Here is a 55,984-nt window from a genome sequence, read left to right on the forward strand (position 1 = left end):
GCCGAGGCCCGGTCGAGCAGCCCGCGCACGCCCTCCGCGCGCAGGTCCTCGACGAAGACGTACAGGGCGCTGTCCATCGTCAGCGGCCCGTGTACGCCACGAAGTCGATCTCGACGAGGATGTCCAGGAGATCGGAGCCCACGGTGGTGCGCACCGGGTAGGGCCGGGTGAAGTAGGTCTGGTAGACCTCGTTGAACGCGGCGAAGTCCTCCTTCAGGTTCTGCAGGTGGACCGTCGCCTTCACCACGTCGTCGAACGTCAGGCCGTGGGCCTCCAGCACGGCCCCCAGGTTGCGCATGGTCCGGTGCGTCTGGGCCGCCACGTCGTCGCCCACGACCTCGCCGGTCGCGGGGTCGAGCGGCCCCATGCCCGAGGTGTAGAGGAAGTCGCCGGCCACCACGCCCTGCGAGTACGGCCCGATCGGCGGGGCGCCCTCGGCCGTACGGATCTCCTGCTTGCCAGCCATTGTCACCGCTCCGGAAGATCAGAAATACGTATTGATCAAATCAATCACGACGTCGTCGTCGTCCACCACGGGGATGACGCGCCACTTGTCGAAGGCCGTGCACGGATGGGAGAGCCCGAACGACACCAGGTCTCCCGGGCGCAGCCCGGCTTCGCCGCTGAGATAGGCGTGCTGGTCCCACAGCTTGACGACCGTCACCCCGGTGAGCGGCTCGGCCGGTTCCTCTCCCCCGCCGCGCCGCACGGCCTTCGGGGACGGCAGGTGCAGGTCGTACGGCACGTCCCGCTTGCCCATGCCGACCAGCACGAGGCCGGGCTCCGGCACGGACAGGACCTGGGCCCAGACCTCCAGCGCCGGCCGCAGTTCGCCCGTCACCCGGTTGTAGGGCGTGGTCTCGCGGTAGAAGCCGTCGTCGTGCGCGATGTAGGCGCCGCTGCGCAGCACCACGGTCGCGCCGAGCTCCGCGGTCAGCGGCGCGAGCTCCTCGGCCACCAGGTCGAACCACGAGCTTCCCCCGGCGGAGACCACCAGGGGACCGGCCACCCGCGGCGCCAGTGCCCGCGCCGCGCGCGCCAGGTCGCGCAGGTACGCCCGGACCTCGTCGGCCGTCCGCAGGGTGCCCTCGTATCCGGCGACCCCGGCCAGTTCGGTCCCCCGGGCCTCGCACAACGCCCCGGCCACCTCGAGCAGCTCGTCCTGACCACGGCAGCCGGTCCTGCCGCCCGGGTGGCCCAGCTCGACGAGCACCCGGAACGGCACCTCGCCGGCCGTCTCGTCGAGCACGCGCACACCCTCGATGGAGTCGGCGTAGCAGAGGAAGTCGAAACGGCCGATCTCACCGGCCAGCAGGCGCAGGGCGCCCCGGTCGAGGATCTCGTTGGCCAGCAGCACCCGGGGGACGCCGAAGGAGCGGTGGACGAGCACCTGGCTCGCCGTCGCAGCGGTGACCCCCCAGGCCCCGGCGTCGAGCTGGGCCCGGACGAGCTGGGGCGACATCGTGGTCTTGGCGTGCGGCGCGAAGGCGAGCCCGTGCCGGTCGGCGAAGGCGGCGAGCGTCGCGATGTTGTGGTCGAGGGCCGAACGCCTCGCCACCATGACCGGCCAGGTGAACGAGCCGTCGAACAGGGAGTGCCGGGCCGCGGCGAACTCCCGTCCGCCGATGGGTTCGCCCGGCCACAGGAAACCGCGCGTGCGCGCGTCGACGACGATCTCCGCGAGCCCTTGCGGCCGCGCCGCGTCCTGCTCGGAGTGCTCGAAGGAGTGCTCCGGAGGGTGCTCGATGGAGTGTTGCGGGGCGCGCCCGAGGGAGTCTTGCGGGGCGCGCTCCCGGGGGCCGTCCGCGAAACTCACGCCGCCCCCTCGCTGTCCCGGTTCAGACCACCTCGTGGATCGTACTGGACCGCGCCCGCGGTGGCGGACTCCGCGCCTTCGGGAGCAGCGGCGCGCGAGCGGGAACGGGCCGGATTGTCGTAGGGGATCACTACAGTGCGGTCCGGCAGTGCGCACGAGTTCCGCGACGATCACGGATGGGACCGAGATGAGCGAGGATCCACGACTCGCACGAGCCGGCGCTCTCTATGAGCAGGCGGTCTTCGGCGGCGACGCCTCGGGTCTGCCCGAGGCGGAACGGGGGTTGGACGAGGTGGAGGCCGACCTCGCCCTGGCCCGCGGCCGGCTCGCCCACGCGCGGTTCCTGGAGGACCGCGAGGAGGACCCCCGCGAGCTCGAGCTGTTCGAGCGGGCCGCCGACCTCTACCGGCGGCTCGGCGACATTCGCGGCGAGGGCGAGGCGCTCTTCTGGGTCGGCTGTTTCCACCAGGTCGTGCGGCACGACGACGAGGCGGCCGGGGCTGCGTTGCGGCGGTCGCACGAGTTCGCGGCGGCGGCCGGCGACACGCTGACGATGTCCTACGCGCTCAGGCATCTGGGCATCGCCGAGCACGGGGCCGGGCGGCTGGAGGCGGCGCGGGAACGGCTGGAGGAGTCGGTGCGGCTGCGCCGGGAGCTCGGTTTCCTGCCGGGTGTCGCGGCCAACCTGGTCGGGCTGGCTTACATCGCCGCCGCGGAGGGCCGCCGGGACCACGCCCTGCGGCTGCTCGACGAGGCGGCCGGTCTCGCGGAGACGAGCGGGGCCCGGGGCATCGCCCGGCACGTGGAGCAGGCGCGCAGAACGCTGTGACCACGTACCTGTGCGTACCTGCGACCACGGCCTGCTGACCGCGGGCCGGCCGGACGGTCCGGCGGCCGGCGGGTCGCGCCGCGCCTCAGGGGTCGGGCGCCGGGCGATCCCGCGAGTCGCCGTCGTTCGATGGCATGTTCGAGATAAGGTGTGGTGGCCGTCACAGGGGAGTCCGGCCGGGCCCCTCCCCTGCGCCGGCGGGCTTCACGTGGCCGCGGGCGACCATACGAGCGGGCCACGCAGGCGGAACAAGCAGACAGACCGTGTAGGCAGATCACCTGTGTCGAGGAGGAACCACCCCATGACCGAGCCCAAGACCCACACCCTCGAGGTGCCCGGCTGCGTTCTGCACTACGACGTGCGCGAGGCCGAGGAGACCACGGAGCCGGTTCTGCTGCTGATCGGATCGCCGATGGACGCCACCGGATTCGCCGCCCTGGCGCGGCGCTTCCCGGACCGTACGGTGGTGACCTACGACCCGCGCGGCAGCGGGCGGAGCACGCGGACCGACGGCACCGGGGAGTCGACGCCCGAGCTGCACGCCGACGACCTGCACCGGCTGATCGACGCGGTCGGAGGCGGGCCGGTGGACATCTTCGCCAGCAGCGGAGGCGCGGTCAACGGGCTCGCGCTGGTGGCCCGGCACCCGGAACAGGTGCGCACGCTCGTGGCGCACGAGCCCCCGACCGTCCAGGTGCTGCCGGACCGGGAGCAGGCGCTGGCCGCCGTGGCCGACATCCGGCGGACGTACGACCAGGAGGGTTTCGGCCCGGCGATGGTGAAGTTCTTCGCGATCGTGGGCCACCAGGGCGAGATCCCGGCGGACTTCGCCGACCAGCCCCGGCCGAATCCGGCCGAGTTCGGGCTGCCGGCGCAGGACGACGGTTCGCGGGACGACGTGATGTTCGCGCAGAACCTGATCACCTGCACGCACTACGAGCCCGATTTCGAGGCGCTGCGTGCGGCCCCGACCCGCGTCGTCCTCGGCGTCGGGGTCGAGTCGGAGGGGCAGCTGGCCAGCCGCGCGGGCACGGTGATCGCCGAGCGGCTCGGCGGCAAGCCCGTCATCTTCCCGAGCAATCACGGCGGGTTCCTCGACGACACGTACGGCACGCCTGGCGACCCGGACAACTTCGCCGTCACGCTGCGCCAGGTTCTCGCCGAGCAGGCGTAGGCGGCTGGGGGCGCAGGTCGCGGCCGGTCGCGGCCCGGGCGCACGGCCGTACGGCGCCGATGTGCGCCTCAGCCGCGCCCACCGCATCCACCGCCTGCACCGCGCAACCGCCTGCACCGGGCCGCGGGCGCTGCCGCCTAGCGCGGCAGCGAGGGCTCCGGCGCGGCGGCGTGTGCGACCGGCACACGCCGCGCGCCTGCCGCATCCCGGGTGCGGGCCAGGGACGCGAGTGCGAGCACCAGCAGGAGCGCGCAGGCCCAGGCGAACCAGTCGCCGAACCTCGTGTAGGGCGTGTCGGCCGAGCGGGTGGGCAGCGCGGTGAGGACGGACACGACCGGCCCGTCCGCGCTGTGCGCCTCGGTCCTGATCCGCCCGTAGGCGTCGCTCACGACCAGATCGCCGTTCCGCCCCGCGCGCGCCACGGTGAGCCCGGTCTCGACGCCCCGGGTGACCGCCATCCTCCCGTGCAGCCAGCGGTCCCGATCGAAGTCCCAGGCGGGCACGAAGAGCGTCGTGGCGCCGCGTGCGCGGTAGTCGCGCACCAGGCCGGGCAGGTCCAGGTCGAAACAGATCGCGATCGCCCAGCGGGAGCCCGAACCGGGCACGAAGGCCGCACGGTTCCCGGGCCGGAAGTCGTCTTCGAGTCCGGGGATGAGGTGGCGCTTGAAGTACTCGACCGGCCGGCTCCCGTCGGCGGGGAAGTCGACCACGGCGTTGCGGAGGCTACCGGCCCGCTTGAGGACGAGCCCGGCGATGATGTCGACGTGGTGCTCGGCGGCGAGCCGCGCCAGCGGCCCCGCCAGGACGGGCAGCGTCGCGTCGTCGGCGACGAAGACCTTCTCCGGCATGACCACGACCCGCGCGCCGTGTGCGGCGAGGTCCGGGATCCGCGCCGTGTACCGCCCGAGGAGGGCACGTCCCTCCGCGGATTCGACCGGGACCCAGCCGTCCCGGTCGACGGCGAGCAGCGCCACCTTCTCCGGGCCCTCACCGTACGGCGCGCTCAGCCGCCAGGCGCCGTACCCCGCCGTCAGAGCCAGGACGATCGCGGCGGTGACGGCCACCCGCAGCCGCCCGGCCGCTCCCGGTGCCGCGGGAAGCGGCGCGAAGAGCACGGCGGCGGCCGCGGGCACCCCGAGGACCAGGAAGGTGACGCCCCACGGTCCGGTGACCGAGGCGGTCTGCAGGACCGGAAGGACGTCGGCCTGGGTGTAGGCCAAGCTCCACCATGCCCCGTTCGGTGACAGCACCGAGACCGCGTACTCGACGCCGGCCCAGGCCGCCGGCACGACGGCGGCGGCCGTCAGCGGACGTCCCCTCAGCATCAGCGCCCGTGACAACAGGACGACCAGCCCGAACAGCAGCGCCGACCCGGCGAGCATCGACACGACCATCGGCGGCGGGATCCCCACCGTGTCGAGGAAGTAGCCCCACATCGCCGTCTCACCTCCGAGCCACGCGGCCGACGCCGCGAGGAACGCGACGCGAGCGCCGACGCGGTGGGCGAGGACGAGCACCGGCAGCGGTGCGAGCCAGGTGAGCCAGGGCACCGGAGTGAGCCCGGTGCCGAGATGGAACAGCGTCGCCGACAGCGCCGTGGCGGCGAGCGCCACGGCCGGACGCCGAATCGGTGAGTTCATCGTGCAGCCTCCTTGTCCAGTCGCCCCGACCCTCCGGGTGTCCGGCCCGCACGCACATCACCGGCGCGAGTGATCCGGGTGCCCGTCGCAGGGACCGGGACCGCTCGGCGAGCCTGACACCGGCCTCACTCGAAGGAGTGAGAGGGCACTCAGCCGAGCGATCGAGGCGACGGCGGATGCCGCGCGCATAGTCTTGCCGCGTTTCCTCCAGCAACCCCCGGAGCCGGTCATGCGGGCGAGCATCCTCACTCCGTCGAAGGCCGACGTCGCGATCGCCGCCGTCGTCACCGTGATGACGGTGACGCCCGCCCTCGTCCCGTACCGGCAGCCGTGGTGGGCCCTGGCGCTCGCCGTCCTCATGTCGGTGCCCGTGCTGTGGCGGCGCCGCGCCATCCTCCCCGTCGGGGCGGTCGTCGGCTGCGCCACGACGATCCTGGCGATCGCGGCGAAGTCGCTGCCGCACTCCGCGACCCTGGTGCTGCTGCTGCCATACGGCGTGCTCGTGTGCACCTACACGTTCGCGGCGGCGGATCTCTCCCGGGCGCGGCGCGCCGGGGGCATCGCGGCTCTCGCCGCCGGGGTGGCCGCGTCACTCGTCGTCCCGCACGAGAATCTGGAGACCTACCGTTACCTCCTCACCGCGATCGTCGCCGCGTACGCCCTCGGTGTGGGCGCACGGGCCCGGCGGGCCGCCCGGAACGCCGAGCGGGAGCGCGAAGCCCGCATCCGGGAGGAACGCGCCGCCGCGGTCGCACGCGAACGCACCCGGATCGCCCGCGACATGCACGACATCGTGACCCACTCGGTCGGCCTCATGGTGATCCAGGCGGAGACCGGCCCGCTGGTGGCGCGCGATCACCCTGAGAAGGCCGAGGCGGTCTTCGAGGCGATCGCGGAGGCCGGGCGGGACGCGATCGGCCAGCTCCGCCTGATCCTCGGGGCGCTGCGCGGGAGCGAGGCACCCGGCGGCCCGGGGCCGGCCCGGGGGCCGCAGCCCGGGCTCGACGCCCTGCCCGGCCTGCTGGACAACGCCCGCCGGGCGGGCCTGGACGTCTCCGCCGACGTGCGTGGCGAGCCACGGCGCCTGCCCTCCGATGTGGACATCGCCGCGTACCGGATCATCCAGGAGGCGTTGACCAACACCATTCGGCATGCTGGAGCGAGCGCCGTCCGCGTACGGCTCCGCTGGTCCGGTGACGCCCTGGACGTCGAGGTCGCCGACGACGGCCGGGGCGCGCGGGAGCTACGGGAAGGACACGGCATGATCGGGATGCGGGAGCGGGTCACGGCGTGCGGCGGCCGGCTGGCCGTCCGGCCGGGGAACCCGGGTCTCACCGTCACCGCGACCCTGCCGATCGGCTGACGGCATGCTGCGCGTACTCGTCGCCGACGACCAGGACCTGTTCCGCGGCGGCTTCGCGATGATCCTCGACGCCCATGACGACATCACCGTGGTCGGCGAGGCGGCCGACGGCGCCGAGGCCGTCACGAAGGCGGTCGAGCTGAAGCCGGACGTGGTGCTCATGGACATCCGGATGCCCGGCGTGGACGGCGTCGAGGCCACGGCCCGGGTGTGCCGCAGGACCGACGCGAAGGTGCTGGTCCTGACGATGTACGACGTCGACGAGTACGTCTACGACGCCCTGCGCGCCGGGGCCAGTGGCTTTCTGCTCAAGGACGTACGGCGGGACGACCTCGTACGCGCCGTCCGCCTGGTCGCCGAGGGGGAGTCACTGCTGGCCCCTGCGATCACCCGGCGCCTGATCGGCGAGTTCGTCGGACGTGGACGTGCCCGGCCCCGGCTGCGGCAGCGGCTCGGTGAGCTGACCGACCGGGAGATGGACACGTTGCGGCTGCTCGCGCGCGGCCGGTCCAACGCCGAGATCGCCGCGGAGCTGGTGGTGACCGAGCACACGGTCAAAAGTCACGTGAGCAACCTGCTGACGAAGCTGGACCTGCGCGACCGCGCCCAGGCCGTCGTCTTCGCGTACGAGTCCGGCCTGGTCGTCGCCGGTGACCAGGACTGATTCCGCGCCGATCGGCGATGACGACTCGGTGCCCGAGCCGGTGGTAGTCAGCGGGGCGGGCGAGCTGTCGGGCCGGCGGCGCCCCGGGGAGGACGCGGGCCAATTGACGTCCTCGCCGCGCCCGGGCGTTCAGGCGGGGCGCAGGGCGCGGCCGGGGGTGGCGCCGGTGAGTGCGCCGCCGCGCAGCACCGGCACACCTCCGACGAGCACGTCGTCCACGCCCACGGCGAGCGTACGGGGCTCGTCGTAGGTCGCCGTGTCGGCCACCGTGGCCGGGTCGACGACGATCAGGTCCGCGGCCTGGCCGCGCCGTACGAGGCCGCGGTCGGGCAGCCGGAAGCGGCGCGCCGGGTGGGAGGCCAGGTGCACGGCGGCCTGTTCCCAGGTGAGGTCGCCGAGCTCGCGCACGTGCCGGCCGAGGTAGCGGGCGAACGCGCCGAAGCCGCGCGGGTGCGGATGGCCGCCCACGTAGATGCCGTCGGAGCCGCCGGTGTGGCCGGGGTCGCGCATGACGGCGCGCACCGACTCCTCCCCCGCCGGGCCCTCGTCGGGGCGCGCCTGCACGCAGCCCGCCTCGAGCCGGGTCTCCACAAGCAGCACCCGGCAGAACTCGGCGGCCGTCGCGCCGTACTCGGCCGCGGCGGCGGGCAGGCTCATCCCCTCGGCCCACTCGAAGCCGGGGGCGTGCGAGAGCCTGATGCGCGGCCACAGGTCGTCGCGTCCCGCCCACTCCGCGGCGAGACGATCGCGCTCGGAGGACAGCATCGCCACGGCGCGGCCGGGATCTGCGGCGGGCACCCACGGCGGCAGCGTCACCATCGCCAGGATCGTGCTGGACCGCAGGTAGGGATAGGTGTCGAAGGTCAGGTCGACGTCCTGCCGCCGGGCGTCCTCGACCAGCGGCAGCAGAGTGGAGGCCGGGCCGTGGAGATGCGAGACGTGCGCGGCCGCCCCGGACCGCTTGGCGATCTCCACGACCTCCGTCATCCCCACCGCCGCGGACGGGCCGTACGCGCGCATGTGGGTCACGTACGGCAGGCCGCCCAGCGACGCGCACAACGCGGCCAGCTCGGCCGCGTCGGCGTACCGGCCGGGGGCGTACTCCAGACCCGACGACAGCCCGGCCGCCCCCTCGGACAGGCCCGTCTCGACCCTGCGGAGCATGGCCCGCGTCTCGTCCTCGTCCGCGGCCCGCTCCGCGGGACCCATCACGTCGAACCGGATCGTCGCGTGCGGGAGCAGATAGACGGTGTTGAGCGCGGTCCTGCCGTCGTACCCGGCGAGCAGGTCCGCGACGCTCACCGGCCCGTCCACGTGCGGGTGCGCGCCGTTGACCGCCGCGAAGTAGCGGCTCGCGTACGCGAAGGCGGCCGGGGTGGTGGCCGGCGCGAACGACAGGCCGTCCTGGCCGAGCACGAAGGTCGTGACCCCCTGCCGCAGCGCGGCGTGCTGCACGAGAGGGTCGAACACGACCGCGTCGCCGTGCGCGTGGCAGTCCACCAGCCCCGGCAGCACGTATCTGCCCGCCGCGTCGATCCGGGTGGCCGCCTCGGCCGAGTCGAGACGGCCCACCGCCTCGACCCGGCCCCCGCGCACGCCGACGTCCGCGCGGAACGCGGGGGCTCCGGTCCCGTCCACGACGCGGCCGCCGCTGATCAGCACATCGAAGGTCACGTCCTCGATTAGATCAGTCGTACGGTCCGGGCACACGCGACGAACCGGGGCAGTCGTCGGGCCGCACGACGGGCCTGCGCTCCAGCACCTCGCGGGCGCGGGCACGGGCGAGGTTCCAGCCGTTCCAGGAGTCCGGCTCGCGGAGACCGTTGACCGCGACCACTTCGCTCAGCACGCAACTGCGGTCCGGCTCGGGCAGCCGGTCCAGGATCGGCACGGCCTCCGCCCCCAGATCGCCAAGGTAGCCGTGGTCGAGCCGCTCGACGCCCCGGATCGTGAGCTGGGTCTCGGCCACCCGCGCGTCGGGGTCCCAGACCGCGAACACCAGCAGCGACACGCCGGTGAGCAGCACGAGCCCCCGGAAGAACCAGGACGTGCCGCCGCCGATCAGCCGCACCGTCCCGGCCGCCAGCACCAGCACGAACACCGCGCCGAGCCACCAGATCGTCGCCACCACCGAGGCCCGCAGCCGGGACAGGCCGTACGCGTCGGTGTAGAGGCCGATGCGGTGCAGCGCCGAGGCGAGGATGACCAGCGTGAACGCGCACAGCAGGCCGAGCAGCACGGCGAGCAGCCAGCGGTCGGCCCGGCCGCGCAGGCGCAGCAGGGCGACCGCGGCGGCCACGATGCCGAGCACGAAAAGGCTGACCGTGACGAGTTCGAAGAAGCCCGACCTCGCGTACTCCGCGTAGGTGAGCCCCGCCGTCGACAGCACCCTGCGGCTTCCGCCGAAAAGCACCGTGATCTGCACGGTCACGAACGCCGCGAACAGCAGGTTCAGCCCGGCCAGCGGGATCACCCACACCTGCCGGCCGAGGGACATCCGCAGGTCGGGCGCGGCGGGCTCGGCCACCGGGCGCAGGCCCACCAGCACCGCCGCCACGGCCAGCACCGCGAACACGCAGAACACGAAGACCCGGTACGGCAGGCTCTGCGCCCATTCCGGTGTCCGCAGCAGGTCGCTGAGGAAGGCCGAGAAGACCGCGTCGGCGGAGGAGAACAGCAGGCCGAAGACGGCCAGCAACACGACGGTCACGGCGGCGCTGACCAGCGTGGGCAGCATCCGCCGCCGCCGCGCCAGGGTCCGCAGCGGCCCGGCCAGGAACCACGGCGTCGGCAGCACCGCGAACGCGACCGAGATTCCTCCCCTGATCACGGCGAGCCAGCCCCGGCCACCGCCCGACAGCGCGAGGGACCCCACTCCGAACGCGGCCAGCAGCACCGGCCCGACCACCCATTCGGCGTCACGGAAGAGCGCCACGGAGACCAGCGCGTACGCCAGGAGGCCGAAGGCCAGGGTCCACGGGGTGACCCGGCCGCGCCGGAGCGGCAGCACCGCGGGGAACGCCGCCGCCCCCATCGCGACCGCCGTCAGCACGAGGCCCAGCCCGGCCGACGCGTACGGCAGGGTGACGGCGGCGACCAGACCGGCCGCCGCGGCGGCCGGCAGCAGCCAGCGGGGCGCCTCCGGCAGGTCCGGCCGCGGGAACAGCGGCGGCGGCACGTAGGCGGGCGGCGGGGGATACCGTCCCGGCGTGTGCGGCCCGGACCCGGGGGGCCCAGGGGGCATCGGTGGCCCAGGGGGCATCGAAAACACCGGGGACGAGGGCACAGGAGGCACAGGGGGCGAGGGCACAGGGGGCGAGGGCACAGGGGGCGAGGGCACAGGGGGCGAGGGCACAGGGGGCGAGGGCACAGGGGGCGAGGGCACAGGGGGCACGGACGGTTCCGGGGAGGCCTGCCGCTGCTCCGCGCGCTCCTGGGCACGCGGGCCCGCCGGGTTCTCCGGAGGCCTGCCCCCCGGCGCGGCGGGAACCGGAGGCGCCGGGGAACTCACGCTGTGGACGGCCGCGGCCACGGTGGGCGCGGACGATCCCGGTGTCTCCGGAAGCGGACCGGGTTGGGTGCTCACGGTGACCGCCACCGGCACGGATGCCCCCTCGGCGGAACCGGACACGGCGTCTCCCCCGGGCGCGGTGTCCGACGCGGGCGCGGCGCTAGTGGCCGGCGCGCCGTCTGTCGCGGGCGCGGCGCCTGTGGCAGGCGCGGCGCCTGTGACGGTGGTGGGCGGGCTGGTGTACCACGGCGGCGGGGACGCGGCCGCGGCCGTCGCCGCTGCCCGCCGGGCCGTCGACGAACCGCGCGTCGCTCCCACGACCGCCCCGGCGGCGGTGAACAGCACCAAAGAGACGATGCCCAGCCCCCCTACGCCGAGGAAGACCGGAGCGATCAGCCCGGCGAGGAATCCGGCGAGCATGCCGACGCCCGCGCCGAGAGCCACTCGCGCCACGTGCCCGGCAGGGTCGTAGGGCACCCCGGCCCGCGGCGCGAACACCTGCCCCGGCACGCCGGCGCCTCCGCCCGGGGGGACCGGGTACGGCTGGTCCGCCCGGGCATGGACGAGGCCCTGCCGCCGGGGATCCTCCCGGTCCTCGCCGCCGTCGCCGCCGGCGATGCCCGCGCCGCCGGTCGAGGAGATGCCGAGGTCCCCGGCTCGGAGGTAACCGGCCCGGAGGTGACCGGTCTCCGCGATGCCGGTCGTCGAAGCAGGAGCCGCGGCCTTGGGGGAGGACTCGAAGCTTGCCCCCTGCCGCTCCCCGGGTCGCCCGGGAGTGTCGGCGGTCACGGGCGTGGACGGCCCCGTGTCCTCACCTCGCGCGCCGGGTGCGTGCCGCTCCGCGCCGGAGTGTGGTGCGGCGGGATGCGGAGTGGCGGAGTGCGGAGCGGCAGGATGCGGCGCACCGGCGTAGCGGGGTGCGGCGGCCGCGTCACCGGACTCTCCCGGTCCTTCGGCCGCGATGGCGGCCCTCCCCGCCCGGTCACCGCCGTCGTCCCCGCCTGGGCCCTCCCCGCCGGGCCCACCGGCGGGACTGCCGGCGCCCACCTGCTGGATCTCCATGTCTCCCCTTCGTTCTGCGGCGTGGACGGGTCCGTCCGCGCTCTCGCCTGCCACCGGCTCGCCCTGACGCGGCAGCGTGACGACCATCCGGCACCCCGGCGCCGTCCCCCGGCCTCTCCCCCCGGGCCGTCTCACGGCCGGGAGCGGGTCCCCCACCGAGATCGACCCGCCGTGCAGCTCGACGATCTCCTTGGCGATGGCGAGCCCGAGCCCGGCCCCGCCCGCGTCGGCGGCACGCCCGGCGTCGAGGCGCGAGAAGCGCTCGAACACCCGGGCCCGCTCCGCCGCCGGGATGCCGGGACCCTCGTCGGTGACGCCGATCTCCAGGTTCGGTCCGGCGGCCCGCGCCTCCACCCGGACCGTGCCGCCGGACGGGCTGTGCCGTACGGCGTTGTCGAGCAGGTTGGCCAGCACCTGGGCGAGCAGGGCCGCGTCGGCCGACAGGGCCGTCCCCGGCGCGACGACGTTCATCACCGTCACGTCGTCGCGCGCGAGAGCCGCCTCCGAGACTGCCTGGCGGCACAGCGACGCCAGGTCCAGCTCCTCCGGCTCGATCAGCCGCGCCCCCGAGTCGAGCCGCGACAGATCGAGGAGCTGGGCCACCAGGCGGCCGAGCCGCTGCGTCTGGGCGAGGGCCGTGCCCAGGGTGTCGAGGTCGGGCGGCGTGACACCGTCCACGACGTTCTCCAGCACGGCCTGCAGGCCGGTGATGGGTGTGCGCAGCTCGTGGCTGACGTTGGCCACCAGCTCACGCCGTTGCCGGTCGACCTCGGCGAGGTCGGCCGCCATCGCGTTGAACGCCCGCGCCAGCTCCCCCACCTCGTCGCGGGACGTGGCGGTCACGCGCAGGCCGTACCGGCCCTTGGCGATCGTCTGCGCGGCGGCGGCCATCTCGCGAAGCGGCCGGGTCATGCCGCGGGCGAGGAGCTGCACCATGATCAGCGCGAGCACGACGGCGATCGCGATCCTGAGATCCCGGGACAGGCCGGAGTTGATGCCGACCTCGTTGACGACGAACGCCGCCACCACGGCGAGCACGATCACGATGCCGAGCTTGACCTTGATCCGGCCGAGGAAGTCGAGCGGCCTCATCGCCTGGCTTTCTCCGTTGCGGTGCGCGTCACGGGCGGACGAGCGCGTATCCCACGCCATGGACGGTACGGACGACCTCCGGGCCGAGCTTGCGGCGCAGCGCGCGGACGTGGCTGTCCACGGTCCGGGTCGCGGCGGCCTCGGAGAAGCCCCAGATGTCCGACAGCAGCCGCTCGCGCTCGAAGACGTGGCCGGGCCGCTCGGCGAGACGCCGCAGCAGGTCGAACTCGGTCCGGGTGAGCTGGGCCTCGGTCCCCCGGACGAACACGCGGCGCTCGGCCGTGTTGATCTCGACGTCGCCGATCCTGATCACCGTGTCCTCGTGGGCCAGCAGGCTGGCCCGCTCAACCCGCCGCAGCAGCGCGTGGATCCTCGCGACGAGCTCCCGCATGCTGAACGGCTTCGTGATGTAGTCGTCGGCGCCCACGCCCAGGCCGACCAGCACGTCGGTCTCCTCGCCCAGCGCGGTGAGCATGAGCACCGGCACCGGCCGGGCCGCCTGCATCCTGCGGCACACCTCGAGCCCGTCCAGGCCCGGCAGCAGCCGGTCGAGGACGACGACGTCGGGCTCCGCCTTCGCGTAGGCCGCGAGCGCCTCCTCGCCGTCGCTCGCGACGCGGACGTCGAAACCCTCCGCCACGAGCCGGAGCCGCACGGCGTTGGCGATGGTGTCGTCGTCCTCGACGACGAGGACACGGCGTTGCTGCGGGGTTGCCATGCACGGAAGCGTAGATCCCCCCTGTGCAGAGGCGCCGTCCGGAAATGTGCAGATCCCGTGCACCGGAAACGTCGGCCGCCCGCGCTAGCGTGGCCATGTGGATCGGACGCTGCATGCTGAGGACTACCTGCGACGGCTCGGCCTGCGGTCGAGTGGCCCACCGAGCGTCGAAGAGCTGTTCCGGCTCCAGGCGGCGCACGTCGAGCGGGTGCCGTACGAGAACCTGGAGATCTGGCTGGGCCGGCCGACCACGATCGACCCGGCCGAGTCATGGCGGCGGATCATGTGCGGGCGCGGCGGATACTGCTGCCACCTGAACGGCGCGTTCTCGGTGCTCCTGCGGCAGCTGGGCTACGCGGTCACGCGGCACTTCGGCGGCGTCCAGGGCTCGCCCGAGGAACGCGCCGGGGCCACGGGAAACCACCTGGCCCTGACCGTGAGCGGCCTGCCGGCGGACGCCAATCCCGGCGGGCGGTGGCTGGTCGACGCCGGGCTGGGCGACGCGATCCACGAGCCGATCCCGCTGGTCGAGGGCGTCTACCGGCAGGGCCCGTTCCGGTACGCCCTGCGCCGGTCGGAGGCCGAGCCGGGCGGCTGGCGGTTCGACCACGACGCGCGCGGCAGTTTCAGCGGCATGGACTTCCGCCCGGGACCGACGGAGATGGGCGCCTTCGAGGCCAAGCACGAATGGCTGTCCACCTCCCCCCAGTCGGGATTCGTCCGGGTGGCGTCCGTGCAGCGGCGCGACGCCGCCGGGATCGACCTGCTCAGGGGGCTCGTGCTCACGCGCGTCGGTCTACCCCCGGCCGGGGGCGGGCCGGACCCGTCGGTGACGCTGGAGCGCCGGGAGGACTACTTCGCCGCGCTCGCGGACGTCTACGGCATGACGCTGGACGACGTCTCCTCCGAGGAGAAGGACGCGCTGTGGTCCCGGCTGCTCGCCGCCCACGAGGAGTGGCTGGCCGCCCGGCAGCCCACCTGAGCCGGGAACGGCGCCCCGCCCGCAGCGTTCCAACCCGGTCGCCGCGCCCGGCCCGCGTGGCCGCGTCATGCGCCCCCAGCGCCGAATCCGCAGGTCATGGGTTTCGCCCCCCGGTTACGGGTAGCCCGGATATGACCAGGAAGGAGGCGCTAATGGACCGCCAGTCAAGGCCGGAGACCATGCGGGAGAACGACGTGATCGAACTCCTGACGCACCAGCACGCTCTCATCCGGGAGCTCTTCGACGAGGTCGACAGATGCCAGGGGGAGGAGCGCAAGGAGGCCTTCAGCCGCCTCGTCCGCCTGCTCGCCGTTCACGAGACGGCGGAGGAGGAGATCGTCCACCCCTACGCGCGGCGCAAGCTGGTCGGCGGCGACACGATCGTGGACAACCGTCTGCAGGAAGAGGAAGAGGCGAAGGAACTGCTCAGCCGCCTCGACGACATGGACGTGACGACGGCGGAGTTCTCCCGGGAGCTGGAGAGGCTGCGGGCCGCCGTGTTCGCCCACGCCGCCGCCGAGGAGCGCTACGAGTTCTCCGAGCTCAAAGCCAGCACGTCCGAGGCCGAGCGCAAGGCCATGGCCGTGGGCGTCAAGGCCGCCGAGGCGATGGCACCCACGCATCCGCACCCCGGGATCGAGTCGGCGACGGCGAACATCCTGATGGGCACGCCGATCGCGATCATGGATCGTGCCCGCGACCTGATCCGAAAGGCGATGGGCAAGCAGGAGTCCGGCGAGGGCTGAGTCTGCGGCGTTCCGCCGCAGGGGGCGCGGCGGAGCCGCCGAGGCCGGGGTCCCCGCCTTCGGCGTCGGAATCCCGGCACACATGGAGGGTGAGTGCCCCGGGGCCGGTCTTCCGCCGCAGGGGGCGCGGCGGAGCCGCCGAGGCCGGGGTCCGCGCCTCCGGCGTCGGAATCCCGGCCCACGTGAATGCGCGGGCCGGGGTCCGAGGCGCACCCCCGACACCGGCCCGCGCCTCCCCTCGGCCGTTCGCGGAACTCGGCCCGGACTTCGGACGTTCTCCCAGCGACGCGGGACGACGTCCCGCGCGGGACCCGACACGAAAGGCCTGACGATGTCGCCACTGGGCAAGTACTACGTGGGCGCGGCGGTGGTGGCCGTGCTGGTCTTCATCCTTCCGGTGCCGACGCTCCTGGCCTGGCTGGTCGCGATCGGCGCGCTGGGAGCGCCGATCGTCGCCTACTTCATGCTGGACGAGTCGCAGCGGGCGCGGCTGCGGCGCATCCGCCGCCGCCAGATCGGCGGCTGAGCAGTCTGTTCTGAGCAGCCTGTCTGAGCGGCCTGTCCCAGAGCTCGCGCAATCCCCGGCCGGGCGCCGTCACGGCGCCCGGCCGGTGGCGTTCACGAGCCGACGCGCACAAGCCGGCGCTAGCGAGCCGACGCTTTCCAGCCGGCGCTCAGGAGGCGGCGCTCACGAGCCGGCGGAGTTTACGAGGCGGCGCTCACTACCGGGCGCTCACGAGGCGGTCGCGATCCTCCTGCGGACCCGGTCGGTGACGTTCCGCTCCAGGACGAACGACAGGAACGGGATCGTGCCCGCGACGAGCACGAGCAGCAGGTAGCCGATCGGCCAACGGGCCTTGATCAGGCCCAGGTTGATCGCTGCCACCAGATAGACCATGTACAGGAAGCCGTGGATCGGCCCGACGACCGCGACCATCGTGCCGTTGTCGAAGCCGTACTTGACGACCATTCCGGCACACAGCACGAGCAGCATCACGCCGACGATGTAGGCCAGGACGCGGTAGAAGTTGAGCGCGGATTCCACGTCGATCAATACCTCTGCTGGGTGCTGGGGAAACGGTCACCACACGATATCCGTGCGAGGCGGCGGTCCGGGCTCCAGGGCCCGTCAGGCCTCCGCGTGCGCGGCGGGCTCGGCCGGCTCCGGCTCCGAATCCCGGCGCTCCTCCCGATTCCGCCGCCCGCGCAGTGCGTCGCGGACGAAGTGGAACCACATGTACACGGCGAACAGCGCGAAGATCCACCACTGGAGGGCGTAAGCCAGGTTCCGCCAGGTGAAGCCGCCGCCCTGGGTCGGCGGGGACACGGCCACCGGCGTGGTGCGGGAGGGCGGCTCCTGGGCGGTCACGACGAGGAACCCGTCCCGCACCCGCGCGTCCGGCCACACGTTGATCAGCTCTGCCGTCGACACGGTCGCCACCTGACCGCGCGGCAGGTTGCCGCTGCGCATCACGTCGTCGGTCTGCTCGGCCGGCCGCAGCCGCCCGGTCACCGTGACGGCGCCCTCGGGCACGGCCGCGGCGGGGTCGGCCGCCGTCGCGACCCAGCCCCGTACGACGGGGACGACCGTGCCGTCCGCGAGCCGCAGCGGGGTGAGCAGCCAGAATCCGCTCCCCCGGGCCGCCCTCCCGCCGGGGGCGTCGACGTCGGCGACCCGATCGGCCACCAGCAACTGGTTCGCGGCGTCGTAGGTCCCCGTGGCGGTCACTTTGCGGCTGATCGCGGCGCCGCTGATGTGCCGGCCCACCTGGGTCAGCTCGGTGACGGCGACGGGCGCGGGGTCGGGGGCCCGTCGCGGGGCGCCCGACGCCTCGAAGACGCCGAGTTGCCAGCGGCCGAGGAAGGTGAAGGACACGAGCACCCCGATGACCAGCAGGTGCAGGGCCACCAGCCGGGGAGCCAGGAGGGTGCGGAGCATGGATACAACGCTATCCGCCGGCCGTACCGGTCCGGTATTCGCGCCGGTGTCACGGGTGCCCCCGAGGAGGAGCCCCAAGTCAGCCCCATCGGAGGGCAAAATCCGACAAATCACAGCCGTGACACACTGTGGGTCGCTAGAGTCTTGGCCATGTCCGACCCTCAGATCGACCCGGCCGGAAACACCCAGGCTTTCCGCGCCTTCGCACAGCAGCAGGACACGGCGGCATCCAACGAGCAGCCGTCCCGCCTGCCGATTTGGATCGCCGTCGGCGCGGCGCTCGTCGTGATCCTCGCTGTGGTGGCCTACCTCCTGGTTCGCTGACATACCTGTACCAGCCGCCGACGACCGCGCCCGTCGGCGGCTTTGTCATGCCCAGCGCGGCCCATCCGACGCGGACGTCGGCCCGAAAATGGACGGGCACCACATAAGGTGACGGAGAGCCGCAAACACCCCCGCAACGGCCAGAGGCATTCTCCGGCCGTCACCGGATAGGCGCCACCGCTGCGGGCCGCAGCCGGACCGCGCTGCTGGGCGGGCTACTGGGCCCTGTTGCTGAGCCCTGCTGCCGGGCCCTGCTGCTGGGGGCTGTGGTGCTAGCTGTGCTTCTGGACCCCGGCGTACGGACGCGAATATATTGGACGATGTTCCAATAGGACGGGGAGGACGCATGCCCAGTCCGGGCGTCACGATCATCGGTTCCGGCTTCGCCGGGCTCTGCATGGCCATCAAGCTGAAGGAGGCCGGCTACCACGACTTCGTGGTCCTGGAGAAGGCCGGTGAGCTCGGCGGCACCTGGCGGGACAACACCTACCCCGGCTGCGCCTGCGACGTCCCCTCGCCGCTGTACTCCTTCTCGTTCGAGCTCAACCCCGGCTGGTCGCGGCTGTTCTCCCCGCAGGAGGAGATCTGGGACTACATGCGGGCCTGCGCCCGCAAGTACGGCGTGGAGCCCCACCTGCGGTTCGACACGGAGGTCTGCGGGCTGGAGTACGACGACGAGCGCACCCTGTGGCGCGTGTCGACCGGCGACGGGGAGACGTTCGAGACCCACGCCGTCGTGTCCGGCGTCGGCGCCCTGCACGTGCCGTCGTTCCCCGAGATCCCCGGCCGCGAGCGCTTCACCGGCAAGGCGTTCCACTCCGCCCGGTGGGACCACTCCACGGACCTGACCGGCAAGCGCGTCGCAGTCATCGGCACCGGCGCGTCGGCGGTCCAGTTCGTCCCCGTCGTCGCCGAGCAGGCGAGCCGCCTCACCGTGTTCCAGCGCACCCCTCCGTGGATCCAGCCCAAGCCGGACCTGCCGATCGAGGGGCGGCTGAAGCGGGCCATGGAGACGCCGGTCGGCGCCCGCCTGCTGCGCGACGCCGTCTACTGGCTGCTGGAGACCCGGGCCGTGGGCTTCACGATCGACCCCCGGCTGATGAAGGTCCACCAGGCGATGGCCGAGCGGCACCTGGCCCGGCAGGTGCCCGACCCCGGCCTGCGCGCGAAGCTGACGCCCGATTACACCATCGGCTGCAAGCGCATCCTGCAGTCCAACGACTACTATCCCGCGCTGACCAGGGACAACGTCGAGCTCGTCACCGAGCGCATCACCGAGATCAGGGAGCGCTCGGTCGTGGACGCCACGGGGCGCGAGCACGAGGTCGACGTGATCGTCTACGGCACGGGCTTCCGCGTGGTCGACTCCCTCAACGAGCAGCGGATCGTCGGCAGGAACGGCGTCAAGCTCCAGGACGCGTGGCGCGACGGCATCGAGGCCTATCACGGCGTCACCACCGCGGGCTTCCCCAACCTGTTCTTCCTGCTCGGCCCCAACACCGGCCTCGGGCACACCTCGGTCGTCTTCATGATCGAATCGCAGGTCCGGTATGTCATGGACTGCCTGCGGCTGCTGTCCAGAGCCAAGGCCAAGGCCCTGGACGTACGGCCGTCGGCGCAGCGGGCCTACAACGACCGCCTGCAGCGGCGGCTCGACCGGCTGGTGTGGAACGAGGGCGGCTGCACGAGCTGGTACCTGGACGAGCACGGCAAGAACCGCACGCTCTGGCCCGGCTTCACCTTCGAATACTGGGCACGGACCCGGAAGGTGAAGCCGAGGGCCTACGAGCTCATCGGCGCCCGGACCGGCGACGCGGGCTGACCGGATCAGCGACGTGCGCTGACCACGAGGGCGCTGCCTCCGCCACGCCGGAAGGCCGGCTCGGCGACGGCCCGCACCCGGCCGTTCCGGAGGAACTCCAGGCCGGTCGCCGCGCCGATCTCGCCGGCCGGTGGAGTGGTCGGCACCGCGAACGTGTGCCCAAGCCTGCCCAGCTTCTCGCCGTACCGGTCGATGAACGCCTGCTCGGCCTGGGTCACCTCGATATTGCGCTGGGAGGCCCGCGGCGCGGCCACCGCGTCCGGCAGCGACATGCCGAAGTCGAGCCGGTTCACCAGGATCTGCAGCACGGTCGTGATGATCGTCGCGCCGCCCGGTGAGCCGACGGCGAGCAGCGGCCTGCCGTCCTTGAGCACGATGGTGGGGGCCATGGACGACCTCGGGCGTTTGCCGGGCGCGGGCAGGTTCGGGTCGCCCGGCGCCGGGCCGAAGGTGAAGTCGGTCAGCTCGTTGTTGAGCAGGATGCCCCGGCCCGGCACCACGATGCCGCTGCCACCGGTCTGCTCGATGGTGATGTTGTAGGCCGCCACGTCGCCCCAGCGGTCGGTCACCACGAGGTGGGTGGTCTCCGGCCCCTCCTTCTTCTCCTCGGGCGCCGAGGCCGCCGGAGCCGCCGGAGCGCACGGGGAGTAGGACCCGTCGGGCGATCCGGGCGCGGCGGGGTGCGCCATCGCCCGCGGGCCGATCAGGCAGGCGCGCTCCTTGGCGAACCCGTCGGACAGCAGCTCGCCGAGCGGCACGTCCACGTACGCCGGGTCGCCGACGTAGGCGTTGCGGTCGGCGAAGGCGAGCCGGGAGGCCTCCAGGTATTCGTGCAGGCCGACCTTCGGCAGGGCCTCGAGGATCTTCAGCGCCTCCCCCACGGTCGAGCCGCCCGACGACGGCGGCGCCATGCCGTACACGTCGAGGCCCTTGTACGTGACCTTCGTGGGCGGCCGTTCCAGCGCCCGGTAGGCGGTGAGGTCGGACACCTCCATGAGCCCGGGCCGGACGTTCCGGGTGGCGCCCTCGCGCACCGGCGGCTTCTTCACCGTGGCGACGATCTCCTGGCCCAGCGTTCCGCCGTACAACCAGGACGGGCCGCGGATGCCCAGCTCGCGGTACGTACGCGCGAGGTCGGGGTTGCGGAAGATCGAGCCGACCCGCGGCGGCTGCCCGCCCGGGAGGTAGAGCGACGCGGTCGAGGTGAAGTCGGCGAACCGCTCGGCGTTCTGCTGCGTCTGGTCGTGGAACGTCCGGTCGACGACGAAGCCCTTCTCGGCGATGTCGATCGCGGGGCGCAGCGCCTCCCGCAGCGACATCGTGCCGTACTCGCGCAGCGCCGTCTCCCACTGCGCGACGCTGCCGGGGACGCCGACCGACAGCCCGCTGGTGACGGCCTCCGCGAACGGGATGCCCTCCAGCGTCGTCGAGGTCATCGCCTGCGGGGCGGTCTCCCGCCCGTCGATCGTGGTCACCCTCCGCCTGCGGGCGTCGTAGTAGACGATGAAGCCGCCCCCGGCGAGCCCGGCGGAGTAGGGCTCGGTCACGCCGAGCGCGGCCGCCCCCGCAACCGCCGCGTCCATCGCGTTGCCGCCCTGGCGCAGCACCGTGAGCGCGGCCTTGCTCGCGTCGAGGTCCACGGTCGCCACTGCCCCGCCGTACCCCTCCGCGACCGGCCGCTTGACCTCCTGCGGAGGCGGAGGGTGCACGCCCGCCTGGGCGGGCGGGGCGAGGAGACCCGCCAGCGTGACCAGTCCCAGCGAAGTGACGACGACGCTCCTCATGCCTGGCACCTCCACCACACGCGCGATCACTCCAGCATGACTCACAGAGGTCAAAATCGCTGCGGGATTGTCCGCATTTGGACGTCGTACGGCCGATCGAGCCTGCGGGGATCGAAGACGGAGCGGGGAACGAAGGGGCCGTGCGCGTGCGTCACGCCGCCGGAGCGGGCCGGCTCGTGGTGCGCCATGGGGTGTCCGGCAGATGCTGCCCGTCCGCGAGGCGCCGCCTGGGCCACGCGCGGCAGGGCCATGACTTGCCGGACACCACCTGACAGCCGGGATCAGTTGTACAGCTTGCCCCGGGCGCTGGGAGTGGCGTTGTAGACCTCGAGCCGGTAGTAGCCGTACAGCCCGTAGATGCTGCCCTCGCCGTAGAAGGGAGCGGTCTTGCGGGTGAACCCGCTGCGGACGACCACCCCGGTGTCGACGTCCACCACCCGGTAGTTCGCCCCGAGGATCGAACCCGCCTGGACCTTGTAATACACCCAGTTGCTGCTGTTCGCGTGGATGATGTTCGTCTCGCAGTGCGTCGTGACCACGATGCAGGTGTCCTCCGCGGCGTTCGCCGGTGTGGCGATGACGGTCGCCACGACGACGGCCGTGGCAGCGGCGGCGCCGGTGGACAGGATCTTCCTCAGCTTCATCTGTGCTCCTCGATGCCTGGGGGTCGCCGGCGACGGAGCGCCGGTGCGTCCGCCGGCCGCAGGCGAAGGCGCAGCCGGGAACGCTCGGGCAGTAGCATCGGACGCCTCGGTATAGACGGGGTATATGCGCGGCCGAATCGCCGTACGGGACCCGGAGAGGGAGCGGCGCGGGCACGGACGGCGCGGCCCCTGACGTAGCGACATGGCGACGAGCGATGCCGGGAAACACCAGGCGGGCGGGTCATACTCCTTCCGGCGTACGACCGGCTGCGGCGGCGGGCGGATGCGGCGGCCTGCGTCGATGGCCTAGCGTGCGGGTGTGCGTCCCGGTTCCGCGTTGTATCACCGCATCGATCCCGTCCTGCCGGTCATCGTCGGGATCGTCCAGGTGTTCCTGTCGATGGGCGCGCAATACTGGCAGCTGCGCAATCCCGACCTCGGGCGGGTGCCGCTGACCTGGTGGGGCTACACGCTGCTGCTGGTCGGGGCGTTCGCGATCGCGCTGCGCCGCCGGTACCCGCTCGCCGCGCTGGCCGTCACGCTGACGGCGACCTCGGTCTACATGCTGTTCGACTACGCGTACGGGCCCGTGTTCCTCAGCCCGGTCATCGCGATCTTCCATGCGGTGCTGTCCGGGCACCGCCGCGCGGCGTGGCTGTCGTCGGCGGCGTTCTTCCTGTTCGTGGTCGCCTATGCCACCTGGCTCATCCCCCACCAGGCGAGTCTCTTCCACCACACCGCCGTCGCGGCGTACCTGCTGCTCACGCTGACCGTCGCGGAGTTCCACCGCGTGCGCCGCGAGCGCCTCGCCGAACGCGAGCGGGTCCAGCGGGAGGAGGCCAGGCGACAGGCGAGCGAGGAACGACTGACCATGGCCCAGGAGCTGCACGACGTGCTCGCCCACAACATCTCGCTGATCCACGTCCAGGCGTCCACCGCGCTGCACCTGCTGGACGACCACCCCGAGCAGGCCCGCACCGCGCTGAGCACGATCAAGCAGGCGTCCAAGGACGTGCTGACCGAGATGCGCGGCGTGCTCGACCTGCTCAGGGACGGCGCGCCGCGCTCCCCCACGGCCGGCATGGCCCACCTGGCCGACCTGACCGGGCGCAGCGGCCTGCCGGTCACGCTGGAGGTGGCCGGGCGGGAACGTCCGTTGCCCGCGAGCGTCGACCGGGCCGGCTACCGCATCGTCCAGGAGTCGCTGACGAACGTCTCGCGCCACGCGCCCGGTTCGCGGGTGACCGTCCGCGTCGCGTACGCGCCGGAGGAACTGGTCGTGACGGTCGAGGACGACGGCGCGGGCGCGGCACGGGCCGAGACGGGCCTGGGCGGCGGCAACGGCATCCCCGGCATGCGGGAGCGGGCCGCCGCGCTCGGCGGGTCGCTGACGGCCGGGCCCCGGCCGGGCCGCGGTTTCCGGGTGGAGGCCCGCCTCCCCCTCCCCCCATCCGCCGGACAGAAGGAGCCGAATTGATACGCGTCCTGCTCGCCGACGACCAGGCGCTGGTACGGGCCGGGTTCCGGGCCCTGCTCGACGCGCAGGAGGGCATGACCGTCGTGGGCGAGGCCGGGGACGGCGAGCAGGCCGTCCTGCTCACCCGGGACCTGCGCCCCGACGTCGTGCTGATGGACATCCGCATGCCCGGCACCGACGGCCTGACGGCCACCCGCCGCATCGGGGACGACCCCGCCCTCACCGACGTGAAGATCGTCATGCTGACGACGTTCGAGCTGGACGAGTACGTCTTCGAGGCCCTGCGCGGCGGTGCGAGCGGCTTCCTGGTCAAGGACACCGAGCCGGCCGAGCTGATCCAGGCCGTCCGGGTGGTGGCCTCCGGCGACGCCCTGCTGTCCCCCGGCGTTACGCGCAGGCTCATCGCCGAGTACGTCGCCCGCGCCAAGGAGCCGGGCATCGCGACCAGCCTCGACGCGCTGACCGAGCGGGAGCGGGAGGTGCTCGCGCTCGTGGGCACCGGCATGACGAACGACGAGATCGCGGCCCGGCTCTACATGTCCCCGGCGACGGCCAAGACCCACGTGAGCCGGACGATGACCAAGCTCCACGCCCGCGACCGGGCCCAGCTCGTGGTCATCGCGTACGAGTCGGGCCTGGTCAAACCCGGCTGGGTGTGAGGCCGCGTCCTGAACCGGCCGGCTGTATGGCCGCGTCCTGAACCGGCTGGGTGTGAGGCCGCGTCCTGGATCGGCGGATCATGAGGACCCGTCCTGGCGGCACTCCTCCAGCTCCGCGCGCAGGGCGGCGAGCGTCGCGGCGGTCCGGGCGAGGTCGGCGGCGGGGACGGCGGCCGTGCGGGCGGCCAGCTCGTCCGCGACCGTGGGGCGTGCGGCGGCCAGGATCCGCGCGCCCTCCGGCGTCAGGCTGAGCACGGAGGACCGCCGGTCCTCGGGGTGTGCCGCGCGCACGCACCAGCCCGCGCTCTCGAGCCGGTCGACCGCCTTGCTCACGGCGCCGACGGTGATCCCCACCTCGCGCACGATGTCGAGCACCCGGCACCCGGGGCGGCGGTCGATGATCTCCAGGAACTCGAACTGGCCCAGGCTGACGCCGTGCTCGGCGCGCAGCCGGTCGCTCACCGCGTTGTACAGCCGGGTCTCGACGCGGACGAGGTCGACGAACAGGCGAGTGACATCCGTCACAGTTACCGCTCTCATAGATTCCAAGGAATCATCTTCCAGGGAATCGGGTTGCAGGTCTCACAAGTGCATTCCAGGTAATCCATCCTCTCACCCCGACCTATGGAGGTCCGGATGACCCGCAAGCAGCGCGAGGCCGTCGACGCCCTGCACCGCAACGCCCCCGTCCACCCGAACCCGACGCTCGAGGAGCAGCGCGCCGGATTCGCCGGCGCCCTCTCGCGGCCCCGGCCCGGCGACGTCGCGGTGCGCGAGACGGAGCTCGGCGGCCGTCCCGCGCTCGACCTGACCCCGGCCACCGCCACGGGCGGGGGCCGGCTGCTCTATCTCCACGGAGGCGGCTACGTCCTGGGGGCGCCCGGCACGCACACGGGGATCAGCGGCCAGCTGGCGTCCCGTGCCCGGCTGCGCACGACGTCGCTGGACTACCGGCTGGCCCCCGAACACCCCTTCCCCGCGGCGGTGGACGACGGCCTCGCCGCCTACCGGGCGCTGCTCGACGAGGGCGTGCGGCCGGAGGAGCTGGTGCTCGCCGGAGACTCCGCCGGTGGCGGGCTCGCCGTCGCCACCCTGGTCGCGGCCCGCGAGGCCGGCCTGCCGCAGCCGGCGGGCGCCGTCGTCTTCTCCCCGTGGGTCGATCTGACACTCGGCGGGCAGAGCATGAGCACGAAGAAGGACGCCGACCCGATCTTCACCCCGGAGGCGATCCAGGCGTTCGCCACCCACTACCTGGCCGGTCAGGACCCCGCCCATCCACTGGCGAGCCCGGTGTTCGCCGACCTGCGGGGCCTGCCCCCGTTACTGGTACAGGCCGGCTCGAACGAACTCCTGCTGGACGACGCCGTCCGGCTCGCCGCCCGCGCCGCCGCGGACGACGTGGACGTCACGCTGCGGGTCTGGGCGCAGGTGCCGCACGTGTTCCAGAACCACTTCGGCCACCTCGACGAGGCCGACGAGGCGCTCGACGAGGCCGCCCGCTTCCTGTCCGTACGGGCGGAGGCCGGCCAGGAGACGCCTGGCGTGGACTGACGTCCGGACCGGCGCCGCACCTCCACTTTGGACCGGCACGCGCGACGGCGACCGGCTGACGGCGTGGCAGCGGACGGGCGGGCGCGCGGGCCGGCGGTTCCGTCGGCCCGCGGCGGTCCCGGCCGGCCGCGGTTCCGGCCACGACCGCGGAGGGGGTGGCCTCGATCCACCTCGGCGTACGCGGAAGCCGGCCTTCACGTGGCCCTGCTAGCCGGCGAGCGGCTCCTGGAGTTCGGTGACCCAGCGGGCGGGGTCCTCCCCGGCCTCCAGGTAGAGCTCCCTGGCGTACCCGGCCGAGCGGTGACCGCCGTCGGCGATCCACCGCGCCAGCGTCTGCGCGGCCGGGAGGACGTCGTCCATCGGCCCCCGATGCACGATCGTGGCCGCCCGTTCGATCGCGGGCAGGTCCACGACCGTGAAGTCGTGACCGTCCCCGGGCGCCACCGCGACCGGCATCGCGGCGTGCGCGAGGATGCCGTCGCCGCCGGGGGCGTCCTCGTAGTAGGCGATCCCCGGTCCCACCGGGGTCACCCCGGCCTCGACCAGCCTCCGGCACAGCTCGTCGAACAACGGGCCCATGACCGGGCTGATGTCCTCCGGCTCGTAGCTGCGCGCCACGGCGCTCAGCTCGGCCACCCGGACCGCCGGGATGCGCTTGACCACCACGTCGTCGGTGTTCATGTGTCCCTCACTCTCGATCGTCCGGAGCCTCGCCTCGACCTGGACCAGCCGTGCCGTAGCGGCGGCCACCGCCGCCTCCAGCTCCGCCTGCCGCAACCGCAGCATCCCGCGCAGCTCCTCGGCGCTCACCCGCTCGTCCAGCACTTCCCGCACCTGGCGGAGCGTGAAGCCCAGGTCCTTGAGCGCGGTGATCCGGTTGAGCCGGGCGAGCTGGCCAGCCTCGTAGAAGCGGTAGCCGCTCGCGGGATCGACGTGGGCCGGGCGAAGCAGCCCGATCGCGTCGTAGTGGCGCAACATGCGGACCGACACGCGGCCGTGCCTGGCGAAGTCTCCGATGGCGAACATGGTGTGGCCGATTCCAGTGCCTCACACGGTGTCAGGGTCAACAGCGCCCATGCGGATGCTCCGGGGCGGCGCGCCCAGCGGTTCCGGCAGCCGCAGCGGACCGCGCCCAGGGGTGATCGTGCCGAGCACCCGCGATCCGGCCGCGCCGGTGCAGGCGGGCACCGTGCCGGGCAGGCCGTGCGCGGTCAGCCAGCCGAGATAGGAGAACGCGATCGCCTCCTTGGCGTCCGAGGGCACGCCGAGGTCGTCGCTCGGCAGCAGCCGCACCCCTGCGGCCCGCACGCGCAGGGCGCGCATCAGGGCCGGGTTGCGCACCCCGCCGCCGGACACGACCACGGTGCCGAGCCGGTGTCGCCGGATCTCGGCCGCGACCGTCTCGGCGGTGAGCGCCGCGAGCGTCGCCAGCAGATCCGGCAGCCCCAGCGCGTACGGCCCGGCCACCCGCTCCAGGTAGCCCGCGTGGAACAGCTCCTTGCCCGTCGTCTTGGGCGGCGGCCGGTGATAGTAGGGCTCGGCGAGCAGCTCGGTCAGCAACCCCTCGTGCACCCTTCCCGCCGCCGCCAGCCTGCCGTCCTCGTCGTACGGCCTGCCGGTGGCGGCGAGCACGGCCGCGTCCAGCAGCGCCGAGGCCGGGCCGGTGTCGTAGGCGAGCGGCGGCTCGCCGGCGGTGGGAGCCACGGTGAGGTTGGCGATGCCGCCGAGGTTGAGGGCGCCCGCGCGACCGCGCGAAGCAGCCGTCCCGCGCGATCCGGGCGCCCCCTGCGGCTCGGCGGCTTCGGGCGGGGTCGGCTCGGGCGGCTCGGTCGGGGTCGGCGTCGGCTCGGGCGAGCCTTGCGGCTCGGAGGGCTCGCGTAGTCCGGCGAGCAGCGGCAGGTCGAAGGCGGACACGAGCGGCGCGCCCTGTCCTCCGGCCGCCACGTCGCGCACCCGCAGGTCCGACACGACCGGGACGCCGAGCCGTTCGGCGATCCAGGCGGGCTGGCCGAGCTGGAGCGTCCCGCGCACACTCCCCTCCTCGACCCAGTGATACAGCGTCTGCCCGTGTGAGCAGACGAGGTCGGCGGCCGGACAGCCCGCCGCCGCCTCGGCGAACGCCTGTCCGACGAGCGTGTCGAGACGGCAGACCTCGCCCATGTCCGTACTGTTCGGCGGCAGCGCGGCGACGATCGCGGCCCGCAGGCCGGGCGGGTACGGCACCGTGCCGGTGTGCTCCACGACCCCGGTGAGCAGGTCGCCGTCCGCCGTCCAGCGGACGAGCGCGCAGTCGATCCCGTCGTGGGAGGTCCCCGAGATCAGCCCGAGCACGCGCATGACCACCTCGCGAGAACCGCTAGCCGGCTCTCGGCGGAAGGCCGACGAGCTTGGTGAGGAACCGGTCGATCTGCTCCTCCGCGGGCGGCCAGGGCAGGTCGGGCTCGTTGATCCGCTGCGACAACATGCCGTTCACGGCGGTGCGCAGGTCGATGGCGACCGTGGCGGCGTCGTCGCGCGGGGCGATCCCGGCGTCCATGCAGCGCTGGACCGCCTCCGTGGTCCTGGCCACCAGCACCTCCTTGAACGGCATGCCGAGCCGGCGGTGGACCGCGCTCTCGTGCAGCACCTTGTAGAGGCCCGGATGCTCGTGTGCCCAGGCGGCCTGCGCGTGGATGCGCGCCCGCAGCCGCGCCGCGGGGTCCTCCTGCGCCGCGACGATCTCCTCGCGCAGCCGCTCGCCCTGCCCGCGCGCGTTCGGACGGCGGCGGGCGGCGGGAGCCGGGGGCCCGGTTGCCGGAGTCGGGGTGGCTTCCATGACCGGCCCATTGTACGAGGAGGGGACAACGCTACAGCCGTAGCGCTACAGCCGTATTCAGGGGGAGCGCATCCTAAGGAAGAAGTCCCCGTAGCGAACGGCGAAGATCATTATTTCCGCGATAGACCAGGGCATCCGGGTCCGGCAAGGGTTGCTTCACGGTCATGGCGTACGGCGGCGCGGTCTCGCCGTACGCGGGTGTCAGCCGACCTGGAGGGTGGCCATCATGGCCATGTCCTCGTGTTCGAGGTTGTGGCAGTGGGCGAGGTAGCGGCCCCGGTAGGCGTCGAAGCGGACGGCGAGGTGGACTTCGGTGCCCGGGGCCAGTTCGACGGTGTCCTTCCAGCCTGCGTCGTAGGGGCCGGGGCCGGAGGAGCCGCGGCCGAGGACCTGGAAGAACGCGCCGTGCAGGTGGAAGGGATGACGTTCGACGCTGAGGACGGTCCAGTGTTCGGTGACGCCGAAGGCGGGGCGCAGGTATGGGACGGCGGGATTGAACGGTTTGCCGTTGATCTGCCACTGGGAGCCGTTGCGGGAGAAGACGAGTTGCCGGTGTGCGCCGTCAGGGGTGAGCGCGGGGATGTCGGAGAGCCGGTCGGGGATCGCCGAGTCGTCGGTGACTCGGCGGGTGATGTGGAAGCGCATGACCTGGCCGGCGCCGCCGGTGCCGGCGAGGTTGACGAGGGTGACGGTGGAGCCGGCGGGGTAGCGGGAGAAGTCGACGACGACGTCGAAGCGTTCGGCCGGTGAGATGCGGAGGGTGGCGTGACGGACAGGCTCTGCCAGGAGGCCTCCGTCCCCGCCGATCTGGGTGAACCGGCTGTCGGCCGGTCCGTCGAGGCGAAGTTCGTAGCGGCGGGCGTTGGAGGCGTTGACGAGGCGGAGCCGGTAGCGGGCGGAGTCGACTTCCAGGTAGGGCCAGGGGGCTCCGTTGACGAGGATGACGTCGCCTTGCGCGCCGCCCATGATGGATTCGGCCATGCCGGGGACTTCGAGCAGGGTCGGGTCGGTGGCGGGGTAGGCGAGCTGACCGTCGGCGTCGAAGGCCCGGTCGCAGATGAGCAGGGGGATCTCGCGGTCCCCGCGCGGCAGCGGGAGCGCGTCGTCTTCGTCGTCTCGGATGACGCACAGGCCGGCCAGGCCTTTCCAGACCTGGGCGCCGGTGAAGTCCATCCGGTGATCGTGGTACCAGAGGGTGGCGGCGCGCTGACGCATGGGGAAGGCGTAGGTGCGCTGGTGGGTGCTGACGTGGGCATGCGGGTCGTGCATCGCGGCGTGGCCGCCGTGCGCGCCGTGCCGCGCATGACCGGTGGCCATGTGGGCGAGGTCTCGGGGGTAGAGCAGGTCGGTGGGGAACCCGTCGTGTGAGGGCGGGGTGATGCCGCCGTGCAGGTGGGTGGCGACGGGGACGGGGAGCAGGTTGGTCTGGCGGACGATCACCGGGGTGCCGGAGCGGGCTTCCAGGTAGGTGCCGGGGAATGTCCCGTCGTAGCCCCAGATCCGGGTGGAGTAGCCGGGAAGGATCTCGGCGGTGGACTCCTTGAGGGTCATGTCGTGGTGGTCGCGGTCGGGTCCGGAGCGGAGCGGCTTGGCGGACACGGGGATCGGCAGAGGCAGGGTGTAGGGCTTTGGGAGCCGGGCGGCGCTGGTGAGGGTGCCGGGTCCGACCGTTCCGCCGTCGCCTCCGCAGGCGGTGAGGGCGGCGGGGGCCAGGGCGAGACCGGCGAGCTTGAACAGATCGCGACGGGTGGGGCGGGTCACGCGGGGTCCTCCTCGGCGGGCGGGGCGGCGAACAGGAGAGGCAGGGAGGCGACGACGACGGCGAACAGGGCGACGCCCAGCGGGACGTGCAGCCACATGCGGTGGTCCATGCCGGCGGTGAGCTGGACGATCTCCAGGGCGAAGACCGCGGCCGTGAGGGGCAGGAGGCGCGGCCCGACGAGGCGCTTGCGTCTGGCGATGGCGGCCATGACGGTCAGCAGGAGCGCGACGGTGGACACGATGGCGGCGTTGTCTCCGTGGTTGCCGACGGCCTCATCGCGGCCGGACAGGAACATCCCGGCGAGGATCGGCTGGAGGGCGAAGGCCAGGGCGTGGACGATCGCGGTGACGCGCAGGGCGATGAGCATCAGCGGGCTCCGGTCGGGATGGGGGCACGGCGGGGGGTGAGCTTGGCGGCGGCGAGGCCGGCCAGGTAGCCGACGGTGAGCGCGGCCAGGCCGGTGAGGAGGTTCGGCTTGCCGACCATGCAGTACAAGATCCCGGTGATGACGCCGGTCCGGGTGAGAACGGAGGTCCACAGGCGCGGGTCGTGGATGCGCCCTGCCAGGGAGGTCGGCAGTTCGGGCCCGGCTTCGCGGGCGTCCTTCACCATGGCGCGCAGGTCCTTGCCGGTCAGCGGTTCGCCGAGCAGCACGAGCACGACCCAGCCGAGAAGCCCGGCGATGATCCAGCCTTCCCACGACCAGGCGGTGATAGCGAGTGCGAGCCCTGCGACCAGGGAGCCGAGCCTGCCCCAGACGCCGAATGCGGCCGAGGCGTTCAGGGCCTTGAGGCCTTCGCGGGCGTGGCCGGTGGTGGTGGCTGCCCGCAGGGCCGCGACGCCGATCCAGTCGGTGATGAGGCTGGCGAGGATGGTGAGGGCGGCGACGATATGCGCGGCCAGGAGGAGTCCGTCGAGGGACATCAGAGGGTTCCTTTCTCGCGAAGGGGGCGGCCCGGCGAGGGGCCGCCCCGCAGGATCGACTACTGGTCGGTGTCGGGGATCCAGGAGCCGTGGATGCCGCCGGTGACGCGACGGGGCAGGTGGACGGTGGCGATCCGGTCGAGGCCGGCGGCGTCCAGGACCAGGAGCTGGGAGGCGTCCTGCTTGAGGTCGGAGACGACGGTGAGGAGGTAGCCGTCGTCCTCGTTCGCGGCGCCTTCGGCGGGGACGAAGACGGCCTCGCTGGGCAGGCGGGCGTCACCGGCCTGGTGGACGCGGCGGGCGCCGGTCGCGCGGTCGTACTTGACGACGCCGTAGCCGCCGAAGCCGTCCTGGTCGGGGAAGGAGACGGCGTAGGTGTAGCGGTTCTCGGTCCCGAGGTAGTCCTCGTTGAGAGTGGGGAACTCCACGGCCAGGTCGTCGATGGTCTGCTCGTCGACGCTGCCCTGGGCGAGGTCGACGACCCAGCGGCGGGTGTAGGAGCGGGTGTTGGGTTCGGTGCCGCGGCCGGGCGCGCCGACCCACCAGTTCCAGGACAGCTGGAAGCCCTGGCGGTCGACGGTTGGGCCTTCCAGAACGATCCGGCCCTGGGCGTCCTCGTAGGCGTTGGCGGCGTGCAGCATGTTGCCGGGCTCGATGTCGAACCAGCGAATCCTGGCGGCGCCGTCGTCGGTTCGGGGCATGACGCCGATGCGGGAGGGCTGGGCGTCGCTCCAGCCGTAGGGGATGCCGGAGTGCTCGGTCGGGTCGAAGGTGACCGAGCCTTCGACGAAGACCACGTGGTGGCGGGTGATCGCGAAGTCGTGCTTGAGGGAGGCGGTTGCGCCGGGGATCTCGGCACTGTGGACGATCTGGCCCTTAGCGTCGGCGACGTAGTAGAGGAGGTAGGGCGGGAACGGTGAGGAGCCGAAGAAGTGCAGCTCGCCGGTGACGGGGTCGGTCTTGGGGTGGGCGGTCATCGCGCTGCGCAGCGTGCCGTCGAAGTCGTAGGCGCCGACGGTCTCCAGCTCGGCGTCCAGCTCGAACGGGAAGTTCGCCTCGCACAGGGCGAGCAGGCGTCCGGCGTGCTCGATGACGTGGGTGCCGGCGGGGCTGGCGGTCATGTCCGGGCCGTGCTCGGTCATGTAGGGGGCGCCGTCCAGGGCGGGGGTGCGGACCCAGCGGTTGCGGTACCACTCGGCCCGGCCGTCCTGCAGCCGGATCCCGTGGACCATGCCGCTGCCCTTGAACCAGTGCGTCGGGGTGACGCCCGGCTTGGGGTTGTGGCTGTTGCGAATCAGCCGGCCGTTCAGCTCGGGCGGCAGGTGGCCCTCGACGGTCAGGCCGGTCGCGGTGATCTCGTCGACGGCGGGGGTGTAGTGGCCGATCAGGTAGGGCTTGGTGGTCATGGCGAATTCCTCTTCCTTGATGTGGTTCGGGTGTCCTGCGGTGAAGGGGGTCGTCATCAGGCGGGCTGCTCGGCGCGGGTCTTCAGGGCCGCGAGCCAGGATTGGAGCGAGGCGTGCAGGGCCTGGCCGAGTTGCTCGGCGGCGGCCTCGACGGGCGCCCCGGCCCACGACTCCTCGGTGCGCACGGTGACGCGGTCGCCGTCGGCGGTGAACGTCCACACGTGCACACCGTCGATGCCGCTGGCCGGGCCGCCCCACACGATCCGCTCGCCGGGGACGACCTCGAAGACGGTGGAGGTGATGTCCAGGCCGTGGGTGGTCCATTCGAAGGAACTGCCGGGCTCCACCGGCCCGCTGAGCGTGGCGGTGTCGATGTCGCCGTTCCAGCTCGGCCAGGCGTCGATGCCGGTGTGCAGCGCCCACACCCGCTCGATCGGGGCGTCGATGGTGGTGGACAGGCGGACGATCACCGGGGCGGTCTCGTCGATGGTGCGCATTGCGGGGTTCCCTTCGGTCGGACGAGTCAGGTAGGCGGCCAGGACGGCCGTGGCGAGCAGGACGGCGGCCGAGGCGGCGAACGCCGCGCGGTAGCCGTCGGTAAGGGCTTGGAGGTGAGGCTGGGAGGAACCGGCGGTGAGCGATCCGGCCAGGGTCGCCAGGACGGCCAGGCCCGCGGCCCCGCCGACCTGCCGGGTGGTGTTGATCAGGCCGCCCGCCGTGCCGGCGTCAGCCTTGGCGACGCCGTCCATGGACAGGGCGGTGAGCTGGATGAATGCGACGCTGAGACCGAACCCGACGAGGACGCTCGGGCCGAGTACGTCGGCGAGGTAGGAGCCGTCGGCGCTGATCCGCGACAGCCACAGCAGTCCGGCGGCTTCGACGACCAGGGCGGCGAGCAGCGCTCGGGACGCGCCGATCCGGGCGGTGATCCGGGGCGACAGGGCGGAGCCGAGCATGATCGCGCCAGCGAGAGGGAGCTGCCCGAGTCCGGTGAGTAGCGGCCCTTCTCCCAGGACCTCCTGCTGGTAGAGCGGCAGGAAGAAGAACAGCGCGATCCACACCGAACCGAACAGGGCCATCAGCGTGTTGGCCGCGGCCACCCGGCCGCCCTGGAACAGCCGCGGCGGGACCAGCGGATCGGCGTGGCGGCGCTCGGCGAGGACGAACAACGTGCCGAAGACGAGGGCGCCGGCGAGCGCGCCCAGGACACGCGCATCGGTCCAGCCCTGTTCACGGGCGGTGGCCAACCCCCACACCAGACCCGTCAGGGACAGGGTGATCATGGCGGTGCCGAGCAGGTCGAAACGCCCGCCACCGCGTTCGGCGGACCGGGGAGCCGAGACCGCGACGGCGGCCAGCACGGCGAAGGCCCCCGCGGCGACGGCGACGAACAGCGCCCGCCAGCCCCACGCCTGGGCCAGGAGCCCGCCCAGCAGGACTCCGGCCGCGCCTCCCGCGCCCGAGACCGCGCCCCACACCCCCAGCGCCCTGCCGCGCCCGGGGCCCGGCGGGAACAGGCCCATGACCACGGCCAGCGCCGCCGGGGCGACGGCCGCCGCGCCCACACCCTGCACCGCTCGCGCGGCGATCAGCAGGCCCGCCGACGACGTCACCCCCGCCACCGCCGACGCGCCACCGAACACCGCCAGACCGCCCAGCAGCACACGGCGGTGCCCCAGCAGGTCAGCGGCCCGGCCGCCGGCCAGCAGCAGCGCCCCGAACACCAGCCCATAGGCGTTGACGACCCACGTCGTGCCGCCGTCGGTCAGCCCGGCGCCCTCCCGGATCTGCGGGAGCGCCACATTGACGATCGAGTTGCCGAGCACGACGAGGAACTGTGCCGCTGCCAGGGCCGCGAGCGCTGTGCCCGTGGCTGTCTTACGCATCTCCGACTCCAATTGTGTGTGGTTGACCACTCAATTTTGTAGGGGAAAGAAGGCGGGGCACGAGCCCCGCCGACGCCGCCCGGGCGGATCGCCCGGGAGGGGCTCAGTAGTGCGTGATGCCCGCCGAGAGGGTCCGCGTCCAAGGCGCCTCCACCTCGTCGGCACCCGTGGACACCAGCAGGTGGCACAGCATGCCCCGAGCGAAGAAGTCCTGGACCTGGGCCTCGCCGCCGCCGGAGGCGCCCCGCACGTACTCCACCAGCCGGGCGTACCCCCGCCGGACCGCCTCGCGCACGGCCGGCTCGGACACCGCCGCCGCCTGGGCGTGCAGCTGGATCAGCATCAGGTCGTTGTCGCTGATCAGGCGTGCGTAGGCGTCGCCCATCGCGTGCAGGACCGTTTCGGCCGAACCGCCGCCATGGGTGGCCACAGCCTGCTCCAGCGCGCCGCGCACCTTCACGAAGCAGTGCTCGACGACCGCCACGAACAGGGACTCCTTACTCGGGAACAGTCGGTAGACATAGGCCTGGGAGATTCCCGCAGCCTTGGCCACCTCCGTCGTGGTCGTGCCCCAGTAGCCGCGGGCCGCGAAGGCGCCGATGGCGGTGGCGAGCACCGTCTCCCGTCGCTCCTCAGCAGTGGACAGCTGTCGCGCTCGATTCATCATGTGAGTAATAAACCACTCACACTGGCCGGTGTCAAGGTGGCCGCCCGGCCGCCGCCCCGGCCTCGGGGCGGCGGCTTGCGCCGGCCTCGCCGTCGTCCTGGCGGATTCGTGCCCCTCCGGCCTTCATCGTGCGCCGCCCTGGACCGCCTTCAGCACGTCGGCGCGCGAAGGGCCCGGCCGGGGTGGGCTTCCTGCGTCCGCGGCCGCGACGGCTTGCACCGCGGGTGCGCTGAACGCGGTCTCGGGGGCGTCCAGCCCGCAGGCGACGTCGGCCATCGCGCGCAGCACGTCGGGGTTCGACAGCTTAAGAGCGTCCAGGGTGTTGCCCAGATGCCAGCCGGGATCGTCGGTCTCATACCGGCGGCCCGCCAGCAGCGCGTCGATCTCCGCCAGCCGGTGGGCGTCCCAGCGGCGCAGCCGCCGGTATATCGGCATGACGGTCTGCTCGGTGGCCTCGTCGAACCGCAACGCCAGCTTGACCGCGTCGTGCGGGCCGTCATGACCGGCCACGTCGGCCAGCGCGACCGCGTGCGCCAGCCCGACCGACAGGTCCAGCCCGAACTGGGGATCGGTGGCCGCCCGCGCGTCACCCACGCTCAGCAGCCCGGTGACCACGGGCGCGCCGTCGACGACCGTCCGCTGGCTCCGGGTGTTCAGGCCCGACATCGTCTGGATCCCGGTGATCGGTTCGGCGTGCACGCGCTCGGCCAGCGCCGGGAACAGCGCCACGGCCCGCTGCCAGGCCTCCACGTCGTGCAGGGCCCGCAGCTCACGGTCCCGGCTGGAGACGATCAGACCCAGCGACCAGGTGCCGCCGTCGCCCTGCAGCACGATGGCCGACACCCCGTCGTGGTGGGTGAGCGGCCAGGCGGCCTGGGCGGGTGGGGCGCCACCGGAGGCGGCGAAGGACCGCGCGTAGTAGACGAACGCGGCCTCGCTCCGCTCGCTGGCCGGCGGCGGCCCGCCCAGCCGCGCCAGCAGCGCGCTCACCGGCGAGTTCCTGCCGCCCGCGTCCACCACCAGCGGCGCGCGGATCTCCTGTCCGTGCTGCGTGGTGACGCCGACGACGTGCGGACGCCCCGGGATCTGCTCGGCGCCGGCCAGCAGGCCGCTCACGGCGGTGGCGCGGTGGATCGTAAGACCGGGCGTCTTCGCTGCGGCCGCGGCGAACGCCGCCTCCAGGACCGGCCGGCGGGCGGTGAGGGTGTCATAACGCTCATCCCCCGGGCGCCGACCGCCGATCGCGGGCAGCCCCCATGCACCCGCGAGGATGTTGAGCGGCAGCGCGCCGAGCTCCCGCAACTCCGTGAGCACACCCGGCAGGACCGAGCGCAGCACGGCGGCGCCGGCGGGCAACAGGATGTGCGGCTGGCGGAACTGGTTGACCCCAGGCCTGCGCCACTCCCGCCACGCCCACCCGGCGGCGTCCCGGCCGGAGGGGCCCTCAGCGTCACGTTCCAGCACGGTGACGTTCATGCCCTGGCCGGCCAGGGCCATCCCCGTGGCCAGACCGACCGGGCCCGCCCCGATCACGATCACGTCTGGGTGCGACATCCGACCTCCTTCAGAGACGTTCGTCTGTCGGAAGCCACTGTCGTCCGGACCATCGCTCACCTGCGAGACCGGCGGGTGCTCACCCGTTGCTCAACCGGCGCTCACCCCGCTCTCTGGTACGGGGAGCGTTCGGCGGTCTCGCGCTTCCACAGCACCTCGCACACGCGTTCCAGCCCGCGCTGCAGATGGCGGCGATAGGTGCTGTAGGGCAGGTTCAGCCGTTCGGCCGCGATCATCTGGTTGGGCACCCGGTGGAAATAGGTCGTGGCCAGGACCCGGTGGAGCTTGGCCTCACGCGGGTCGGCGCTCAGGGCGTCGACGGCGTCGGTAAGCAGTTCCCGGAGCATGGGCACGGCGTGCTCGGCGGCGTGGCCAGGCTGGACCGTGATCATTCGTGCCTGGCACAGCGGGTTGGCCGCCAAGGCGTCCTCGCGGTGCCAGTCGCGCAGCGCGTCACGGACGGCGGTGTCGAACGCGGCGCGCGTCAGCAGGGAGGCGGCGGGGTCGGCGGCGGGAGAGGGCGTCTCGCCGGTGAGGCCGCCCGGCTGGGTCCGGTCGAACCAGATCGACAGCGGCGTGGTGCGCCAGTCGCAGGCGAACAACGTGTAGGTGTGCCCGTTGGGCCAGGTCAGTTCGGTGGCCGGCACGTGGCCCAGGTGCACCATCAGCTTCTCCCACAACCGCGGGTAAGGGCTGATGATGAACGACCAGGCCAGCCCGGACGAACGGATCCAATCGGCGCATATACGCAGCTGCATCAGATGCAGGACCGGCGAGATCTCGTAGTAGGCCGGCGGATAGACCAGGAAACGGGCCAGCATGACGTGCTCGCCCGGCCGCAGCGGGCTCGTGCGCGCCACATGCTCCCAGGCTTGGGCCAGCACCGGATCCGCGGCCGTCTCCTCCGCGCGCTGCTCCGCCAGGCGCAGCCACGTCATGAACGCGACCGGCTCGCCCGTCACCGCGTCCCGGTAGATCCAGAACGCCTCCGGCTGGCGCTCCAGCCAGAAGTCGACGATCGCCGCGGACTGCCGCCCTTCGGCCTCCATGATGAGTCGCCGCACCGCGTCGTGGTCTCCATCGTTCAGGGTGTCCTCGTGGAAGTCACCCTCCCGCCGCATCTGGAAGTACGACCCCATCGGCCCGTACCTCTTGAGATAGCTGAGCTCGCGGATCGCCACGAGCGCCGCCGCCGGCGGCGCGGTCCGGGCCTGCTCCAGCAGGTGGTGCCCAACCCGCCGGTGCATCTCCTCATACCCCTGCGGATCACGCCAGCGCAGATCGGCGTCGATCGCGTCGCTGACCAGATCGTGCAGGAACATGCCCTGCCTGCCCCAGTCGGCGATCGGAAGCCGACGCAACCAGGTGAACATCTCGGCGCCCCGCTCCCCGCCGACCACCGCGCGCAGCAGTCCCTCGGTAGTGGTCATCGCATGAGCGGCGACCTCCAACGCCAGCCGGTGAACCCCGCTGGGCACCTCCCCCACCAGCTGCGACAACAGCCCGGTCAGCACGTCCGGAGTCGGAGCCCAGCTCACGCCGTCCCCGCCCGCCGCGACACTCGCGGCCAGGCTCAGCGCCAGCGGATGGCCGCCGGCGAACCCGAGCACCTGCCCCCGCACCCCCTCCGCAACCCCCCGCAACTCCAGCAGCCGCTCGGCCTCCGGCTGGTCGAGATCACCCAGCGGAACCACCGCCAGAGCCTCACTCCACCCCAGATGCGACGTCCACGCCAGGCTCGGCCCCTCCCGCCCCGCCAGCACCACCAAGGTCCGCTGCGACAACGAGGGAAGGAACCGGTCATACAGCCACGCCTCCAACCCCTGGCAGTGCTCGAACGCGTCGATCAGCAACACGGCGTCCGTCGGCGCCCCCGCCACCTCGGCCTCGAAACCCGCCGGAGAAGGATCGATGAGCCGGCCGTTCACCTCCACGACCGGCCTGCCCGCATCCCGGCCCTCATCCGCGAAACGCCGCAGCAGCGTCGACTTGCCCACCCCACCCGGCCCCTGGACGAACAAGACCGCCGGAGCATCCTCCAGCCCCGCCAGAGCGCGACGGAAAAGCTCGATCTCCCGCGAACGGCCGACGAACGCGCGCTCCCGGGCCCACCTCAACCGATCCGCCAAGCTGCCCGATTCAATGCTCATTGTCGCAATATAAGGGCGCTCTCCCTCCTCCACGGCACCAGCGCCTCGCGGGTGATCTCCGCATGAATCACAAGCCCCACCCGGCCGCTCCGGCCGGCGGCAACCTCCCGGTCGAGACGCACGTCCGCGAGGGCCTGCGGCGCGGTCTGTCCATCGCGGCGACGCGGGCGTGGCAGGCGTGGAAGGCGCTCAACGCCTGCCTCGCCGAGTTCACCCCCGCCCACTGAGCCCTACACCCCGGCCCGCACCGCCCCCGTGCGGGCCGAGGCGGGCTCTCAGCGGCCGATCTTGTCCAGCTCGGCGAGGTCCTCGTCGGAGAGCGAGAGCCCCGCGCCCGCGACGTTCTCGCGCAGGTGCGCCACCGACGAGGTGCCGGGGATCAGCAGGATGTTCGGCGACCGCCGCAGCAACCAGGCCAGGGCGACGGACATCGGCGTAGCGTCCAGCCTGGCGGCCACGGCCGACAGCGCCGAGGACTGCAGCGGGCTGAAACCGCCGAGCGGGAAGAAGGGCACGTAGGCGATGCCCTGCTCGGCGAGCTCGTCGATCAGCTCGTCGTCCTGACGGTGGGCCAGGTTGTACATGTTCTGCACGCACACGATCGGCGCGATCGAGCGTGCCTCGGCGACCTGCTCCGCCGTCGCGTTGCTCACGCCGAGGTGGCGGATCAGGCCCTGCCGCCGGAGGTCGACGAGCGTCTCGAACGCCTCGGCGAGCGACCCGGGCTGGGGGCCCTGGGCGTCGCCGAGCCGGAGGTTGACCACGTCCAGCACCTCGAGGCCCAGGTTCTCCAGGTTCTCGTGGACGGCTCGGCGCAGGTCTTCGGGCCGGCGGGCCGGGGGCCAGCCTCCCTGCTCGTCGCGGGTCGCGCCGACCTTGGTGACGATGTGCAGCGAGTCGGAGTAGGGGTGCAGCGCTTCGCGGATCAGCTGGTTGGTGACACGCGGTCCGTAGGCGTCGGCGGTGTCGATGTGGGTGATGCCGAGATCGACGGCCTCGCGCAGGACGGCCAGTGCGCCGTCGTGGTCCGCGGGCGGGCCCATGACTCCGGGGCCGGCGAGCTGCATGGCCCCGTAGCCGAACCGGGTGACGGTCAGGTCGCCCAGAGTCCAGATGCCGCCGGGAAGCGAAGTGGAGAGCGTGCTCATGCCTCTGTCTTTCATCGTGAGCTGAATGGTGGTGCCTTAGGGCCCCCTTGCTGCATTTTGGAGAGGTAACATCCTGACGGGAAGTACGCACCTCGGAGTGCGTAAGGCACCCCCGCGTTGGAGGAGCGGTCGATGGCGACGATGACGGCGGCCCAGAAGAGGGAACAGGCCAAGATGGAATATGACGCGTTCCTGGCAGCGTGTCCAAGCCGTCAGCTGCTCGACCGGATCTCCAACAAGTGGGTCACCCTGATCCTGGCCGCGCTGGGCGGCGGCTCCGACGGTGAGCCCCAGCCGATGCGCTACTCGGAACTGTCCCGGCTGCTCGCCGGCGTCAGCCAGAAGATGCTCACTCAGACGCTGCGCTCCCTGGAACGTGACGGCCTGATCACCCGCACCGCGACGCCGACCGTACCCGTCACGGTCACCTACGAGCTGACCGACCTCGGTCTCTCGCTGCACCAGACGATGCGCGGCCTCAAGACCTGGGCCCAGGCGCACATGGACGACGTGCTCGCCCACCGCGCGACGTACGACGCCCGCACCGCCTGACAGCTCGTACACCGCCTGACAGCTCGTATACCGCCTGGCAGCCGTGCACCGCCTGTCGCGCAAGCCGTGACACCGGCACGTCCCTGCCAGGGGCACCCCGGCCCATGGGCCCGGCACCCTCCGCTCAGTGCACCCTGCTCCCTCGCTCAGGGCACCCTGCTCCCCCGTTCAGTGCACGCTGCGTTCGCGGCTCGGCTCGCTCTGCCGGGATGCCCGGTCCACCGCCGTGACGTGGTAGCGGTGGCCGGGCGCGCCGTCGGGGTCCACCCAGCGGACGTGCCTGCCCTCGGGGACGACCGCGACCAGGTGCGTCGCGTCGGCGAAGTCCTGCCGGCGGGCGGGCCGGTCGAACCGGAAGACGGCGAACTGGAACGGGGCGTGCGGTCCCGCCGCCTCGACGTGCAGCTCGACGCCCCCGCTCACGCGCCGGGCCGAGGCGAGCACGGGACGGCGCGGCGGCGTGCCGCCCGCGAGCCTCGGCAGCAGCGGCGCGAGCGCGGGCCGCGTGTAGTGCCCGCTCACGACCGCGCTGATCGAGCCGAGCCGGTCGTCGCGAACGTCGGCCGCGTTGTACCAGATGTCTCCGCCGACCTCCGGATGTTCCCGGTTGAGCGTGAGGTGCCGGGCGAGCTCGTCCGGCTGGAACCACTCGGCGGGCTGCCCCGCCGTCCCCGCCTTGTACGCCGCCTGGCCGATCCACAGCTGCACCCCGGTGCCCGCGGCCACGTCCGACCACCAGGGGACGAGCTTGGCGTAGTCGGCGTTCGACTGGCCGATGTACCAGTAGAGCTGCGGCGCGACGTAGTCGAGCCAGCCCTTCTTCACCCAGCCGCGGGTGTCGGCGTGCAGGTTGTCGTACGACTGGCCGCCGCTGGTGTCGGAGCCGAGGGGATCGGTGGCCTTGTTGCGCCAGATACCCGAAGGGCCGATGCCCCAGATCACCTCGGGCTTGGCCCGCCGCACACGCCGCTGCATCTCCCGGACGAGCAGGTCGACGTTGTCGCGCCGCCACGCCGCCAGGTCGGGGAAGCCCGCGCCGTACGCCGCGTAGGCCGCGCTGTCGTCGAACGCCGTGGTGTTGACCGGGTAGAAGTAGTCGTCGAAGTGCACGCCGTCGATGTCGTACCGGGTGACGGCGTCCATCATCGCGTCCTGCACGAACGCGCGGACCTCGGGGATGCCGGGATTGTAGTAGAGCTTGCCGCCGTACGGGACGATCCATTCGGGATGGCGGCGACCGGGGTGGTCGGGATGCAGCGCGGCCGGGTCCGCCTGCATCGACACGCGGTACGGGTTGAACCAGGCGTGGAACGCGAGCCCCCGCCTGTGGGCCGCCTCGACGGCGAAGCCCAGCGGGTCGTAGCCCGGGTCCTGCCCCTGCACCCCGGTCAGATACTGCGACCACGGCTCGTACGGCGACGGCCAGAAGGCGTCGGCGGTCGGCCTGATCTGCACGAACACCGAGTTGAGCCGGCGCGCCACGGCCAGGTCGAGCCAGGCCGTGAGCTCGGCCTGCTGCTGCTCGGGCGTCAGCCCGGGCTTGGACGGCCAGTTGATGTTGACGACCGAGGCGATCCACATGCCGCGCATCTGACGCAGCGGCGGGACGTATCCGGCGGGCGAGGCGGCAGCGGGGAATGCGGCGAGGGCGGGCAGCGGGACGCTCGCCGCCGCGGCGGCGAGGGCCAGGCCGCGCAGCACGGAACGCCGGGAGGGGGAGCTCAATCGGACCTCCGAAGGCCGGGGGGATGCGGCGATCACGACACTGGCAGAAACTTACTTTCAGATCAATGCCGATAAAAGAAAGTGTCATAGACGTGTAATCTGCCCCAGGAGGTCCTCACGGGAGACGCACCGGGCGTGCAGGTCACGTCGCTCATGTCTCGACATGTGGACTTCTGGTCTTCTTGTCCCGCGTCGGCGGGCGGGTGGATCTAAGCTGATCGCGCCACAGGAGAGGCTGCAGGTGATGAACGAGAACGAGGGCGCCGCACCGGTCAACCCGATCGCGACGGTGCGTGCGGTGCTGCCCTCGCTCACCCCCGCCGCCCGGACCATCGCGCGTCTCATCCTCGACGACCCCGCCATGGTGGCCCGCAGCACGATCACGGAGATCAGCGCGGTCTCGGGGATCAGCGAGGCGACGATCGTGCGGACGGCACGGGCGCTGGGCTTCGCCGGCTACTCGCAACTGCGATTCGCGCTGGCCGCGGCCGTGGCCAGGGACACCCCCGAACGGCTCGTGCCGGGCGACCTCGCCCCGGACGACCCCCTGACCGACGTCATCGCCAAAGTCACCCGGGCCGAGTCGCAGGCGCTCGCCGACACGGCGGCCCAGCTCAACCCCGAAGGACTCGGCGCGGTGGTGGACGCCGTGGCCGGCGCCCGGCGCGTGGACGTGTACGGCGTGGGCGCCTCCGGCCTCGTCGCGGCCGACATGGCGCAGAAGCTCATGCGGATCGGGCTGCCCGGCCACCACTTCACCGACGCGCATCTCGCGCTCACCAGCGCCGCGCTGCTGCGCGAGGGGGACGTCGCCGTCGGCGTGAGCTGCACCGGCGAGACACCCGACGTGCTCGGCCCGGCACGGGTCGCCCGTAAGGCCGGCGCTACGGTCGTGGCCATCACCAACAACCCGCGCTCGTCGCTGGCCGGGATCGCCGGCCACGTCCTGGTCTCCGCGGGGCGCGAGACGGCGTTCCGGCCGGGCGCGCTGGCCAGCCGGATCAGCCAGCTCCTCATCGTCGACTGCCTGTTCGTCGGCGTCGCGCAGCGCACGTTCGACACCTCCGACGCCGCCTTGCGCGCGACCCGCGACGCGCTCGCCGACTACCTCGGCGACGCCCACCGCCGCGTCCGCAGCGCCTGACCACTCCGCGAGCGGCCGTCCGGCCCGCCCTCGGCCAGACCGCGAAGCACCCGGCCCTCCTGGAGAAAAGGCCGGAGCTCGTCAGGCGCCGGAGCTCGTCAGGCGGCGCCGCCGGCGTGGCGGGCGGCCTCCAGCCGGTCACCGTTGGCCCGCAGCAGCGCACGGGCGTCGTCCGGTCCGAGGTCGTGCTCGATCATCAGCACCGCCGCCTTGATGCTCCAGTCCGCCGCCTCCAGCGCCGCCCGCGCGGCGGCGGGCCCGGCGCCGGTGAGGTCGCCGACGATCCGCGTCGCCCGGCGCGCGAGCTTCGCGTTCACCGCCGAGACCTCGATCATGGTGTTCCCGTACGTCCGGCCGAGCCGGATCATCGCGATCGTGGAGATCATGTTGAGCACGAGCTTCTGGGCGGTCCCCGCCTTGAGCCGGGTCGAGCCGGCCACCACCTCGGGGCCGACGACCACCTCGATCGGATGCTCGGCCCGCTCCGACAGCGGCGACCCCGGATTACACGACAGGCTCACGGTCAGCGCCCCTCGGCGGGCCGCCTCGCCCAGCGCGCCGAGCACGAACGGCGCCCGGCCGCTGGCGGAGATCCCCACGAGCGAGTCGAGCGGGCCCAGGCCGCGGTCGGCGACGGCCGCCGCCCCACCGTCATGGTCGTCCTCGGCTCCCTCGATCGACCGGGTCAGCGCGGCCTCGCCGCCCGCGATGACGCCCTGCACGAGCTCGGGGTCGGTGCCGAAGGTCGGCGGGCACTCCGACGCGTCGAGGACCCCGAGCCTGCCGGAGGTCCCCGCGCCCACGTAGAAGAGGCGTCCGCCCCCGCCCATCCGGGCGACGATGGCGTCGACGGCGGCCGAGACGGCGGGGATGGCCCTGGCCACCGCGCCGGGCACCGTGGCGTCGGCCGCGTTCATCAGCCGGGCGATCTCCTCGGTCGGGAGCCGGTCGATCTCGCGGTACCGCGGGTCGCTCTGCTCGGTGAACAAGTCGCCCTGCTCTGTGAACAACTCGCGCTGCTCTGTGAACAACTCGCGCTGCTCGGTGGAGAGCTGCGCGGTGGATAGCTGCTCGGTGGACAGGCCCGCCAGTGGGTCAGTCATCTCGTCCCCGTCGTTGGAATCCGTCTCCCCCGTGCCGCCCGTGCTCACCGGCGGCTCGCCGGCACGGCCACCACACTGCGGCGTTCGGGATGGAAGCAGGCGTGCCGCTGCGGCGTACCGCCGTCGTGGCCGAGCACGGGCCGCTCCCGCTCACACCGCTCCGTACGGAACGGGCAGCGCGGCGCGAACAGGCAGCCCCCCATATGGTCGCCCGGATGGTCTCCCGGCGCCTCCACCGGCACGACCCGCTGCTCGCCCGGCGACTCCAGGCCGTGCAGCACCGGGATGGCCGACAGCAGCGCCTGGGTGTAGGGATGCACCGGCGCCGAGATGACGGTCTCGACCGGGCCGCGTTCGACCACCTGGCCGCGGTAGATGACGTACAGCTCGCCGTCGGTGCCGATGTAGCGGGCGGTCGCCACGTCGTGGGTGATGAACAGCACGCTCACCCCGAGCCGTTCGCGCAGGTCCTTGAGCAGCGCGAGGATGCCCAGGCGCAGCGACACGTCGATCATCGAGACGGCCTCGTCGGCGACGAGGACCTCGGGATCGACGGTCAGCGCGCGGGCGATCACCACGCGCTGGCGCATGCCGCCCGACAGCTGGTGGGGATAGCGCGGCAGCACGTAGCCGGGGTCGAGCCCGACCAGGCCGAGCAGTTCCGCGGCCCGCTCGTCCGCCCACGCACGCGGCCGGCCCGTCTGCCGTGCCCGCAGCGCGAGCGGCGCGGCCAGCGCCTGGTGGATGGTGCGCGTCGGGTTCAGCGCGGAGTACGGGTCCTGGTGGACGAGCTGGACCCGGCGGAAGTACGGCTGCCGCCGCCGGTGGCTCAGCGACGACATCGCCACGCCGTCGATGACGATCTCGCCCGCGTCGCAGGTCTCCAGCCCGGCGATGATCCGGCCGAGCGTGGTCTTGCCGCAGCCCGACTCGCCGATGAACGAGACGGCCCCGCCCTTCGGGATCGCGAAGTCCACGCCGCGCAGCGCCGGGACCTCCCGCGCGCCGAGCACACCGCCGCGCTGCCGGAACGTCTTCGTGATGCCGGTCCCGCCGATCATGCCTGGTCCTCCCCCGTCGCGGCGGCCACGGCCCGCCTGTCCCCCTCGTCGTCCCGTACGGCATGGCAGGCCGCCGACTGGGAGCCCCACGTCACGACGGGCGGGCTGCCGGTCTCGCACACGTCCATGCGCAGTGGGCAGCGGTCGCGGAACACGCACCCGCCGGCCGGGACGTCCGCCAGCGTCGGCGGGCGGCCCGGCAGGGCCCGCGCCTCGCCGATGTCGCCGACCAGGCGCGGGATGGCCCCGAGCAGCCCCCGCGTGTACGGGTGGCGTGGCCCGGCGAGCACCTCGCGGGTCGGGCCGTGCTCGACCACGCGTCCGCCGTACATGACGGCGAGCCGGTCGGCGACCTCGGCGACCACCCCGAGGTCGTGGGTGATGACGAGCGTGGTGAGCCCGCGCTCGGCGTGGACCTCGCGGACGATCCGCAGGATCGTCGCCTGGGTGATCATGTCGAGCGCGGTCGTGGGCTCGTCCAGCACGACGAGGCGGGCGTTCAGCACCAGGGCCAGCATGATGCCGACCCGCTGGCGCATGCCGCCGGACAACTCGTGCTGGTAGGAGTCGAGCACCCGGGCGCCGTCGAGGCCCATCCGGCCGAGCAGGCCCCGGGCGTCGGCCAGCAGGCCGCGCATGTCCTCGACGCCGTGCGAGCGCCCCAGGTCGAGTACCTGCTTGCCGACCGTCTTCAGTGGATTGAGGGAGTTCTGTGCCGCCTGGAAGACGTACCCGACGTGCCGGCCCCGGGCCTGCCGCAGTGCCTCGCCGCCGAGTGCCACGACGTCACCGAGACCGTCGATCTCGACGCTGCCCGCCGCGATCCTGCCGGGCGGCTGGACGGCGTTGAGCAGCGACAGCGCGAGCGTGGACTTGCCCGAACCCGACTCGCCGACCACGCCGGTGATCGTGCCGGGCGCCAGATCGAGGTCGACGCCGGACACCGCCGGGAGCTCTCCCGCCGGGGTGCGGTAGACCACGGTCAGCCCGCGGACCCGCACACCGGGAGGACCCTGCTCGGAGGTCATGCTCACTCCTCCCGCAGCCGGGGGTTGAAGATCTCGTCCATCGCGTCCACGATCAGCACGATGCCCAGCGTGAGCAACAGGATCGCCAGCAGCGGCGCCAGCAGGTACGGCAATGCGGCCGTCGTGGTCAGCGCGCCGCCGCCGAAGACGGCGAGGTTGAGCATGACCCCCCAGTTGTTCGCCTCGAAGGGCAGCACGCCCAGGAAGAACAGGCCCACCTGCGCGTAGACCGCGCCGGTCACCGCGATGAGCGCGTTCATCGCGATGTACGGAGCCATGCCGGGCAGCAGCTCCCTGCCGACGATGTGCGTGGTGGACAGGCCGAGCCCCCGGGCGGCCTCGATGAACCCGCGCTCGCGCAGCGACAGCGTCTGCGCCCGCACGGCCCGGGCCACGCCGCCCCAGCCGAGCAGCCCGAGCACCAGGCCCATCTCGACGGCGCCGGTGAACTTCCACACCGTCGACAGCACCAGCAGCAGCGGCAGGCCGGGGATCGTGAGCTTCATGTCGGTGAACCGCATGAGCACCGTGTCCCAGCGGCCCCGCCGGAACCCCGCGAACAGCCCGATGCCCGCACCGGCCACGACCGTGATGACGGCCGTCACGACTGCGGTCAGCAGGACGTACCGGGTTCCGGTCACGACGAGGGCGAGCACGTCCGTGCCCTCGAAGTCGGTGCCGAACGGATGCCGCGGGCTCGGCGGGGCGTAGAGCGCGCTCGTGTCGCGGGGCAGCGGGTCGGGGTAGAGCAGCGGCCCGAAGATCCCCATGAACGCGAACACCACGAGGATGACCGCCCCGGCCATCCGGCTCGGTTTGCGCCGCATGACCCGCCAGACGCCCCGCCAGAAGTTGCGGCGGACCGCTGCCGCGGCGCCCGCCTCCGGCACGATCGTGCTTGTCATGCGGCCTCCCCTCCGCTGCGCACCCGGGGATCGATGACCGTGTAGAGCAGGTCGGCCGCGATGTTCGCCACGACGACCGCCGTCGTGATGAGCAGGAACGCCCCGCCCATCAGCGAGTAGTCGCGGTTGTTGACGCTGTCGATGAGCATCAGCCCCAGACCGGGATAGTTGAAGATGCGCTCGATGAAGATCGAGCCGCCGAAGAGCAGGCCGAGCGAGAGCGCCAGGATCGTGAACAGCGGCAGGATCGCGTTGCGCGCGACGTAGCGGAAGATGATCGACCGTTTCATGCCGCGCAGCTCGGCGGCCAGGATGAAGTCGTCGCCGAGCACGGTGACCACGCTCGACTTCATCGCGAGGATCCACCCGCCGTAGCCGGCCAGCGCGTACGTGACGACCGGCAGGGTGGCGTGCTCGACCAGCGAGCCGATGTAGTCGGCGGTGAAACCGGGATCGATCATGATGTCGGCCGTCCCTCCTGCCGGAAGGATCGGGATCAGCGTGGTGAAGATCGCTCCGAGCAGCAGCGCCAGCACGTACTGCGGGACGCCGTGCAGCAGCGATCCGGAGATCGCGAGGAGGTCGCCGAGCACGCCGGTCCTCTTGATCGCCGCGTAGACGCCCATGACGACGCCGACGAGGAAGCTCAGCAGCGTCCCGGCGAGCACCGGGATCACGGTCCACTTGGCGGCGGAGAACAGCACGGCCGACACCCCGACGCCGGGCACGGACAGCGACTGCCCGAGGTCGAGATGGGCCAGGCCGCCCATGTAGTCGACGTACTGCTCCCACAGGCCGCCCTTCGGCGTGAAGCCGTACAACGCCTCGACCGCGCGCTGGGCGGCGTCGGGGGCCATGCCCTGCTCGACGAGCTTCTGGTAGCGCGCCGCGAGCGGGTCGCCGGGGACGCTTCTGATGATCAGAAAGCTGATCGTCGTGACGACCAGGATCATGACGAGCCCGCGGGCCACATGGCCCGCGAGCCGCCGGAGGAGAACCGCCATGGACTATTGCTTCTTCTTGATCAGGCCGAGCTGGATCCAGACGCCGGAGGGCTGGCGCAGCAGGTCGCTCTCGTCCTCCGGGAAGCCGGTGAAGCGGTTGGTGTTGACGAACTGGGTGTTCACGTAGTCCCACAGCTGGATGACCGGAAGGTCCTGGTTAGCCGCCTTGGCGAGCTTGGCGATGACCGCCTTCTGCTCGTCGCCGCTGACGCTGTTGAGCTGGGCGGTCAGCTCGCCGGGGTTGACCGTCCCGACGCCGTCGACGTCGATCGTTTCGGGGCCGCCCATCCAGTTGCCGTTCTTGCCGGGCGCCGAGTGCTTGACCTTGCCGCCGAGGATGTTCCAGCCGTTGGAGGTGCCGTACAGGCGCTGGAAGATGTTGTACGGCGCGGGGCCGAGCGCGATGAGCCAGAAGCCGAGGTCGTACTTGCCCTCGGCGAGCTCGGACAGGTAGAGCGGGTAGTCGGCGGTGGTCACCACTTCGGCGTCGACGCCTGCCGCGGTGAGCTGGCTGGTGATGGCCTTGGCCGCGGAGACCCAGTCGGAGAACGGCGCCGGGATGTGGATCGTCACCTTCCAGGGCTTGCCGTCGGGCAGCGCCCACTTGCCGTCCTTCTTCCGCAGGCCGGCCTCCGCGAACTCCTTGTCGGCCGTGGCCGGGTCCAGCTTGTACGGATCCAGCGCGTCGAGCTCGGCGCCGAGCCACTCCCTGGCGGCCTTCTGGTGGATGCCCGAGGTGGTCACGGCCGCCGTGCCGCCCTCCGGAGAGGCGATCCGCGTGACCTCCTCACGGTCGATCAGAGAGGCCAGCCCGCGCCGCACGTGCACGTTGTCGTACGGCTTCTTCGCCTGGTTGAACGCGAGCGAGACGGCCACCGGGGAGTAGCCCTTGACGACCTGGTTGCCGGGCGTCGCCTTGATGCGCTTCATCACGTCGGCGGGCACCGCGGTGAACGGGGCGTTGTCGAGCGTGCCGGAGGTCAAGTAGTTCCAGATCTGCTCGTTCCCGGTGGTGTTGAGCAGCTTGAGCTGGTCGGGCGCGACGTTGGCGGCGTTGTAGAAGTTCGTGTTCTTCACCAGCAGCGCCTCGCCGGGGTTCATCCGCTTCAGGACGAACGGCCCGGCCGAAACGTCCTGGGGCGGGGCGAACGCGAGCACCTTCTCTGACAGCGCCTTGATCTCCCCGCGTGCCGCCTCCGCCTCCGCTCCGTCGCCGCGGGCGGTCTCGAGCGTGTCCCAGAAGTCGGCCGGGACGACGCTCTGCCAGACGTGCCGGGGAACCACGAAGGCATCCATGACCCCGCGTACGAACGTGACGCTGGGGTTCTTCATGTCCTGCGTGATCTTGATGGTCGTGTCGTCCACGACTTCGACCTCGGAGGCGGCGCCGGCCGCGCCGGGGTCGACCGCAAAGGCGGTGCTGCCCTGCGTGTAGGCCAGCGCGATGGAGAACTTGACGTCCTCGGCCGTGACGGGTTTGCCGTCCGACCACTTGTTGCCCGGCTGCAGGTGGAGGGTGACGGAGGAGTTGTCCGGCGCGATGTCCCAGCTCGCCGCGATGCCCGGGTAGAACTGGTTCGGATCGGTGAGGGTGTTCTTCGCCCAGGCGATCCTCATCGCGTTGTAGCCCCAGAACGCGTTGCCCTTGGGGTTCCACGGGTTGATCGGCGCGTTGACGTCGAGCGACGGCTTGTTGAGATCCACCGTGGTGTAGACGCCACCACCGCCGCCGGTGGAGTTCCCGTTCGTGCCGCCGCCGCTGCAGGCCGCGACGGCCGCGAGACTGAGCAACGCCGCGACCGCTGTCAGACGTTTCATTGACCGCTCCGGGGGGTGTGCTGTTGCGGATCTTGTCCGGACCTTATGCGCGGGCCCATGGGCGGGTCAATAATCTGCAAAACTCGTGAGGGTTCTGCAACTTTCCTTCATCTGGGTCCCGGCGAAACCGAGCACCGCGATCGCCCGCCGGTAGTGGCGGTCTTCTCTCCGGCCGGTCAGCGAACTGTTACTGGTCGCCTCCACGCGATCACATTACGTTGCGAGCAAAGGCCCCGCCGTACGAGGAGGACTGGCGTGAAGTCCATCGCCCGATTCTGTGGCAACTGCAGCTGCGGCTGCCCCGAGCTGTTCGTGGACGCCGCCGCTCCGGCCGAGCGTCAGGTCGTCATCACCGACGACTTCGGCCAGAAAGTGGAGATGAGCCTCGACCAGCTCGGCTCGCTCGTGGAGGCGGCGAAGACCGGCGCGCTGGACGACCTCGCGCTCACCGGCTGACCGTGAACCCGGCCGCCCTGTTCGCCGGGGGCCTCGCCGCCGGTCTCGCCGCGGGCACGGCGTCGTGCGCCGCCGTCCAGGGCGGCCTCCTCATCGGCCTCGTCTCCCGGAACGTCCCCGGAAATGGCGGCGGGAACGTCTCCGGAAACGCGGCCGGCCCGTCCAACCCCCTCCCGCCGGTGGCCGCGTTCCTGACCGGCAGACTCGCCGCCCACACCGCCCTCGGAGCGTTACTCGGGCTGGCGGGCGCGGCCGTCCGGGTCGGCCCGGGCATCCGGGCGGCGCTGCTCGTCGCCGCCGGGACCGTGGTGATCGTCCTCGCCGTACGGATGCTCCGCCGGCGTCACGAGGCGGGCTGCACACCGACGGGGCAGGCGCCCGCATGCACTCCGGGCGGCGGACCCTCACGGGATCGCGTGCCCACCCGCTCCCCCACTCTCGTACGGGCGGCCGGGCTGGGCATGGCCACGATCTTCATGCCCTGCGGCGTCACGGTCGGCATGGAGGTGGTGGCCGTCTCCGCGGGTTCCGCGTCCGGGGGCGCGGCCGCGCTCGCCGGGCTCGCCCTCGGCACCGCTCCCGCCTTCGCCGCCCTCGGGCTGCTGCTGCGCACGCTCGCCTCGACCAGGCTGGCCGCCCTGGCCGGGATCGCGGCCCTGGCCGCCGGGCTCTTCACCGTCGGCTCCGGCCTGCGGCTCGGCGGCTGGCTGCCGGACTTCTCACAGGCGTGGTTCGGCTCCCCCGCCGCCGCCGCGGGACGCGCCCTCACCGGGGCCGACGGCGTCCAGCGGCTCACGGTCTGGGCGACCGCCGAGGGTTTCCGGCCCGGCATCGCCGTCGCCGCCGCCGGACGGCCCGTCGAGATCGCCTTCAGGACGAAGGACAACCGGGGCTGCACGCGTACGCTCGCGATCGAGGACCGCGACGTCGTGCTCCCCGTGACCGGCGAGCGCGTGGTGCGGCTCGCGGCCCGTCCGGAGGGGCGGCTGCGCTACGCCTGCGGGATGGGAATGTACGTGGGCGTCGTCAGGTTCGAGCGCGTCCCATGACGCGTCCCATGACACCAACGTCTTACCAATAACCCTCCGTGACGACTCGGTTACGTGTCACCCTGTCTCCCATGACACTAGTGGGAGCGACGGAGGCGACCGCGTGGCCCGGGATACCGGTCCCGCGTACCCCTGAACCCCTGGACCCGGCCGAGGCGAACCTGCTCGACAGGGCCCGCGACGGCGACCGTGACGCGGCGCACCGGCTGGGCCGGCTGTGCGCGGAACGCGACGACCGACTGGGCGCCCGGCACTGGTGGGAACGGGCGGCGCGGGCGGGCAACGTCGACAGCGCCTACAACCTGGGGCTGTGGCACCGCACGCACGGGACGACCGAGGAGGCCATCGGCTGGTTCGAGCTGGCCGCGGCCACCGGCGACGCGGACGCGGCGACGAACCTGGCCTCGATGCTGCTCGAAAGGCGCGGCGACACCGACGCGGCGCGTACGTGGTTCGAGCGGGCGGCCGAGGACGGCTCCCGCCACGCGGCCCGGCGACTGGCCCTGCTGTGCGAGGACCAGGGCGACGGCATGGGCGCCCGGCGCTGGCACTTCAGGGCGGCTGTGGACGGCGACCTGCGCTCGGCCCACGACCTGGGCTTCCTGGGCTACGCCGCCGGCGACGAGGCCGAGGCGCTGCACTGGTGGGAGTACGCGGCACGCGGCGGCCACGCGGAGGCCGCCTATCACATGGCTCTGCTCCTGCACGCCGCCCGCGACGATAAGGGCGCGGAGGCGTTCTACCGGCTGGCCGCCCGCGCCGACCACGCCGGCGCGGCCTTCCGCCTCGGCGACCTGGCGCTGGGCCGGGGCGACTTACCCGCCGCGCGTGCCTGCTTCGAGCGGGCGGCGCGGACCGGGCGGCCCGACGCGCGACGGATGGCCGGCCTCGTCTGCGCCCGGATGGACGACAGGCAGGCGGCCGCCCACTGGTATGAGCGGGCCGCGGCCGACGACCCCGAGGCCGCCTTCCGCCTCGGACTGCTGCTCGTCGCGGAGCACAACGACCTGAAGGGCGGGCGTCACTGGTTCAGGCGCGCGGCCGAGTTCGGGCACCACGGCGCGATGGTCGAGCTGCGGACGCTGCTGCCCCTGCTCGGCGCGTCCCCGGACGCCGAGGACTGCCTGCTCGACCCGCCCCCGCCCCGCTGGAACCGGCCCGCCGAACCCGCGCAGGCCGCGCGCGCCGAGCTCGCCGTGGCGGCGGCGCGCAGGCGCGGTGATCCGGCGGCGGAGCCCGCGGACCTGGTCGAGATCCTCGGCACGTGGGACCTGGTCACCGGAGACCTGATCACCGGAAATCCGGCCGCCGGGAAGCTGGTCATGGGCGATCCGGCCGGCGCCGGCCTGCCGGACGCGGACGAGACCGGTCCGGCGGACACCGTCGGGCGGCTCGCCCGGGCGAGCGGACTGCACCGGGCCGCGATCGAGCATCTCGGCCTGGTGCGCGCCACACTGCTGCGGCCGGGCACGGCCCCCTGGCCCACCCCGGCCGAGGTCGAGCACGTGCTCGGCACCGCGAGGGACCTGCGCAGGCGGCTCGACCTCGGTCGTACCTGACGAATCAGGCCATGCCGCGCGTGGCTCAGGCGGCGAGGATCTCCGGGACCGGCGTGTACGACAGGTCGTGCGCCACCGCGACCGGCTCGTTGGTGAGCACGCCGGCGTGGGTGTTGAGGCCGAGGCCGAGCGCCTCGTCGCCGCGCAGCGCGTCCTTCCAGCCCTTGTCGGCGATCTTGACGACGTAGGGCAGGGTGGCGTTCGTCAGGGCGAAGGTGGAGGTGTTGGCCACTGAGCCCGGCATGTTGGCCACGCAGTAGAACACCGACTCGTGCACCCGGAACGTCGGGTCGTCGTGCGTGGTCGGGCGCGAGTCCTCGAAGCAGCCGCCCTGGTCGATGGCGATGTCGACGAGCACCGAGCCCGGCTTCATGCGGGAGACCAGGTCGTTGGAGACGAGCGTCGGGGCCTTCGCGCCCGGGATGAGCACGGCGCCGACGACCAGGTCGGCCTCCAGCACGGCCCGCTCGATCGCGTACGACGTGGAGACCAGCGTCTTCAGCCGGCCCTGGTAGATGGCGTCGATGTGGCGCAGCCGGTCGATGTTGACGTCGAGGATCGTCACGTCCGCGCCCATCCCGACCGCGACCTGCGCCGCGTTGAGGCCGGAGACGCCGCCGCCGATCACGACGACCTTGGCGGGGGCCACGCCGGGCACGCCGCCCGGGAGCACGCCGCGGCCGCCGTTGAAGCGCATCAGGTTGTACGCGCCGACCTGGGGGGCCAGCCGACCCGCGACCTCCGACATCGGGGCCAGCAGCGGCAGCCCGTTGCCGACCTGGACGGTCTCGTACGCGATGGCGGTGGTGCCGGCGGCGAGCAGCGCGTCGGTGCAGGGCCGGGAGGCGGCCAGGTGGAGATAGGTGAACAGGATCTGGTCCGCGCGGAGACGGTGGTACTCCTCCGCGACCGGCTCCTTGACCTTGAGGATCATCTCGGACTCGGCCCACACCTCGTCGGCGCCGTCGACGAGCTTGGCGCCGGCCGCGAGGTATTCCTCGTCGGTGATGGAGGAGCCGAGGCCGGCGCCGCGCTGGACGCTGACCTCGTGACCGTGACGGACGAGCTCGTGGACGCCGGCCGGTGTGGCGGCGACGCGGTACTCGTGGTTCTTGACCTCGGCGGGCACGCCGATCTTCATGAGTTGTGTCCTTTCAGGCGGTCACTCGTCACGGTCGCCCCCTACCCGGCCGAACGAGCTCCATGGTCTACAGGCGGGCCCACGCCTCGGTGAGCACCGAACGGAGAATCGACTCGATCTCGTCGAACTCCTTGGGGCCGCAGATCAGCGGCGGGGCGAGCTGCACGACCGGGTCCCCACGGTCGTCCGCCCGGCAGTACAGGCCGGCGTCGTACAGCGCCTTCGAGAGGAAGCCGCGCAGCAGGCGCTCCGACTCCTCCTCGTTGAAGGTCTGCTTGGTGGACTTGTCCTTGACCAGCTCGATTCCGTAGAAGTAGCCCGAGCCGCGGACGTCGCCGACGATCGGCAGGTCCAGCAGCCGGTCGAGAGTGGCCTTGAACACCGGCTCGTTGGCCGTGACGTGCTCGATCAGGCCCTCCCTCTCGAAGATGTCGAGGTTGGCCAGGGCGACGGCGGCCGACACCGGGTGGCCGCCGAAGGTGTAGCCGTGCGCGAAGGTCTCAGTGCCGTTCTTGAACGGCTCGAACAGCCGCTCCGAGGCGATCATCGCGCCGATGGGCGAGTAACCGCTGGTCAGGCCCTTGGCGCAGGTGATGATGTCCGGCACGTAGTCGAACTTCTGGCCGCCGAACATCGTGCCCAGGCGGCCGAAGGCGCAGATGACCTCGTCCGACACGAGCAGCACGTCGTGGGCGTCGCAGATCTCACGCAGCCGCTGGAAGTATCCGGGGGGCGGCGGGAAGCAGCCGCCGGCGTTCTGCACCGGCTCGACGAAGACGGCGGCCACGGTGTCCGGGCCCTCCATCTCGATGGCCTTGCCGACCTGGTCGGCGGCCCACCGGCCGAACGCCTCGGGGTCCTTCTCCAGGCCGGGGAAGCCGGAGATCTCGTCGGCGCGGTAGAGGTTCGTGTTGGGGGCCTTGATCGCGCCGGGCACCAGCGGCTCGAAGACCTGCTTGAGCGCCGGGATGCCGGTGATCGACAGGGCGCCCTGCGGGGTGCCGTGGTAGGCGATGGACCGGCTGACGACCTTGGTCTTCAGCGGCTTGCCCTTGATCTTGTAGTACTGCTTGGCCAGCTTCCAGGCCGACTCGACGGCCTCACCGCCGCCGGTGGTGAAGAAGACGCGGTTGAGGTCGCCCGGGGTGAGCTCCGCGAGCCGCGCGGCCAGCTCGGCCGCCTTCGGGTGCGCGTACGACCACAGCGGGAAGAACGCGAGCTCCTGGGCCTGCTTGGCTGCGGCCTCGGCCAGCTCGGCGCGGCCGTGGCCGACCTGGACCACGAACAGTCCGGCGAGGCCGTCGAGATACCGCTTGCCGTGGATGTCGTA

52 protein-coding genes (2 of these 52 only partly in view) are annotated in these 55,984 nt (G+C 72.5%); 18 read left to right on the top strand and 34 right to left on the bottom strand.

Going from position 1 to position 55,984, the window contains the following annotated elements:
• The 3 genes in view from ACWEQG_RS35710 to ACWEQG_RS35720 are tightly spaced (at most 18 nt apart) and all read right to left on the bottom strand, a layout consistent with a single transcriptional unit that may run on beyond the window.
• Positions 1–77 carry the 5' end (the start) of a hypothetical protein gene (locus ACWEQG_RS35710; protein ID WP_452291669.1) on the bottom strand. Its footprint begins 1,120 nt before the window's first position, so 77 of the gene's 1,197 nt are visible here — the first part of the coding sequence; it begins with the start codon at positions 75–77; its stop codon lies beyond the left edge, outside the window.
• A 2-nt stretch (positions 78–79) separates the two neighbouring features.
• Positions 80–466 carry a Rid family detoxifying hydrolase gene (locus ACWEQG_RS35715; RefSeq protein ID WP_363466310.1) on the bottom strand — a complete coding sequence of 129 codons (387 nt, stop codon included), beginning with the start codon at positions 464–466 and terminating at the stop codon, positions 80–82.
• 18 nt (positions 467–484) lie between these two features.
• Complete coding sequence (locus ACWEQG_RS35720) at positions 485–1,816, bottom strand: alanine racemase (RefSeq protein WP_452291671.1); 1,332 nt, start codon at positions 1,814–1,816, stop codon at positions 485–487.
• A gap of 187 nt (positions 1,817–2,003) precedes the next feature.
• Between ACWEQG_RS35720 and ACWEQG_RS35725 the strand changes: the two genes are divergently transcribed.
• Both ACWEQG_RS35725 and ACWEQG_RS35730 read left to right on the top strand, forming a co-directional pair.
• Positions 2,004–2,645, top strand: a complete 642-nt coding sequence (locus tag ACWEQG_RS35725; protein ID WP_452291673.1) for a hypothetical protein — start codon at positions 2,004–2,006, stop codon at positions 2,643–2,645.
• A gap of 301 nt (positions 2,646–2,946) precedes the next feature.
• Positions 2,947–3,819, top strand: coding sequence for an alpha/beta fold hydrolase (locus tag ACWEQG_RS35730; RefSeq protein WP_452291675.1), 873 nt, complete (start codon positions 2,947–2,949; stop codon positions 3,817–3,819).
• A gap of 137 nt (positions 3,820–3,956) precedes the next feature.
• Here the strand turns inward: ACWEQG_RS35730 and ACWEQG_RS35735 are convergent, their stop codons facing one another.
• A complete protein-coding gene (locus ACWEQG_RS35735; protein ID WP_452291677.1) occupies positions 3,957–5,459 on the bottom strand; it encodes a nitrilase-related carbon-nitrogen hydrolase in 1,503 nt (500 codons plus the stop codon).
• Between the two features lie 229 nt (positions 5,460–5,688).
• Between ACWEQG_RS35735 and ACWEQG_RS35740 the strand changes: the two genes are divergently transcribed.
• Entirely contained in the window at positions 5,689–6,822 is a 1,134-nt protein-coding gene (locus ACWEQG_RS35740) for a sensor histidine kinase (RefSeq protein WP_452291679.1), read from the top strand.
• 4 nt (positions 6,823–6,826) lie between these two features.
• The gene (locus tag ACWEQG_RS35745; RefSeq protein ID WP_452291681.1) at positions 6,827–7,486 is read left to right on the top strand and encodes a response regulator; all 660 of its coding nucleotides are present in this window, start codon (positions 6,827–6,829) and stop codon (positions 7,484–7,486) included.
• Positions 7,487–7,615: 129 nt separating this feature from the next.
• Here the strand turns inward: ACWEQG_RS35745 and ACWEQG_RS35750 are convergent, their stop codons facing one another.
• From ACWEQG_RS35750 to ACWEQG_RS35760, 3 genes are read right to left on the bottom strand one after another with little or no spacing between them, the layout of a single operon-like run.
• Positions 7,616–9,160, bottom strand: coding sequence for an N-acyl-D-amino-acid deacylase family protein (locus ACWEQG_RS35750; protein WP_452291683.1), 1,545 nt, complete (start codon positions 9,158–9,160; stop codon positions 7,616–7,618).
• Between the two features lie 13 nt (positions 9,161–9,173).
• Positions 9,174–13,151, bottom strand: a complete 3,978-nt coding sequence (locus ACWEQG_RS35755) for a DUF4153 domain-containing protein (protein ID WP_452291685.1) — start codon at positions 13,149–13,151, stop codon at positions 9,174–9,176.
• A gap of 28 nt (positions 13,152–13,179) precedes the next feature.
• A complete protein-coding gene (locus tag ACWEQG_RS35760) occupies positions 13,180–13,869 on the bottom strand; it encodes a response regulator transcription factor (RefSeq protein ID WP_363472882.1) in 690 nt (229 codons plus the stop codon).
• Positions 13,870–13,966: 97 nt separating this feature from the next.
• Here ACWEQG_RS35760 and ACWEQG_RS35765 point away from each other — a divergent pair, with 97 nt between their 5' ends.
• The 3 genes from ACWEQG_RS35765 to ACWEQG_RS35775 all read left to right on the top strand — a co-directional run bounded on the left by ACWEQG_RS35765 (position 13,967) and on the right by ACWEQG_RS35775 (position 16,123).
• A complete protein-coding gene (locus tag ACWEQG_RS35765; protein WP_452291687.1) occupies positions 13,967–14,851 on the top strand; it encodes an arylamine N-acetyltransferase family protein in 885 nt (294 codons plus the stop codon).
• A gap of 152 nt (positions 14,852–15,003) precedes the next feature.
• Positions 15,004–15,597: a hemerythrin domain-containing protein gene (locus tag ACWEQG_RS35770; protein ID WP_452291689.1), complete on the top strand. Its 594-nt coding sequence runs from the start codon at positions 15,004–15,006 to the stop codon at positions 15,595–15,597.
• A 331-nt stretch (positions 15,598–15,928) separates the two neighbouring features.
• Positions 15,929–16,123 (top strand): hypothetical protein, encoded by a 195-nt coding sequence (locus ACWEQG_RS35775; RefSeq protein WP_183534958.1) that lies wholly within the window; start codon positions 15,929–15,931, stop codon positions 16,121–16,123.
• Positions 16,124–16,330: 207 nt separating this feature from the next.
• On the opposite strand, the gene ACWEQG_RS35780 is transcribed toward ACWEQG_RS35775, so the two are convergent.
• Positions 16,331–16,642 carry a DUF3817 domain-containing protein gene (locus tag ACWEQG_RS35780; protein WP_452291691.1) on the bottom strand — a complete coding sequence of 104 codons (312 nt, stop codon included), beginning with the start codon at positions 16,640–16,642 and terminating at the stop codon, positions 16,331–16,333.
• An 84-nt stretch (positions 16,643–16,726) separates the two neighbouring features.
• Positions 16,727–17,536 (bottom strand): SURF1 family protein, encoded by an 810-nt coding sequence (locus tag ACWEQG_RS35785; protein ID WP_452291692.1) that lies wholly within the window; start codon positions 17,534–17,536, stop codon positions 16,727–16,729.
• Between the two features lie 150 nt (positions 17,537–17,686).
• Between ACWEQG_RS35785 and ACWEQG_RS35790 the strand changes: the two genes are divergently transcribed.
• Together ACWEQG_RS35790 and ACWEQG_RS35795 are read left to right on the top strand one after the other, a co-directional pair.
• The gene (locus tag ACWEQG_RS35790) at positions 17,687–17,860 is read left to right on the top strand and encodes a hypothetical protein (RefSeq protein ID WP_363469281.1); all 174 of its coding nucleotides are present in this window, start codon (positions 17,687–17,689) and stop codon (positions 17,858–17,860) included.
• 346 nt (positions 17,861–18,206) lie between these two features.
• Complete coding sequence (locus ACWEQG_RS35795; RefSeq protein WP_452291694.1) at positions 18,207–19,682, top strand: flavin-containing monooxygenase; 1,476 nt, start codon at positions 18,207–18,209, stop codon at positions 19,680–19,682.
• A gap of 5 nt (positions 19,683–19,687) precedes the next feature.
• Here ACWEQG_RS35795 and ggt read toward each other — a convergent pair whose 3' ends face one another.
• Both ggt and ACWEQG_RS35805 read right to left on the bottom strand, forming a co-directional pair.
• The gene (gene ggt, locus ACWEQG_RS35800; RefSeq protein ID WP_452291696.1) at positions 19,688–21,466 is read right to left on the bottom strand and encodes a gamma-glutamyltransferase; all 1,779 of its coding nucleotides are present in this window, start codon (positions 21,464–21,466) and stop codon (positions 19,688–19,690) included.
• A gap of 281 nt (positions 21,467–21,747) precedes the next feature.
• Complete coding sequence (locus ACWEQG_RS35805) at positions 21,748–22,110, bottom strand: hypothetical protein (protein ID WP_452291698.1); 363 nt, start codon at positions 22,108–22,110, stop codon at positions 21,748–21,750.
• A gap of 319 nt (positions 22,111–22,429) precedes the next feature.
• Here ACWEQG_RS35805 and ACWEQG_RS35810 point away from each other — a divergent pair, with 319 nt between their 5' ends.
• On the top strand, positions 22,430–23,587 hold the full coding sequence (locus tag ACWEQG_RS35810; protein ID WP_452291700.1) for a sensor histidine kinase: 1,158 nt from the start codon (positions 22,430–22,432) through the stop codon (positions 23,585–23,587).
• Entirely contained in the window at positions 23,584–24,246 is a 663-nt protein-coding gene (locus ACWEQG_RS35815) for a response regulator transcription factor (protein ID WP_452291702.1), read from the top strand. Before ACWEQG_RS35810 ends, ACWEQG_RS35815 begins: the two co-directional genes overlap by 4 nt.
• A gap of 78 nt (positions 24,247–24,324) precedes the next feature.
• Here the strand turns inward: ACWEQG_RS35815 and ACWEQG_RS35820 are convergent, their stop codons facing one another.
• A complete protein-coding gene (locus ACWEQG_RS35820; RefSeq protein WP_452291704.1) occupies positions 24,325–24,771 on the bottom strand; it encodes a MarR family winged helix-turn-helix transcriptional regulator in 447 nt (148 codons plus the stop codon).
• Positions 24,772–24,882: 111 nt separating this feature from the next.
• On the opposite strand from ACWEQG_RS35820, the gene ACWEQG_RS35825 reads away from it, so the two are divergent.
• On the top strand, positions 24,883–25,797 hold the full coding sequence (locus tag ACWEQG_RS35825) for an alpha/beta hydrolase (RefSeq protein WP_452291706.1): 915 nt from the start codon (positions 24,883–24,885) through the stop codon (positions 25,795–25,797).
• Between the two features lie 207 nt (positions 25,798–26,004).
• Here ACWEQG_RS35825 and ACWEQG_RS35830 read toward each other — a convergent pair whose 3' ends face one another.
• The 11 genes from ACWEQG_RS35830 to ACWEQG_RS35880 form a co-directional block, all read right to left on the bottom strand.
• Complete coding sequence (locus ACWEQG_RS35830; protein ID WP_363469257.1) at positions 26,005–26,823, bottom strand: MerR family transcriptional regulator; 819 nt, start codon at positions 26,821–26,823, stop codon at positions 26,005–26,007.
• Positions 26,824–26,844: 21 nt separating this feature from the next.
• The gene (locus ACWEQG_RS35835; RefSeq protein ID WP_452291708.1) at positions 26,845–28,134 is read right to left on the bottom strand and encodes an anhydro-N-acetylmuramic acid kinase; all 1,290 of its coding nucleotides are present in this window, start codon (positions 28,132–28,134) and stop codon (positions 26,845–26,847) included.
• 19 nt (positions 28,135–28,153) lie between these two features.
• Complete coding sequence (locus tag ACWEQG_RS35840; protein WP_452291710.1) at positions 28,154–28,612, bottom strand: TetR-like C-terminal domain-containing protein; 459 nt, start codon at positions 28,610–28,612, stop codon at positions 28,154–28,156.
• A 201-nt stretch (positions 28,613–28,813) separates the two neighbouring features.
• Positions 28,814–30,373: a multicopper oxidase family protein gene (locus ACWEQG_RS35845; RefSeq protein ID WP_452291712.1), complete on the bottom strand. Its 1,560-nt coding sequence runs from the start codon at positions 30,371–30,373 to the stop codon at positions 28,814–28,816.
• Complete coding sequence (locus tag ACWEQG_RS35850) at positions 30,370–30,741, bottom strand: hypothetical protein (RefSeq protein ID WP_452291714.1); 372 nt, start codon at positions 30,739–30,741, stop codon at positions 30,370–30,372. Before ACWEQG_RS35850 ends, ACWEQG_RS35845 begins: the two co-directional genes overlap by 4 nt.
• A complete protein-coding gene (locus ACWEQG_RS35855; RefSeq protein ID WP_452291716.1) occupies positions 30,741–31,298 on the bottom strand; it encodes a hypothetical protein in 558 nt (185 codons plus the stop codon). Before ACWEQG_RS35855 ends, ACWEQG_RS35850 begins: the two co-directional genes overlap by 1 nt.
• A 59-nt stretch (positions 31,299–31,357) precedes the next feature.
• The gene (locus tag ACWEQG_RS35860; RefSeq protein WP_452291718.1) at positions 31,358–32,704 is read right to left on the bottom strand and encodes a carotenoid oxygenase family protein; all 1,347 of its coding nucleotides are present in this window, start codon (positions 32,702–32,704) and stop codon (positions 31,358–31,360) included.
• Between the two features lie 56 nt (positions 32,705–32,760).
• Positions 32,761–34,590 carry an MFS transporter gene (locus tag ACWEQG_RS35865; protein WP_452291720.1) on the bottom strand — a complete coding sequence of 610 codons (1,830 nt, stop codon included), beginning with the start codon at positions 34,588–34,590 and terminating at the stop codon, positions 32,761–32,763.
• 103 nt (positions 34,591–34,693) lie between these two features.
• Positions 34,694–35,206, bottom strand: a complete 513-nt coding sequence (locus tag ACWEQG_RS35870) for a TetR/AcrR family transcriptional regulator (protein WP_452291722.1) — start codon at positions 35,204–35,206, stop codon at positions 34,694–34,696.
• Positions 35,207–35,380: 174 nt separating this feature from the next.
• Positions 35,381–36,811, bottom strand: a complete 1,431-nt coding sequence (locus tag ACWEQG_RS35875) for an FAD-dependent monooxygenase (RefSeq protein ID WP_452291724.1) — start codon at positions 36,809–36,811, stop codon at positions 35,381–35,383.
• 101 nt (positions 36,812–36,912) lie between these two features.
• Positions 36,913–38,961 (bottom strand): AAA family ATPase, encoded by a 2,049-nt coding sequence (locus ACWEQG_RS35880; RefSeq protein ID WP_452291726.1) that lies wholly within the window; start codon positions 38,959–38,961, stop codon positions 36,913–36,915.
• Positions 38,962–39,023: 62 nt separating this feature from the next.
• On the opposite strand from ACWEQG_RS35880, the gene ACWEQG_RS35885 reads away from it, so the two are divergent.
• Positions 39,024–39,188 (top strand): hypothetical protein, encoded by a 165-nt coding sequence (locus tag ACWEQG_RS35885; protein WP_452291728.1) that lies wholly within the window; start codon positions 39,024–39,026, stop codon positions 39,186–39,188.
• 48 nt (positions 39,189–39,236) lie between these two features.
• Here ACWEQG_RS35885 and ACWEQG_RS35890 read toward each other — a convergent pair whose 3' ends face one another.
• The gene (locus ACWEQG_RS35890) at positions 39,237–40,109 is read right to left on the bottom strand and encodes an aldo/keto reductase family oxidoreductase (RefSeq protein WP_452291730.1); all 873 of its coding nucleotides are present in this window, start codon (positions 40,107–40,109) and stop codon (positions 39,237–39,239) included.
• 132 nt (positions 40,110–40,241) lie between these two features.
• Here ACWEQG_RS35890 and ACWEQG_RS35895 point away from each other — a divergent pair, with 132 nt between their 5' ends.
• A complete protein-coding gene (locus ACWEQG_RS35895; protein WP_363469247.1) occupies positions 40,242–40,661 on the top strand; it encodes a winged helix-turn-helix transcriptional regulator in 420 nt (139 codons plus the stop codon).
• A gap of 168 nt (positions 40,662–40,829) precedes the next feature.
• Here the strand turns inward: ACWEQG_RS35895 and ACWEQG_RS35900 are convergent, their stop codons facing one another.
• Complete coding sequence (locus ACWEQG_RS35900; RefSeq protein WP_452291731.1) at positions 40,830–42,386, bottom strand: glycoside hydrolase family 10 protein; 1,557 nt, start codon at positions 42,384–42,386, stop codon at positions 40,830–40,832.
• A gap of 244 nt (positions 42,387–42,630) precedes the next feature.
• Here ACWEQG_RS35900 and ACWEQG_RS35905 point away from each other — a divergent pair, with 244 nt between their 5' ends.
• On the top strand, positions 42,631–43,530 hold the full coding sequence (locus tag ACWEQG_RS35905) for a MurR/RpiR family transcriptional regulator (protein ID WP_363469243.1): 900 nt from the start codon (positions 42,631–42,633) through the stop codon (positions 43,528–43,530).
• Positions 43,531–43,628: 98 nt separating this feature from the next.
• On the opposite strand, the gene murQ is transcribed toward ACWEQG_RS35905, so the two are convergent.
• The 7 genes from murQ to ACWEQG_RS35940 form a co-directional block, all read right to left on the bottom strand.
• Positions 43,629–44,633 carry an N-acetylmuramic acid 6-phosphate etherase gene (murQ, locus tag ACWEQG_RS35910; RefSeq protein ID WP_452291733.1) on the bottom strand — a complete coding sequence of 335 codons (1,005 nt, stop codon included), beginning with the start codon at positions 44,631–44,633 and terminating at the stop codon, positions 43,629–43,631.
• A 44-nt stretch (positions 44,634–44,677) separates the two neighbouring features.
• Positions 44,678–45,694, bottom strand: coding sequence for an ABC transporter ATP-binding protein (locus ACWEQG_RS35915; protein ID WP_452291735.1), 1,017 nt, complete (start codon positions 45,692–45,694; stop codon positions 44,678–44,680).
• Positions 45,691–46,722, bottom strand: coding sequence for an ABC transporter ATP-binding protein (locus tag ACWEQG_RS35920; protein WP_452291736.1), 1,032 nt, complete (start codon positions 46,720–46,722; stop codon positions 45,691–45,693). The genes ACWEQG_RS35915 and ACWEQG_RS35920 overlap by 4 nt, the downstream gene beginning before the upstream one ends.
• Before the next feature lie 2 nt (positions 46,723–46,724).
• Positions 46,725–47,627, bottom strand: a complete 903-nt coding sequence (locus ACWEQG_RS35925; RefSeq protein ID WP_452291738.1) for an ABC transporter permease — start codon at positions 47,625–47,627, stop codon at positions 46,725–46,727.
• Complete coding sequence (locus tag ACWEQG_RS35930; protein WP_452291740.1) at positions 47,624–48,631, bottom strand: ABC transporter permease; 1,008 nt, start codon at positions 48,629–48,631, stop codon at positions 47,624–47,626. Before ACWEQG_RS35930 ends, ACWEQG_RS35925 begins: the two co-directional genes overlap by 4 nt.
• Positions 48,632–48,634: 3 nt before the next feature.
• On the bottom strand, positions 48,635–50,449 hold the full coding sequence (locus tag ACWEQG_RS35935) for an ABC transporter substrate-binding protein (protein WP_452291742.1): 1,815 nt from the start codon (positions 50,447–50,449) through the stop codon (positions 48,635–48,637).
• 66 nt (positions 50,450–50,515) lie between these two features.
• Entirely contained in the window at positions 50,516–50,653 is a 138-nt protein-coding gene (locus ACWEQG_RS35940) for a hypothetical protein (protein WP_452291744.1), read from the bottom strand.
• Between the two features lie 51 nt (positions 50,654–50,704).
• Here ACWEQG_RS35940 and ACWEQG_RS35945 point away from each other — a divergent pair, with 51 nt between their 5' ends.
• From ACWEQG_RS35945 to ACWEQG_RS35955, 3 genes are all read left to right on the top strand, one after another.
• The gene (locus ACWEQG_RS35945; protein ID WP_346229993.1) at positions 50,705–50,905 is read left to right on the top strand and encodes a hypothetical protein; all 201 of its coding nucleotides are present in this window, start codon (positions 50,705–50,707) and stop codon (positions 50,903–50,905) included.
• Between the two features lie 2 nt (positions 50,906–50,907).
• Positions 50,908–51,954 carry an urease accessory protein UreH domain-containing protein gene (locus ACWEQG_RS35950; protein ID WP_452291746.1) on the top strand — a complete coding sequence of 349 codons (1,047 nt, stop codon included), beginning with the start codon at positions 50,908–50,910 and terminating at the stop codon, positions 51,952–51,954.
• Between the two features lie 71 nt (positions 51,955–52,025).
• Positions 52,026–53,513 (top strand): tetratricopeptide repeat protein, encoded by a 1,488-nt coding sequence (locus ACWEQG_RS35955; protein ID WP_452291748.1) that lies wholly within the window; start codon positions 52,026–52,028, stop codon positions 53,511–53,513.
• A 25-nt stretch (positions 53,514–53,538) separates the two neighbouring features.
• Here ACWEQG_RS35955 and ald read toward each other — a convergent pair whose 3' ends face one another.
• On the bottom strand, positions 53,539–54,654 hold the full coding sequence (gene ald / locus ACWEQG_RS35960) for an alanine dehydrogenase (RefSeq protein ID WP_452291750.1): 1,116 nt from the start codon (positions 54,652–54,654) through the stop codon (positions 53,539–53,541).
• Positions 54,655–54,721: 67 nt separating this feature from the next.
• Positions 54,722–55,984, bottom strand: the 3' portion of a protein-coding gene (locus ACWEQG_RS35965; RefSeq protein ID WP_452291752.1) for an aspartate aminotransferase family protein. The gene runs 120 nt beyond the window's last position; the window shows 1,263 of its 1,383 coding nt (coding positions 121–1,383); its start codon lies beyond the right edge, outside the window; the stop codon is at positions 54,722–54,724.

The organism is Microbispora sp. NPDC004025 (genome assembly GCF_053604425.1).

What these genes read in the sequence shown, in the direction of transcription:
- ACWEQG_RS35715 (WP_363466310.1), bottom strand. Translation starts at nt 466, where the DNA reads ATGGCTGGCAAGCAGGAGATCCGTACGGCCGAGGGCGCCCCGCCGATC.
- ACWEQG_RS35725 (WP_452291673.1), top strand. Translation starts at nt 2,004, where the DNA reads ATGAGCGAGGATCCACGACTCGCACGAGCCGGCGCTCTCTATGAGCAG.
- ACWEQG_RS35730 (WP_452291675.1), top strand. Translation starts at nt 2,947, where the DNA reads ATGACCGAGCCCAAGACCCACACCCTCGAGGTGCCCGGCTGCGTTCTG.
- ACWEQG_RS35735 (WP_452291677.1), bottom strand. Translation starts at nt 5,459, where the DNA reads ATGAACTCACCGATTCGGCGTCCGGCCGTGGCGCTCGCCGCCACGGCG.
- ACWEQG_RS35740 (WP_452291679.1), top strand. Translation starts at nt 5,689, where the DNA reads ATGCGGGCGAGCATCCTCACTCCGTCGAAGGCCGACGTCGCGATCGCC.
- ACWEQG_RS35745 (WP_452291681.1), top strand. Translation starts at nt 6,827, where the DNA reads ATGCTGCGCGTACTCGTCGCCGACGACCAGGACCTGTTCCGCGGCGGC.
- ACWEQG_RS35755 (WP_452291685.1), bottom strand. Translation starts at nt 13,151, where the DNA reads ATGAGGCCGCTCGACTTCCTCGGCCGGATCAAGGTCAAGCTCGGCATC.
- ACWEQG_RS35760 (WP_363472882.1), bottom strand. Translation starts at nt 13,869, where the DNA reads ATGGCAACCCCGCAGCAACGCCGTGTCCTCGTCGTCGAGGACGACGAC.
- ACWEQG_RS35770 (WP_452291689.1), top strand. Translation starts at nt 15,004, where the DNA reads ATGGACCGCCAGTCAAGGCCGGAGACCATGCGGGAGAACGACGTGATC.
- ACWEQG_RS35775 (WP_183534958.1), top strand. Translation starts at nt 15,929, where the DNA reads ATGTCGCCACTGGGCAAGTACTACGTGGGCGCGGCGGTGGTGGCCGTG.
- ACWEQG_RS35785 (WP_452291692.1), bottom strand. Translation starts at nt 17,536, where the DNA reads ATGCTCCGCACCCTCCTGGCTCCCCGGCTGGTGGCCCTGCACCTGCTG.
- ACWEQG_RS35790 (WP_363469281.1), top strand. Translation starts at nt 17,687, where the DNA reads ATGTCCGACCCTCAGATCGACCCGGCCGGAAACACCCAGGCTTTCCGC.
- ACWEQG_RS35795 (WP_452291694.1), top strand. Translation starts at nt 18,207, where the DNA reads ATGCCCAGTCCGGGCGTCACGATCATCGGTTCCGGCTTCGCCGGGCTC.
- ggt (WP_452291696.1), bottom strand. Translation starts at nt 21,466, where the DNA reads ATGAGGAGCGTCGTCGTCACTTCGCTGGGACTGGTCACGCTGGCGGGT.
- ACWEQG_RS35805 (WP_452291698.1), bottom strand. Translation starts at nt 22,110, where the DNA reads ATGAAGCTGAGGAAGATCCTGTCCACCGGCGCCGCCGCTGCCACGGCC.
- ACWEQG_RS35825 (WP_452291706.1), top strand. Translation starts at nt 24,883, where the DNA reads ATGACCCGCAAGCAGCGCGAGGCCGTCGACGCCCTGCACCGCAACGCC.
- ACWEQG_RS35830 (WP_363469257.1), bottom strand. Translation starts at nt 26,823, where the DNA reads ATGTTCGCCATCGGAGACTTCGCCAGGCACGGCCGCGTGTCGGTCCGC.
- ACWEQG_RS35835 (WP_452291708.1), bottom strand. Translation starts at nt 28,134, where the DNA reads ATGCGCGTGCTCGGGCTGATCTCGGGGACCTCCCACGACGGGATCGAC.
- ACWEQG_RS35840 (WP_452291710.1), bottom strand. Translation starts at nt 28,612, where the DNA reads ATGGAAGCCACCCCGACTCCGGCAACCGGGCCCCCGGCTCCCGCCGCC.
- ACWEQG_RS35850 (WP_452291714.1), bottom strand. Translation starts at nt 30,741, where the DNA reads ATGCTCATCGCCCTGCGCGTCACCGCGATCGTCCACGCCCTGGCCTTC.
- ACWEQG_RS35855 (WP_452291716.1), bottom strand. Translation starts at nt 31,298, where the DNA reads ATGTCCCTCGACGGACTCCTCCTGGCCGCGCATATCGTCGCCGCCCTC.
- ACWEQG_RS35860 (WP_452291718.1), bottom strand. Translation starts at nt 32,704, where the DNA reads ATGACCACCAAGCCCTACCTGATCGGCCACTACACCCCCGCCGTCGAC.
- ACWEQG_RS35865 (WP_452291720.1), bottom strand. Translation starts at nt 34,590, where the DNA reads ATGCGTAAGACAGCCACGGGCACAGCGCTCGCGGCCCTGGCAGCGGCA.
- ACWEQG_RS35875 (WP_452291724.1), bottom strand. Translation starts at nt 36,811, where the DNA reads ATGTCGCACCCAGACGTGATCGTGATCGGGGCGGGCCCGGTCGGTCTG.
- ACWEQG_RS35880 (WP_452291726.1), bottom strand. Translation starts at nt 38,961, where the DNA reads ATGAGCATTGAATCGGGCAGCTTGGCGGATCGGTTGAGGTGGGCCCGG.
- ACWEQG_RS35885 (WP_452291728.1), top strand. Translation starts at nt 39,024, where the DNA reads ATGAATCACAAGCCCCACCCGGCCGCTCCGGCCGGCGGCAACCTCCCG.
- ACWEQG_RS35890 (WP_452291730.1), bottom strand. Translation starts at nt 40,109, where the DNA reads ATGAGCACGCTCTCCACTTCGCTTCCCGGCGGCATCTGGACTCTGGGC.
- ACWEQG_RS35895 (WP_363469247.1), top strand. Translation starts at nt 40,242, where the DNA reads ATGGCGACGATGACGGCGGCCCAGAAGAGGGAACAGGCCAAGATGGAA.
- ACWEQG_RS35905 (WP_363469243.1), top strand. Translation starts at nt 42,631, where the DNA reads ATGAACGAGAACGAGGGCGCCGCACCGGTCAACCCGATCGCGACGGTG.
- murQ (WP_452291733.1), bottom strand. Translation starts at nt 44,633, where the DNA reads ATGACTGACCCACTGGCGGGCCTGTCCACCGAGCAGCTATCCACCGCG.
- ACWEQG_RS35915 (WP_452291735.1), bottom strand. Translation starts at nt 45,694, where the DNA reads ATGATCGGCGGGACCGGCATCACGAAGACGTTCCGGCAGCGCGGCGGT.
- ACWEQG_RS35920 (WP_452291736.1), bottom strand. Translation starts at nt 46,722, where the DNA reads ATGACCTCCGAGCAGGGTCCTCCCGGTGTGCGGGTCCGCGGGCTGACC.
- ACWEQG_RS35925 (WP_452291738.1), bottom strand. Translation starts at nt 47,627, where the DNA reads ATGACAAGCACGATCGTGCCGGAGGCGGGCGCCGCGGCAGCGGTCCGC.
- ACWEQG_RS35930 (WP_452291740.1), bottom strand. Translation starts at nt 48,631, where the DNA reads ATGGCGGTTCTCCTCCGGCGGCTCGCGGGCCATGTGGCCCGCGGGCTC.
- ACWEQG_RS35935 (WP_452291742.1), bottom strand. Translation starts at nt 50,449, where the DNA reads ATGAAACGTCTGACAGCGGTCGCGGCGTTGCTCAGTCTCGCGGCCGTC.
- ACWEQG_RS35955 (WP_452291748.1), top strand. Translation starts at nt 52,026, where the DNA reads ATGACACTAGTGGGAGCGACGGAGGCGACCGCGTGGCCCGGGATACCG.
- ald (WP_452291750.1), bottom strand. Translation starts at nt 54,654, where the DNA reads ATGAAGATCGGCGTGCCCGCCGAGGTCAAGAACCACGAGTACCGCGTC.